50 protein-coding genes and 1 pseudogene (1 of these 51 running past the window's edge) are annotated in these 56,927 nt (G+C 70.6%); 25 read left to right on the top strand and 26 right to left on the bottom strand.

Translation table 11 applies throughout. From position 1 onward, the window contains the following. Positions 1 to 37: 37 nt before the first annotated feature. The 13 genes from HL658_RS09325 (at position 38) to HL658_RS09265 (ending at position 10,875) form a co-directional block, all read left to right on the top strand. Positions 38 to 1,918 (top strand): methanol/ethanol family PQQ-dependent dehydrogenase, encoded by a 1,881-nt coding sequence (locus tag HL658_RS09325; RefSeq protein WP_180281668.1) that lies wholly within the window; start codon positions 38 to 40, stop codon positions 1,916 to 1,918. 77 nt (positions 1,919 to 1,995) lie between these two features. Beyond that, a complete protein-coding gene (locus tag HL658_RS09320; RefSeq protein ID WP_180281667.1) occupies positions 1,996 to 2,595 on the top strand; it encodes a pentapeptide repeat-containing protein in 600 nt (199 codons plus the stop codon). Positions 2,596 to 2,746: 151 nt separating this feature from the next. Then, entirely contained in the window at positions 2,747 to 3,394 is a 648-nt protein-coding gene (locus tag HL658_RS09315) for a response regulator (protein ID WP_180281666.1), read from the top strand. Between the two features lie 171 nt (positions 3,395 to 3,565). Then, complete coding sequence (locus HL658_RS09310) at positions 3,566 to 4,117, top strand: rhodanese-like domain-containing protein (protein WP_180281665.1); 552 nt, start codon at positions 3,566 to 3,568, stop codon at positions 4,115 to 4,117. A 59-nt stretch (positions 4,118 to 4,176) separates the two neighbouring features. Further along, a complete protein-coding gene (gene pqqA, locus HL658_RS36995; protein ID WP_246337403.1) occupies positions 4,177 to 4,308 on the top strand; it encodes a pyrroloquinoline quinone precursor peptide PqqA in 132 nt (43 codons plus the stop codon). A 73-nt stretch (positions 4,309 to 4,381) separates the two neighbouring features. Further along, a complete protein-coding gene (gene pqqB, locus HL658_RS09300; RefSeq protein WP_180281664.1) occupies positions 4,382 to 5,311 on the top strand; it encodes a pyrroloquinoline quinone biosynthesis protein PqqB in 930 nt (309 codons plus the stop codon). Next, the gene (gene pqqC / locus HL658_RS09295; RefSeq protein WP_180281663.1) at positions 5,308 to 6,084 is read left to right on the top strand and encodes a pyrroloquinoline-quinone synthase PqqC; all 777 of its coding nucleotides are present in this window, start codon (positions 5,308 to 5,310) and stop codon (positions 6,082 to 6,084) included. Before pqqB ends, pqqC begins: the two co-directional genes overlap by 4 nt. Beyond that, on the top strand, positions 6,081 to 6,362 hold the full coding sequence (pqqD, locus tag HL658_RS09290; RefSeq protein WP_180281662.1) for a pyrroloquinoline quinone biosynthesis peptide chaperone PqqD: 282 nt from the start codon (positions 6,081 to 6,083) through the stop codon (positions 6,360 to 6,362). The genes pqqC and pqqD overlap by 4 nt, the downstream gene beginning before the upstream one ends. Then, entirely contained in the window at positions 6,359 to 7,456 is a 1,098-nt protein-coding gene (pqqE, locus tag HL658_RS09285) for a pyrroloquinoline quinone biosynthesis protein PqqE (RefSeq protein ID WP_180281661.1), read from the top strand. Before pqqD ends, pqqE begins: the two co-directional genes overlap by 4 nt. Positions 7,457 to 7,615: 159 nt before the next feature. After that, on the top strand, positions 7,616 to 7,837 hold the full coding sequence (locus HL658_RS09280; RefSeq protein WP_180281660.1) for a hypothetical protein: 222 nt from the start codon (positions 7,616 to 7,618) through the stop codon (positions 7,835 to 7,837). A 217-nt stretch (positions 7,838 to 8,054) separates the two neighbouring features. Continuing rightward, the gene (locus HL658_RS09275; RefSeq protein ID WP_180281659.1) at positions 8,055 to 10,049 is read left to right on the top strand and encodes a protoglobin domain-containing protein; all 1,995 of its coding nucleotides are present in this window, start codon (positions 8,055 to 8,057) and stop codon (positions 10,047 to 10,049) included. Positions 10,050 to 10,065: 16 nt separating this feature from the next. Then, the gene (locus HL658_RS09270; RefSeq protein WP_180281658.1) at positions 10,066 to 10,626 is read left to right on the top strand and encodes a GNAT family N-acetyltransferase; all 561 of its coding nucleotides are present in this window, start codon (positions 10,066 to 10,068) and stop codon (positions 10,624 to 10,626) included. Between the two features lie 42 nt (positions 10,627 to 10,668). Next, the gene (locus HL658_RS09265; protein WP_180281657.1) at positions 10,669 to 10,875 is read left to right on the top strand and encodes a DUF6494 family protein; all 207 of its coding nucleotides are present in this window, start codon (positions 10,669 to 10,671) and stop codon (positions 10,873 to 10,875) included. A 13-nt stretch (positions 10,876 to 10,888) separates the two neighbouring features. Here the strand turns inward: HL658_RS09265 and HL658_RS09260 are convergent, their stop codons facing one another. The 3 genes from HL658_RS09260 to HL658_RS09250 form a co-directional block, all read right to left on the bottom strand. Continuing rightward, entirely contained in the window at positions 10,889 to 12,445 is a 1,557-nt protein-coding gene (locus HL658_RS09260) for a gamma-glutamyltransferase family protein (RefSeq protein WP_180281656.1), read from the bottom strand. A gap of 11 nt (positions 12,446 to 12,456) precedes the next feature. Continuing rightward, entirely contained in the window at positions 12,457 to 13,656 is a 1,200-nt protein-coding gene (locus HL658_RS09255; protein ID WP_180281655.1) for a M24 family metallopeptidase, read from the bottom strand. Positions 13,657 to 13,771: 115 nt separating this feature from the next. Next, complete coding sequence (locus tag HL658_RS09250) at positions 13,772 to 14,398, bottom strand: TetR/AcrR family transcriptional regulator (RefSeq protein ID WP_180281654.1); 627 nt, start codon at positions 14,396 to 14,398, stop codon at positions 13,772 to 13,774. 182 nt (positions 14,399 to 14,580) lie between these two features. Here HL658_RS09250 and HL658_RS09245 point away from each other — a divergent pair, with 182 nt between their 5' ends. Together HL658_RS09245 and HL658_RS09240 are read left to right on the top strand one after the other, a co-directional pair. Then, positions 14,581 to 15,795, top strand: coding sequence for an HlyD family secretion protein (locus HL658_RS09245; protein WP_180281653.1), 1,215 nt, complete (start codon positions 14,581 to 14,583; stop codon positions 15,793 to 15,795). 11 nt (positions 15,796 to 15,806) lie between these two features. Further along, positions 15,807 to 17,387, top strand: coding sequence for a DHA2 family efflux MFS transporter permease subunit (locus tag HL658_RS09240; RefSeq protein WP_180281652.1), 1,581 nt, complete (start codon positions 15,807 to 15,809; stop codon positions 17,385 to 17,387). Positions 17,388 to 17,402: 15 nt separating this feature from the next. Here HL658_RS09240 and HL658_RS09235 read toward each other — a convergent pair whose 3' ends face one another. Together HL658_RS09235 and HL658_RS09230 are read right to left on the bottom strand one after the other, a co-directional pair. Continuing rightward, the gene (locus HL658_RS09235; RefSeq protein WP_180281651.1) at positions 17,403 to 18,488 is read right to left on the bottom strand and encodes an FHA domain-containing protein; all 1,086 of its coding nucleotides are present in this window, start codon (positions 18,486 to 18,488) and stop codon (positions 17,403 to 17,405) included. Between the two features lie 200 nt (positions 18,489 to 18,688). Further along, a complete protein-coding gene (locus HL658_RS09230) occupies positions 18,689 to 19,687 on the bottom strand; it encodes an aldo/keto reductase (RefSeq protein WP_180281650.1) in 999 nt (332 codons plus the stop codon). Between the two features lie 122 nt (positions 19,688 to 19,809). Between HL658_RS09230 and HL658_RS09225 the strand changes: the two genes are divergently transcribed. Beyond that, positions 19,810 to 20,715: a LysR family transcriptional regulator gene (locus HL658_RS09225; protein ID WP_180281649.1), complete on the top strand. Its 906-nt coding sequence runs from the start codon at positions 19,810 to 19,812 to the stop codon at positions 20,713 to 20,715. 4 nt (positions 20,716 to 20,719) lie between these two features. Here HL658_RS09225 and dgcN read toward each other — a convergent pair whose 3' ends face one another. Further along, complete coding sequence (gene dgcN / locus HL658_RS09220) at positions 20,720 to 21,733, bottom strand: N-acetyltransferase DgcN (RefSeq protein ID WP_180281648.1); 1,014 nt, start codon at positions 21,731 to 21,733, stop codon at positions 20,720 to 20,722. A gap of 104 nt (positions 21,734 to 21,837) precedes the next feature. On the opposite strand from dgcN, the gene HL658_RS09215 reads away from it, so the two are divergent. Continuing rightward, positions 21,838 to 22,728: a LysR family transcriptional regulator gene (locus HL658_RS09215; RefSeq protein WP_180281647.1), complete on the top strand. Its 891-nt coding sequence runs from the start codon at positions 21,838 to 21,840 to the stop codon at positions 22,726 to 22,728. Positions 22,729 to 22,821: 93 nt separating this feature from the next. Then, a pseudogene (locus tag HL658_RS09210) lies at positions 22,822 to 23,252 on the top strand (hypothetical protein); the annotation flags it as partial. 26 nt (positions 23,253 to 23,278) lie between these two features. Here the strand turns inward: HL658_RS09210 and HL658_RS09205 are convergent. The 5 genes from HL658_RS09205 to HL658_RS09185 form a co-directional block, all read right to left on the bottom strand. After that, positions 23,279 to 24,070, bottom strand: a complete 792-nt coding sequence (locus tag HL658_RS09205) for a class I SAM-dependent methyltransferase (protein ID WP_180281646.1) — start codon at positions 24,068 to 24,070, stop codon at positions 23,279 to 23,281. Positions 24,071 to 24,377: 307 nt separating this feature from the next. Then, positions 24,378 to 26,435, bottom strand: coding sequence for a TRAP transporter permease (locus HL658_RS09200; protein WP_180281645.1), 2,058 nt, complete (start codon positions 26,433 to 26,435; stop codon positions 24,378 to 24,380). Between the two features lie 84 nt (positions 26,436 to 26,519). Next, entirely contained in the window at positions 26,520 to 27,506 is a 987-nt protein-coding gene (locus HL658_RS09195; protein WP_180281644.1) for a TAXI family TRAP transporter solute-binding subunit, read from the bottom strand. Between the two features lie 171 nt (positions 27,507 to 27,677). Next, positions 27,678 to 29,480 (bottom strand): autotransporter domain-containing protein, encoded by a 1,803-nt coding sequence (locus HL658_RS09190; RefSeq protein WP_180281643.1) that lies wholly within the window; start codon positions 29,478 to 29,480, stop codon positions 27,678 to 27,680. 98 nt (positions 29,481 to 29,578) lie between these two features. Then, positions 29,579 to 30,145 carry a TetR/AcrR family transcriptional regulator gene (locus tag HL658_RS09185; protein WP_180281642.1) on the bottom strand — a complete coding sequence of 189 codons (567 nt, stop codon included), beginning with the start codon at positions 30,143 to 30,145 and terminating at the stop codon, positions 29,579 to 29,581. Between the two features lie 153 nt (positions 30,146 to 30,298). Between HL658_RS09185 and HL658_RS09180 the strand changes: the two genes are divergently transcribed. From HL658_RS09180 to HL658_RS09165, 4 genes are all read left to right on the top strand, one after another. After that, entirely contained in the window at positions 30,299 to 31,906 is a 1,608-nt protein-coding gene (locus HL658_RS09180) for a carboxyl transferase domain-containing protein (protein ID WP_180281641.1), read from the top strand. A gap of 8 nt (positions 31,907 to 31,914) precedes the next feature. Then, complete coding sequence (locus HL658_RS09175) at positions 31,915 to 33,915, top strand: acetyl-CoA carboxylase biotin carboxylase subunit (protein ID WP_180281640.1); 2,001 nt, start codon at positions 31,915 to 31,917, stop codon at positions 33,913 to 33,915. Between the two features lie 329 nt (positions 33,916 to 34,244). Beyond that, the gene (locus HL658_RS09170) at positions 34,245 to 35,210 is read left to right on the top strand and encodes an ATP-binding cassette domain-containing protein (RefSeq protein WP_211109689.1); all 966 of its coding nucleotides are present in this window, start codon (positions 34,245 to 34,247) and stop codon (positions 35,208 to 35,210) included. Beyond that, positions 35,207 to 36,019: an ABC transporter permease gene (locus tag HL658_RS09165; protein WP_180281639.1), complete on the top strand. Its 813-nt coding sequence runs from the start codon at positions 35,207 to 35,209 to the stop codon at positions 36,017 to 36,019. The genes HL658_RS09170 and HL658_RS09165 overlap by 4 nt, the downstream gene beginning before the upstream one ends. On the opposite strand, the gene HL658_RS09160 is transcribed toward HL658_RS09165, so the two are convergent. From HL658_RS09160 to HL658_RS09090, 15 genes are all read right to left on the bottom strand, one after another. Next, positions 35,991 to 36,593, bottom strand: a complete 603-nt coding sequence (locus HL658_RS09160; protein ID WP_180281638.1) for a DUF2087 domain-containing protein — start codon at positions 36,591 to 36,593, stop codon at positions 35,991 to 35,993. The two genes, HL658_RS09165 and HL658_RS09160, sit on opposite strands and share 29 nt — an antisense overlap. A gap of 198 nt (positions 36,594 to 36,791) precedes the next feature. Continuing rightward, entirely contained in the window at positions 36,792 to 37,955 is a 1,164-nt protein-coding gene (locus tag HL658_RS09155) for a cytochrome-c peroxidase (RefSeq protein WP_180281637.1), read from the bottom strand. A gap of 155 nt (positions 37,956 to 38,110) precedes the next feature. Then, positions 38,111 to 38,650, bottom strand: coding sequence for a hypothetical protein (locus tag HL658_RS09150; protein ID WP_180281636.1), 540 nt, complete (start codon positions 38,648 to 38,650; stop codon positions 38,111 to 38,113). Continuing rightward, positions 38,647 to 38,835: a hypothetical protein gene (locus tag HL658_RS09145; RefSeq protein ID WP_180281635.1), complete on the bottom strand. Its 189-nt coding sequence runs from the start codon at positions 38,833 to 38,835 to the stop codon at positions 38,647 to 38,649. The genes HL658_RS09150 and HL658_RS09145 overlap by 4 nt, the downstream gene beginning before the upstream one ends. A gap of 114 nt (positions 38,836 to 38,949) precedes the next feature. Beyond that, complete coding sequence (locus tag HL658_RS09140) at positions 38,950 to 40,143, bottom strand: amidohydrolase family protein (protein WP_180281634.1); 1,194 nt, start codon at positions 40,141 to 40,143, stop codon at positions 38,950 to 38,952. A 173-nt stretch (positions 40,144 to 40,316) separates the two neighbouring features. Beyond that, complete coding sequence (locus tag HL658_RS09135; RefSeq protein WP_180281633.1) at positions 40,317 to 41,030, bottom strand: ATP-binding cassette domain-containing protein; 714 nt, start codon at positions 41,028 to 41,030, stop codon at positions 40,317 to 40,319. Further along, positions 41,027 to 41,809, bottom strand: a complete 783-nt coding sequence (locus HL658_RS09130) for an ABC transporter ATP-binding protein (protein WP_180281632.1) — start codon at positions 41,807 to 41,809, stop codon at positions 41,027 to 41,029. Before HL658_RS09130 ends, HL658_RS09135 begins: the two co-directional genes overlap by 4 nt. Position 41,810: 1 nt before the next feature. Next, complete coding sequence (locus tag HL658_RS09125; protein ID WP_180281631.1) at positions 41,811 to 43,664, bottom strand: ABC transporter permease; 1,854 nt, start codon at positions 43,662 to 43,664, stop codon at positions 41,811 to 41,813. Between the two features lie 217 nt (positions 43,665 to 43,881). Then, complete coding sequence (locus HL658_RS09120) at positions 43,882 to 45,093, bottom strand: ABC transporter substrate-binding protein (RefSeq protein ID WP_180281630.1); 1,212 nt, start codon at positions 45,091 to 45,093, stop codon at positions 43,882 to 43,884. Positions 45,094 to 45,139: 46 nt separating this feature from the next. Then, positions 45,140 to 45,724 (bottom strand): amino acid synthesis family protein, encoded by a 585-nt coding sequence (locus HL658_RS09115; RefSeq protein WP_180281629.1) that lies wholly within the window; start codon positions 45,722 to 45,724, stop codon positions 45,140 to 45,142. Continuing rightward, on the bottom strand, positions 45,721 to 46,299 hold the full coding sequence (locus tag HL658_RS09110; protein ID WP_180281628.1) for an amino acid synthesis family protein: 579 nt from the start codon (positions 46,297 to 46,299) through the stop codon (positions 45,721 to 45,723). Before HL658_RS09110 ends, HL658_RS09115 begins: the two co-directional genes overlap by 4 nt. Continuing rightward, positions 46,296 to 47,273, bottom strand: a complete 978-nt coding sequence (locus HL658_RS09105) for a UPF0280 family protein (protein WP_180281627.1) — start codon at positions 47,271 to 47,273, stop codon at positions 46,296 to 46,298. The genes HL658_RS09110 and HL658_RS09105 overlap by 4 nt, the downstream gene beginning before the upstream one ends. Next, a complete protein-coding gene (locus HL658_RS09100) occupies positions 47,270 to 48,739 on the bottom strand; it encodes a 6-hydroxynicotinate reductase (RefSeq protein WP_180281626.1) in 1,470 nt (489 codons plus the stop codon). The genes HL658_RS09105 and HL658_RS09100 overlap by 4 nt, the downstream gene beginning before the upstream one ends. After that, positions 48,736 to 51,504: a molybdopterin-dependent oxidoreductase gene (locus tag HL658_RS09095; protein ID WP_180281625.1), complete on the bottom strand. Its 2,769-nt coding sequence runs from the start codon at positions 51,502 to 51,504 to the stop codon at positions 48,736 to 48,738. The genes HL658_RS09100 and HL658_RS09095 overlap by 4 nt, the downstream gene beginning before the upstream one ends. After that, positions 51,501 to 52,343, bottom strand: coding sequence for an FAD binding domain-containing protein (locus HL658_RS09090; protein WP_180281624.1), 843 nt, complete (start codon positions 52,341 to 52,343; stop codon positions 51,501 to 51,503). Before HL658_RS09090 ends, HL658_RS09095 begins: the two co-directional genes overlap by 4 nt. Before the next feature lie 102 nt (positions 52,344 to 52,445). Here HL658_RS09090 and HL658_RS09085 point away from each other — a divergent pair, with 102 nt between their 5' ends. The 3 genes from HL658_RS09085 to HL658_RS09075 form a co-directional block, all read left to right on the top strand. Further along, complete coding sequence (locus HL658_RS09085) at positions 52,446 to 55,952, top strand: FAD-dependent oxidoreductase (protein ID WP_180281623.1); 3,507 nt, start codon at positions 52,446 to 52,448, stop codon at positions 55,950 to 55,952. Between the two features lie 13 nt (positions 55,953 to 55,965). Beyond that, positions 55,966 to 56,442 (top strand): MarR family winged helix-turn-helix transcriptional regulator, encoded by a 477-nt coding sequence (locus HL658_RS09080; protein ID WP_180281622.1) that lies wholly within the window; start codon positions 55,966 to 55,968, stop codon positions 56,440 to 56,442. Positions 56,443 to 56,757: 315 nt separating this feature from the next. After that, on the top strand, positions 56,758 to 56,927 hold the 5' end (the start) of the coding sequence (locus HL658_RS09075) for a DUF2971 domain-containing protein (protein WP_180281621.1). 919 nt of this gene lie beyond the right edge of the window; 170 of the gene's 1,089 nt are visible here — the first part of the coding sequence; the start codon lies at positions 56,758 to 56,760; its stop codon lies beyond the right edge, outside the window.

Raw genomic sequence — 56,927 nt, 5'->3', positions numbered from 1 at the left:
AGACCTGCCGGGAACAACCATGGAAGGAAACACGCTCATGACGCTCAACCGGACAACCGCCGGATCGTCGCTGAAGAAGACCATCGCGTCGCTGGCCCTGGTCACCGCGGGCATGCTGGCCGCCCTGGCGCTGCCGGCCGCCGCCGACACGGTCTCGTGGGAGGCCATCGCCGACGACGCCGCGACCACCAAGGACGTCCTCATGTACGGCATGGGGCTGGAGGGCAAGCGCTTCAGCCCCCTGACCCAGATCACCACGGAGAATGTGGCCAAGCTGGTCCCCGCCTGGTCCTTCTCCTTCGGCGACGAGAAGCAGCGCGGGCAGGAGACGCAGGCGCTGGTGCATGAAGGCGTGATCTACATCACCGCCTCCTACTCCCGCATGTTCGCGCTGGACGCCAAGACCGGCCGCAAGCTGTGGTCCTACAGCGCCCGCCTGCCCGACGACATCCGCCCCTGCTGCGACGTGGTGAACCGGGGTGCCGCCATCTACGGCGACAAGGTGTTCTTCGGCACGCTCGACGCCTCCGTCGTGGCGCTCAACAAGGACACCGGCAAGGTCGTCTGGCGCAAGAAGTTCGGCAACCACAAGGCCGGCTACACGATGACCGGCGCGCCGACCATCATCAAGGACGGCAAGACCGGCCGCGTGATGCTGATCCACGGCTCCTCCGGCGATGAGTTCGGCGTGGTCGGGCAGCTCTACGCCCGCGATCCGGACACCGGCGACGAGATCTGGATGCGCCCGCTGGTCGAGGGCCACATGGGCCGCCTCAACGGCAAGGACAGCACCCCGACCGGCAACCCGCAGGCGCCGTCCTGGCCGCGCGACAAGGACGGCAAGCTGGTGGACGCCTGGAACCACGGCGGCGGCGCGCCGTGGCAGAGCGCCACCTTCGACACGGCGACCAACACAATCGTCATCGGCGCCGGCAATCCCGCGCCGTGGAACGGCTGGGCGCGCTCGCCGGGCGACAGCCTCTTCACCTCCGGCCAGGCCTATGTCGACCCGACCACCGGCGAGCTGAAGGGCTTCTACCAGCACACGCCCAACGACACCTGGGACTTCTCCGGCAACAACGAGATCGTGCTGTTCGACTACACCGACGCGTCGGGCAAGACGATCAAGGCATCGGCGCACGCCGACCGCAACGGCTTCTTCTTCGTCACCGACCGCAACAAGCTGGCGGCACCGGGCGGCGAGATCAACCGGCCGACCGCCCTGATCGCCGCCTATCCCTTCGTGGACGGCATCACCTGGGCCAAGGGCTTCGACACCAAGACCGGCCGGCCGATCGAGGTCGAGGGACAGCGCCCGCCCCTGCCGGCCGAGGGTGAGAGCAAAGGCAAGGTGGTCGAGGTCTCCCCGCCCTTCCTGGGTGGCAAGAACTGGAACCCGATGGCCTACAGCGAGGACACCAAGCTCTTCTACATCCCGGCCAACCATTGGAAGGAGAGCTACTGGACCGAGCATGTGACCTACAAGGAGGGGGCCGCCTATCTCGGCATGGGCTTCCGCATCCACAAGATGTTCAACGACCATGTCGGCATCCTGCGGGCCATGGACCCGCAGACCGGCAAGATCGTGTGGGAGCACAAGGAGGAGCTGCCGCTGTGGGCCGGCGTGGTCACCACCCGCGGCAACCTCGTCTTCACCGGCACCGGCGACGGCTACCTCAAGGCCTTCGACGCCAAGACGGGCAAGGAGCTGTGGAAGTTCCAGACCGGCTCCGGCATCGTCTCCTCCCCGGTCACCTGGGAGCAGGACGGCGTGCAGTACGTCGGCGTGGCCTCCGGCTACGGCGGGGCGGTGCCGCTGTGGGGCGGCGACATGGCCGACCTGACCACCCGCGTGTCGCAGGGCGGATCCTTCTGGGTGTTCAAGCTGTCCGACATCAAGGTCGCTGGCGCCAACTGACCGACCGGCGGCGCGGCCGGCGGCATCCCCGCCGGCCGCGCCCTCCACCGTCTGCCACACCGGAGGACACGATCGCCATGGTCTCGACCCTGCTGGACCGTCTTTTCATCCCGGCGGCGCTGGTTGTGCTGCTCGCCGTCACGCCCGCCACCGCCGAGGACATCGACGACGGGCCGGAGCCGCCGGCCGCCGGCGGCTGCGTTCTCGGGCCGCAGGCCTCCTGCCCCGGCGCCGACCTGCGCCACCGCGACCTGCATGATCTCGATCTCCGCGGCGCCGACCTGCGCGGTGCCGACCTGTCGCGCGCCGACCTGCGCCACGCCAACCTGACCGGGGCGAAGCTGGCCGGCGCCAACCTGACCGCCGCCGACCTGCGGCTCGCCTTCCTGCAGGGGGCGTCCTTCCGCGGTGCGCGGATGGTCGGCGCGAACCTGGAATTCGCCCGCGCCGCCAAGGCGGATTTCGAGGGGGCGGATCTCGAATCCGCCAATCTGGAGATGATCCGCGCCAACGGCATCCGCCTGGTCGGGGCCAACCTGACCAACAGCAATCTCCAGGAGGCCAAGCTCTACGACGCCAACATGATGAACGCCCATATGGAAGGGGCGAAGATCCGCTTCGCGATCTTCCAGAGCGCTTTCATGGAAGGGTGCAGCGGCTGCCCGTTCGACTGGTGAGCGGCGCTGCGACATCCCGCCGCAGCACACCGACGCGCGATGGAAGGACTTACCGTTGGCACACCCGGCATTTCCCTTGGCCGCGGATCGCCGGGTCTGTCATGATCATGTTCGAGGAAACGCTCTCCTGGAAAAGCGTGGACAACACGCCATGACCCGCATTCTGATCGCCGACGATCACCCGATGGTGCGCGACGCCCTGCGCAGCGCCGTGCTCTATTCCTGCCAGGCCACCGACGTGCTGGAGGCCGACGCGCTCGACGGCGTGGTCAGCACGCTGGAGGAGCGCGGCGACCTCGACCTCGTGCTGCTCGACCTCAACATGCCCGGCATGGACGGGCTGGCGGGGCTGCGCATGCTGCGCCGGCGCTTCCCCGCCACGCCCGTGGTGGTGGTCTCCGCCCACGACGAGCGGCGCTTGATGCGCGACGCGATCCAGTCCGGCGCCGCCGGCTTCATCCCCAAATCGACCCCGCGCGACGCCATCGCCGGGGCGCTGCGCCAGGTGCTGCTGGGCGACGTCTACCTCCCCCCGACGGCGGAAGAGGTGAGCGCCGAGGACGAGGCGGAGGAGCGGGAAACGGCGGAGATCGCGCGCCGCGTCGCCACCCTCACCGCGCAGCAGCAGCGCGTGCTGGAGCTGCTCGGCACCGGCAAGCTCAACAAGGAGATCGCCTTCGAGTTGAGCATCACCGAGACCACGGTGAAGGCCCACGTCTCCGCCATCCTGCAGAAGCTCAAGGTCTACAGCCGCACCCAGGCGGTGGTGATCGCCGGCCGCGCCGCCGTGCGGCGGTGATGTCGCAATCATACCCTCTCCCGCCTCCGGCGGGAGAGGGAGGGACCTGCGAAGCGAGAGGGTGAGGGCTGGATCATCCCGAGAAGCGAAGCCCACGCCCTTCCCACGCCGCGGGCGTGGGCCCCTTCCCTCTCCCGCCGGAGGCGGGCGAGGGAGCTGAAGGATCGTCCCATGCCCCGCCCCACCGCCGCGGCGCTGTGCGCCGCGCTGCTGCTGTTCACCCCGCCGGTCCTGGCCGGTGGCGTGCCGGAGCCGGAGGGCTACCGGCTGTCCGACTACCGCGCCCCGACCCCCGACGGGCTGGCCGGCGCCACCACGCTCGACACCGACGGCGTGCGCGCCCTGCTGGAGCGCGGCGACGCCATCCCCATCAACGTTCTGAAGCTGGAGCGCAGCACCCTGCCCGGCGCGCCCTGGCTGCTCCCGGCACCACGGCCCCAGATCCCCGGCAGCCTGTGGCTGCCCAACGTCGGCACCGGCGCGCCCGACGCGGGGACGGCCGCCTGGTTCGCGACCGTGCTGCATCGCATGACCGGCGGCAACGTCGGACGCGCGCTGCTGTTCTATTGTCTGGCCGACTGCTGGATGTCGTGGAACGCGGCCAAGCGCGCCCTCTCGCTCGGATACCGGAACGTTCACTGGTACCCGGCCGGGATGGACGGCTGGATCGAAGCCGGCCTTCCGACGGAGGAGGTACCTCCTTTGCTACCGGGGGTCCCCTGAACCGTTGGGGCATTGAACCATGGTATCATGGCGCGGCAGCGATCCCCACCGTTACGCTGATGTCCGGTCGGGAAACGGCCGCAACACGGAAGACGAAGGGAGCAACGATCATGAAGACCTGGCGCAAGCCCACCACCACCGAGATCGCCGTCGGCACCGAAATCAACGCCTACGCCTGCGCGGCGCTCTGATTCACTGGAACCTCGGTCGGGCGCCGCCACTTTACCCCCAGGGTGGCGGCGCCCGATTGCGCAAGGGCGCATCATGCACATTCTGGTTCTCGGCTCGGCCGCCGGCGGCGGCTTCCCGCAATGGAACTGCGCCTGCGACGGCTGCCGCCGCGCCCGCTCGGGCGATCCGGCGGCCCGCCCGCGCACCCAATCCTCCATCGCGGTCAGCGCCGACGGCAAGCGCTGGCTGCTGCTGAACGCCTCGCCCGATCTCGGCGCCCAGTTGCTGGCGCAGCCGCGGCTGCACCCCAAGGGGATGGTGCGCGGCAACCCGATCGCCGCGGCACTGCTGACCAACGCCGACATCGACCACGCCGCGGGCCTGCTGACCCTGCGGGAATCCCACCCCTTCGCCGTCTACGCCACGCCGCGGGTGCTGGGTGTGCTGGCCGCCAACAGCGTGTTCAACGTGCTGAACCCGGCGCTGGTCGAGCGCCGCCCGCTGACCCTCGGCGTTCCGTTCCGCCCCGCCGACGCCAACGGCAAGCCGCTGGGGCTGGAGGTCGAGGCCTTCGCGGTGCCGGGAAAGGTGGCGCTCTATCTGGAAGACGCCGGCGCCGGTCCCGGCTTCGGCTCCCAGCCCGAGGACACGGTGGCGCTCCATGTGACGCCGACCGACGGGGGCGAGGGCTTCTTCTATATCCCCGGCTGCGCCGCCCTGCCCGGCTGGCTGGCCGACCGCCTGCGCGGGGCGGCTCTGGTGCTGTTCGACGGCACCACCTGGACCGACGACGAGATGATCCGCACCGGCACCGGATCAAAGACCGCGGCCCGGATGGGCCACATGGCGATGTCGGGCCCGGCGGGCAGCATCGCCGCCTTCGACGGGCTGGGTGTCCGCCGCAAGGTCTTCATCCACATCAACAACACCAACCCCGTCCTGCTGGAGGACACGCCCGAGCGGCGCGCCGCGGAAGCGGCGGGGTGGTGCATCGCCCATGACGGGCTGGAGCTGACGCCATGAGCACGCTTCTGTCGCGCGAGGAGTTCACCGCCGCCCTCAACGCCATCGGCGAGCGGCAGTACCACGACCTGCACCCCTTCCACAAACTCCTGCACGGCGGCGAGCTGGGGAAGGGCCAGATCCAGGCTTGGGCGCTCAACCGCTTCTATTACCAGGTCTCGATCCCCCGCAAGGATCTGACCATCATGGCCCGCATGGACGACCCGGCGCTGCGCCGGGTGTGGATGCAGCGCGTGCTCGACCATGACGGGTTGCGGCAGGACGGCCAACCGGACGAGTCCAAGGTCGGCGGCATCGAGCGCTGGCTGCGGCTGACCGACGGGCTGGGCCTCGACCGCGACTATGTGCGCTCGCTGGAGGGCATCCTGCCCGCCACCCGCTACGCGGTGGACGCCTATGTCCATTTCGTGCGCGACCATTCGCTGCTGGAGGCCGTCGCCTCCTCCCTGACCGAGCTCTTCGCGCCGGCCATCCACCGCGAGCGCATCGCCGGGTTCGAGCGCTACTACGCCTTCGCCAACGACAGCACCCTCTCCTACTTCCGCAAGCGGCTGGACGAGGCGCCGCGCGACGTGGATTTCGGCCTGACATATGTCCTGGAGAACGCCCGCACGGGCGAGCAGCAGCAGGCCTGCATCCGCGCGCTGCGCTTCAAGACGGAGCTTCTGTGGGCGCAGCTCGACGCGCTGCACCACGCCTACGTCACCCCCGGCCTGATCCCGCCCGGCGCCTTCGTGCCCGACGACAGGACGCCCACCCGGTACAGCCGATGACGGTGGCCGAGGACAGCCGGGTGCGTCTGGCGCCCGGCGTCATGCTGCGCCACGACCGCAACCGCGGCGCCTGGATGCTGATGGCGCCCGAACGGGTGCTGACGCTGGACGACACCGCGCTGGCGGTGCTGCGCGCCTGCACCGGGCCCGACGCCCCCACCATCGGCGGCGCCATCGACGCTCTGGCCGCGGAGTACGACGCCCCGCGCGGCGAGATCGCCACCGACGTGCTGGAACTGCTGGCCGACCTGCGCCTCAAGGGATACCTCGCGCCATGAGCTGCACTGCCGCCGACGTCGACGCCCCCTACGCCGTGCTGGCGGAGCTGACGCACCGTTGCCCGCTCCGCTGCCCCTACTGCTCCAACCCGCTGGCGCTCGACCCGGCGAGCCGGGAGCTGGACACCGACGGCTGGAAGCGGGTGATCGACCAGGCGGCGGATGCCGGCGCGCTCCAGATCCATTTCTCCGGCGGGGAGCCCTGCGTGCGCCGCGACCTGGAGGCGCTGGTCGCCCACGCCACCGCGGTCGGGCTCTACAGCAACCTGATCACCTCGGCGGTGCTGCTGGACGCGGAGCGGCTGGCGCGGCTGAAGGCCGCCGGGCTCCAGCATGTGCAGATCAGCCTGCAGGATGTGGAGCCGGAGGGCGCCGATCGCATCGGCGGCTTCAAGGGCGGCCACGCCCGCAAGCTGGAGGTCGCGCGGGCGGTGGTTGAGGCGGGCCTCGCGCTCACCATCAACGCCGTCCTGCACCGCCACAACATCGAGCGGGTGGACGATTTCATCGACCTTGCGCTGGAGCTGGGTGCGGGGCGGATCGAGGTCGCCAACGTGCAGTATTACGGCTGGGGCCTCACCAACCGCGCCGCCCTGCTGCCCACCCGCGAACAGCTCATCGCCATGGACCACGCGGTTCGGGCGCGGCTGCCGTCGCTCGCGGGCCGCATCGTGGTGGATTACGTCGTGCCCGACTATTACGCCCGGCGGCCGAAGGCCTGCATGGGCGGCTGGGGCCGGCGCTTCATGAACGTCACCCCGTCCGGCCGCGTCCTGCCCTGCCACGCGGCGGAGACCATCCCCGGCCTGGAGTTCGAGACGGTGTTCGACCGGCCGCTCGCCGCCATCTGGCGGGACGGCGCTGCCTTCGCCCGCTACCGCGGCACCGCCTGGATGCCCGAACCCTGCCAAAGCTGCGACCGCAAGGAACAGGACTGGGGCGGCTGCCGGTGTCAGGCCCTGGCGCTGGCCGGTGACGCCGCCGCCACCGACCCAGTGTGCGAGCTGTCCGATGCCCATGGCACGGTTGCCGAACTGCGCGACCGCGACGCGGCGGCGGAGGTGCCGTGGCGCTACCGCGGGGCTGCCGGCTGACGCCGGATTGCTTCCTGAACTGACAATCGCCCCAACGGAAATTCAGCAACTCAACGTCGAGCAGTCATGCGTTTCTGCAACACGGCCTTGCAGACTCCGCGCGTGTGGCATTGGGTATACCAGATTACATTCTCCTCACCAGACAAGAGGAGACCGACGATGACCACCCTCACCGCCTCGCACATCGGACACGCCGCCGCCCCCTCCCGCCTGCTGGGCGCCGTCCGCGACTTCTTCACCGCCTGGGGCGAGGCCACCGCCGCCTACGCCGTGTACCAGGAGCTGTCGGCCATGAGCCGTACCGACCTCGCCGCCCGCGGCCTCAGCCGCCAGGACATCGGCCGCAGCGCGATGAACCTGCCGGAGCTGATGCGCGACTGATTGCCGCACGGCGACCAATGATCCGGGAAAAGGGGCCGCGACTTTCGCGGCCCTTTTCCGTTTCCGTACGGGTAATTTCCGTTCCACGCAAGTCAACGAAATTACTTAGCCGCCGTAATGGATGATCTCCGCCGGATCCGGCCGGCCGAAAGCCGAAATTGATTGTTAAGGCCCTCCATGTTACTTCGCGCCCGTTCATCACGGAGGTGTGACCGACATGGCCGCCCAGCTCACCGATTCCGACCGGCTACGTGCCTTCATGGGTATGGACACCAGCACCGCGGACACACTTCTTGCGGTCAAGCCGGTGATCATGGCGGCGCTGCCCGCGATCCTCGACCGCTTCTACGAGCGGGTGATGACGGAACCGGACGTTGCGGCCAAATTCACGGCACCCGACATGCTGCGCCGCGCCAAGGAGGCGCAGTCGCGGCACTGGGCGGTGCTGTTCGAAGGGCGGTTCGACGATGCGTTCCGCGAGTCCGCCCGGCGCATCGGCCAGACACATTTCAGGATCGGCCTCAGCCAGCATTGGTACGTGTCGGGTTACGCCTTCATCCTGGGCGAGCTGCTGGCCGTGCTGACGCAGCGGCGGACCGGTATCCTGAACACCGCGGGGAGCCGCCGTACCCTGGCCGAGGCGACCGCGGCGGTCAGCCGGGCGGTGCTGCTCGACCTGGAATACGCCCTGACGACCTACTGGGAGTCGACCACCGAGGCGCAGGAGCGGGAGATCAACAAGATGATCTCGCGCATCGACCATCAGGTGATCGACACCGTCGAAAGCGTCTCCAGCCTGACCACCGACCTGGTGAACAGCGCCGACACCATGGCGGGCGTCAACGCATCGGTCAGCCAGGACACCGACGCCGCCTCCGGCGCGGCCAACGAGGCGCTGACCTCGGCCCAGACCGTCGCCGCCGCGGCGGAGGAGCTGCACGCCTCCATCGCCGAAATCTCCGGCCAGGTGGGCCGGTCGGCCATGGCGGCGCGCGAGGCCGTCGGCCGCATGGACGAGACGCGCGCCGTCGTCGACCGCCTCGGCACCGCCGCCGAGGAGATCGGCCGGGTGGTCGAGATCATCGGCAGCATCGCCGCCCAGACCAACCTGCTGGCGCTCAACGCCACCATCGAAGCGGCGCGCGCCGGCGAGGCGGGCAAGGGCTTCGCCGTGGTGGCCGGCGAGGTGAAGAACCTCGCCAACCAGTCAGCCCGCTCGGCGGAGGACATCACCGCCCGCATCGGCACCATCCAGCAGGTGACCCGCGACACCGTCGGCATGATCGACGAGGTGTCGCGCGCGATCGGCTCCATGGAGGAGATCGCCGCCGGCATCTCCGCCGCGGTGGAGGAGCAGACCGCGGCCACCAGCGAGATCGCGCGGAACGTCGGCGTCACCGCCGGCCGGGCGGAGGATGTGAACCGCCTGATGGGGTCGGTGTCGGCCAGTGTCCGGCGCGCCGACACCGCCGCCCATGCGGTGGGCGAGAGCGCCATGCGGATGGACGAGTCGATGGCCAGCATGCGCAAGCTGCTGATCAAGGCCGTGCGCACCTCGTCGGAGATGGCCGACCGCCGGCAGGACCGCCGCCGCGCCGCCATGATCGACGCGGAAGTGCAGGCCGGCGGCCGGACCCGCAAGGTGGTCCTCTACGACCTGTCCGAGAAGGGCGCCATGGCCTTCTGCGAGGAGGACTGCACGGTCGGCACCCGCGTCGTGCTGGCCATCCCGGGGGAGGACATCCGCGTCGAGGCGGAGGTGGTCGCCTGCACCGGTGGTTTCCACCACCTGCATGTCGTCGGCGGAACCGTGCCCACGGCCAAGGTCGACCGGCTGTCGAAAGCGAGCATCGACCGGCTGATCGAGACCACCAAGAACGACCACCGCGCCTACGTCGCCCGCATCGCCGAGGCGGTCGCGGGACGGATCCGCCTGCTGCCCGCGGACCTCACCACGCATCACACCTGCCGCCTCGGCCGCTGGTACGACAACATCACCGACGAGGTGATGATGGAGCTGCCCGCCTTCCGCGGCCTGCTCGAACCGCACCGCCATGTGCACGGCAAGGGACGGGAGGTGGTGGAGGCCGTCTGCGACGGCCGGCCCGCCGACGCGCAGGCCCGCATGGTGGAGCTGGAGGAGCTGTCCCGGCGGGTGATCGCTCAGCTCGACCGGCTCGGCGTCGAGTTCACCCAGCGCGCCGCCGCCTGAACCGGACGACCCCGCGATGCCGGAGCCGCACCCCATCCTGGAAACCGAGCGACTGATCCTCCGCACCATCCGGCCGGAGGATTTCGAGGGATGGGCCGTCTTCATGGCCGATCCGGAGCAGGCCCGCTTCATCGGCGGCCCGCAGCCGCGCGCCGCCGCCTTCCGCGGCTTCCTGACCATGGCGGGCGCCTGGGCGATGCAGGGCTTCTCCATGTTCTCGGTGGTGGAGAAGGCGAGCGGCCGCTGGGTCGGCCGGCTCGGCCCCTGGCAGCCGGAGGGCTGGCCGGGCACCGAGGTCGGCTGGGGCATCCTGCGCGAGTTCGCGGGCCGCGGCTACGCCACCGAAGGGGCGACGGCGGCCATCGACTGGGCCTTCGAAACGCTCGGCTGGACCGAGGTGATCCACTGCATCGACCCGGAGAACGTGGCGTCCCAGGCTGTGGCCCGCCGCCTCGGCTCCCGCATCCTCCGCCGCACCAACCTGCCGCCGCCCTTCGAGGACGCGGTGGTCGATGTGTGGGGCCAGACGCGCGAGGAGTGGCGGGCCCGCCCGCGGCACCGGAACCCTCCGGCCTAGCCGCGGGTTGACTCCCCGGTTGCGCCAGCCGGGGAGAGCCGCATGAACGACGACACCTTGAACATGGATGTCCGCAAGTTCCTCAAGGCGGTCGGCGTCTCGTCGCAGCGCGAGATCGAGCGCTTCGTCGGGGAGGCGATGGCCGCCCGACGGCTGACCGGCACCGAGACGCTGCACGCCCGCGTTATCCTGTCAATCGACGGCAGCGACTTCACGCACGAGGTCGAGGGCGACATCCGGCTCGAATAGCGGCCGCAACGCCCTACCCCGCCGCCACCGCGTAGCCCGCCCGCCGCGGGTCGGCGCCACCCATCAGCAGCCCGTCGGGCTGGCGCCGGATCAGGTTCACCCCGCCCATCAGCCGCGACCAGGGGCCGACGCCGCGCGGCTCGAAGCCGGCGGCGCGGATGGCGTCCAGCCACGCCGAAGGCACGCGGTCCTCCACCATCACCTCCCGCCCGCCGTCGTGGCGGATGCGCGGCGCCTCCACCGCCGCCTGCACATGCGCCCCCTCGGCGAACAGGCGCAGCAGCACCTGGAAGACCGTCTGCGGCTGGCCATGATCGCCCGGCGTGGCGACGGCCACCTCGCAGCCGCCGGCACCCTCCACCAGCGCCGGGCACAGGGTGTGGAAGGGGCGGCGGCCCGGCCGCAGCGGCCAGGGATCGCCGGGGTTGAGGCCCTGGAGCCCCAGCCGGTTGTGCAGCACCAGCCCCGTCTCCGGCGAGACGACGCCGCTGCCGAAGCTCTCGAACAGGCTCTGCACCCAGCTCACCGCGTTGCCCCAACGGTCGATGACGACCAGGGTGGAGGTGTCGCCGGTCGGCCGGTGCGCCGGTGGGGCTTCGCCCTCCGCCGCCAGCCGGTCCAGCCCCTCCGCCGTCAGCCACCCGTCCGGCCGCTCCGCCAGCTCCGGGTCGTCCACAGCGCGGGCGCGCAGGCGGAAGGCGGCGGCCTTGTCGCGCAGATAGGCCGCGGGTTCCAGCGGCACCGGCCCCGCCGGGTTGGCGCGCTGGTGCAGCCCGGCCAGCACCGCCAGAACCAGCCCCTGCGAATTGGGCGGGGCGGCGCTGACCCGCCGGCCGGCGAAGCCGACCGTCAGCGGCTCGTCGAAGCGGGTGTCGTGGCGGGCGAAATCCTCCAACGTCAGCGGCGAGCCGGCGGCGGCGAGGTCCGCCGCCAGGGCGCGCGCGACCGGGCCGCGGTAGAAGGCGTCCGCCCCGCCGCGGATCACCGCCGCGATGGTCGCTGCCAGCGCCGGGTTGCGGAGGCGCTCGCCCAGCGGGCGCAGTCCCGGCGGCCCGTAAAGGGCGGCCAGCCCCGGATGCTCCACCGCGAGCTCCCGGTATTCCGCCCCGTCGAGGAAGGTCTGGAGCACGAGATCCACCGGCACGCCCGCGCGCGCCAGTTCCTCCGCCGGCTCCAGCAGCCCGGCCAGCGGCCGGGTGCCGAAGCGCGCCAGCGCCCGCTCCCACGCGTCCACCAGCCCGCAGACGGACACCGACAGCGGCCCGCGCAGCGGCATCGCCGCGTGCCCCGCCGCCCGCACCGCGTCGGCCGTCAGCGCCAGCGGCGCCCGGCCGCTGCCGTTGATGGCGGTGGTGCGGCGCGTGGCGGCTTCGTAATGCAGCGCGATCACGTCGCCGCCGAGACCATTCATGTGCGGGATGGCGACGCACAGCGCGGCCGACGCGGCGACCGCCGCGTCCATGGCGTTGCCGCCGGCCCGCAGCACGGCGGCCCCGGCCTCCGACGCCGCGTGGTGGCCGCTGACCACCATGCCGGCGTCACCCATGACGATCGGGCGATGGACGAACATGCCGCCGGCCCTCAGGCGTCGCGCGCGAACAGAACGCGCGGCACGCTGCCGAAGGGCTTGGCCCCGCCCTCGGTCACCACGAAGGACTCGCTGACCACCAACCCGTACTGGTCGAGCCACAGGGCGGGGATGCAGTGGAAGGTCATGCCCGGCTCCATCACCGTGCGGTCGCCCTTGCGGATGGAGCAGGTCAGCTCGCCCCAGGTCGGCGGGTAGCCGATGCCGACCGGGTAGCCGATGCGGCTGTCCTTCTCGATGCCGTGGCGGGCGATGACGCCGCGCCAGACCGCCTCCAGCTCCTCCAGCACGACGCCGGGCTTCACGGCGTCCAGCACCGCCTCCAGCCCCTCGACGATGACGGCCGTGGTGTCCAGCATGGCCTGCGTGGGCGTGCCGAGATAGACGCAGCGCGACAGCGGCGCGTGGTAGCGGTGCCGCACGCCGCCCTGCTCGATGTAGAACAGGTCGCCGGGCTGCAGGACCTCGTCGGTCCAGCTCAGGTGCGGGGCGGTGCACAGCTCCCCCACCATGGCGTTGGGCGGCTTGCAGGGGAAAGTGCCGCCGATCTCGGGCGTGCCGCCGATGGTGACGCGGTACAGCTCCGCCATCACGTCGCACTGGCGCACGCCGGTGCGGCACGCCTCCACCGCAGCCGTCATGGCCGCGGTGCCGATGGCCCCGGCCTCCATCAGATAGTGGATCTCCCGCTCCGACTTGGTCAGCCGGCACCAGTTCACAAGCAGGAAGGCGTCCACGAAGGTGGCGTCCGGCAGGTCGTGCGTCAGGATGTCGTGCCAGCGGGCGGTGTAGTAGTAATCATCCGTCTCCACCCCGATCCGCTTGGTCCCATGCCCCCGCTGCTTCAGCAGCATGGCGAGGTATTGCATGGGATGGCGCTCGCGCGAGGCGACATACTCGTCGGGGTAGGGGACGATGCGCTCCTCCCCCATGAAGACGGTGAAGCGGGCACCGACCGAATCCATCTTGCGCCCGAACCACAGCGGCTCCTCCTCGTCGAGCGCCACCACCACCATCTGCGGGGTGTAGAAGGACCAGCCGTCATAGCCGGTCAGCCAGAACTGGTTGGCCGGGCTGGCGACCAGCAGCAGGTCGATGCCCTGCTCCACCATCCGCGCCTTGGTGCGGGCCACGCGGTCCATGAACTCCGCACGCCCGAACAGCTCGATCTTCCTGGAAGGCCCCGTCCCCATCGCGCCCCTCGCGTCCCCTGCTTCGTTCCGGTACCGGCGGAAGGGTGACAGCGATGGGTGTTGGTGCGCAAACGGTTTGTTCCCCCCCCCCCCGCCGGTGGCGGGCGGGAAGAACTCAGCCCTTCACCCCATAGGCGGCGAAGAACACCCGCAGCGCCTCGTCCACCAGATAGGCGCGCTCCTCCTCCGTCGGCTCCGGCCCGGCGGCGAAGAGCAGGCGGCGCAGCGCGCCGGCCTGGCAGAGGTCGAGGAAGTGGCGGGCCGCCAGCGGCGTGTCCCGGATGTCCAGCCGGCCGGCGGCGACCTGGGCGTCCAGATAGGCGGCCAGCCGCGAACACCCGTGCGTCGGCCCGGCGTCGTAGAAAGCCTGGCCCAGTTCGGGAAACTTCTCGGCCACCCCGATCACCATGCGGACGGTGGACACATGCTCCGGCCGCACCATCAGCGCCAGGAAGGTCAGCCCCAGGCGGCGCATCACCGCCCACACGTCGGGGTCGGCGCTGTCGAGCCGGAACAGCGCCTCCGCCAACCCGCGCTTCTCCTCGATGGCGAGCGCGGTGAACAGCGCCTCCTTGCTCTGGAAATAGACGTAGAGCGTGCCCTTGGAGACGCCGGCCGCCCGTGCGATCTCCCCCATGCTGGCGCCGTCGAAGCCGGACGCGCGGAACACCCGGCGGGCCCCCTCCAGAATCTGGGAGCGCTTTCCGGGATCGCTCCCGTCGGCGGCGTTGGCGGCTGACATACCGGCGGTTGTTCCCTCCGCCTTCTGAAGCTCTGACATGCGCGGACCGTTGCTCGAAAGTGTTGACCGAACCGTTCGGTCAACATATATGGCGTGCTGCGTCCCGCGATGTCAACGATGCATCCCCGCCATTGACCGAACGGTTCGGTCATGCGGCCGGTGGACGCAGGGAAGACGGCTTCATGGCTCAGCTCAAGACGACGGAAACCCAGATCCGCCCGGTGCCGGCCGACGAACCGGCGGCACGTCAGGCAGCCCCCACCCAGCCCCCGCCCGCCGCCGAGCGCCCGGCCGCGCCGGAAAAGCGGCGGGCGCCGGTGAAGCGCGTGATCGTCGGCCTGGTCCTGCTTGTCGCCCTCGGCTTCGGCGGGCACGCCGGCTGGCACTGGTGGACGGTCGGGCGCTATCTGGTCTCCACCGACGACGCCTATGTCCAGGCGGAGATCACGGTGCTGGCCGCCAAGGTCTCCGGTTATCTGACCGAGGTGCGGGTGGACAACAACCAGCGGGTCAAGGCCGGCGACGTGATCGCCCGCATCGACGACGGCGATTACCGTCTGGCGCTGGAATCGGCCCGCGACAAGGTGGCGACCCAGCGCAGCACCGTCGCCCGCATCGGCCGGCAGGAGGAGGCGGCCAAGGCCGCGGTCGCCCAGGCCGAGGCGCAGATCGCATCGGCCCGCGCCGAGCAGGTCCGCACCGCCGCCGATTTCGAGCGCCAGCAGCGCCTCGCCCAGGCCGATTTCGCCAGCCGCGCCAAGTTCGACGAGGCGCGCGCCGGCCGCGACCAGTCGGCCGCCGCGGTCAAGAGCGCCGAGGCCGCCCTGCTCCAGGCCCAGGCCAACGTCGCGGTGACCGCCGCCCAGCGGGTCGAGGCCGAGCGTCTGGTGACCGAGCTGGAAACCCAGGTCCGCAAGGCCGAACGCGACATCGCCTTCACCGAGATCCACGCCCCCTTCGACGGGGTGATCGGCAACAAGGCGGTGGAGACGGGATCCTACGTCCAGACCGGCCAGCGGCTGGCGGCGCTGGTGCCGATGAGCAGCGTGCGCATCGACGCCAACTTCAAGGAAACCCAGCTCGCCCGCATGCGGCCGGGCCAGCCGGTGCATGTCAGCATCGACGCCTTCCCCGAGCACGATTTCACCGGCCGGGTGGTCAGCATGGCGCCGGCGTCGGGCTCCGTCTTCAGCCTGCTCCCGGCCGACAACGCCACCGGCAACTTCACCAAGATCGTGCAGCGCGTGCCGGTGCGTATCGAGATCCCGGCCGACGTCGCCGCCCGCGGCCTGCTGCGCCCCGGCCTGTCGGTGGAGGTCAGCGTCGACACCCGCGGCGAGCGCGACGCCGTCACCCACTCCACCGCCGCCGCCGAGCCCGCCGGCCCGGCCGGCTGAGGACCCCGCCGATGACCACCACGGCTCCCCCGGCGGCCCCCCCGGCCGCCGCACAGGGGTTCGACCGGCGAAAGCTGTTCGCCTTCCTGTGCATGGTGTTCGGGATGTTCATGGCGATCCTGGACATCCAGATCGTGTCGGCCTCGCTGGCCGACATCCAGGCCGGGCTGTCGGCGTCCGCCGACGAGATCCCGTGGGTGCAGACCAGCTACCTGATCGCGGAGGTCATCATGATCCCGCTGTCGGGCTTCCTGTCGCGTCTCTTGTCCACCCGCTGGCTGTTCAGCGTGTCGGCCGCCGGCTTCACGCTGATGAGCCTGATGTGCGCGACCGCCACCAACATCGAGCAGATGATCGTCTGGCGGGCGCTGCAGGGCTTCATCGGCGGCGGCATGATCCCCAGCGTCTTCGCCGCCGCCTTCACCATCTTCCCGCCCAGCAAGCGCGCCTTCGTGTCGCCGATGATCGGTCTGGTGGCGACGCTGGCGCCCACCATCGGGCCGACCGTGGGAGGCTACCTCACCGATCTCTTCTCCTGGCACTGGCTGTTCCTGATCAACATCGTGCCGGGCATCTTCGTGACCATCTCCACCTGGACGCTGGTCGATTTCGACGAGCCGAATTTCGCCCTGTTCGATCATTTCGACTGGCTGGGCCTCGCCTCCATGGCGGGTTTCCTCGGCTGCCTGGAGTATGTGCTGGAGGAGGGGCCGGCCAACGACTGGTTCCAGGACGAGGCGATCCTGATCGCCGCCGCCATCTGCGCCGTTTCGGCACTCGTCTTCTTCTGGCGGGCGTTGACGCGGCTGGAGCCGATCGTGGATCTGCGCGCCTTCACCGACCGCAACTTCGCGGTGGGGTCGCTGTGCAGCTTCGTGATGGGCATCGGCCTGTACGGGCTGACCTACCTCTACCCGGTGTATCTGGGCCGGGTGCGCGGCTATTCGGCCTTGCAGATCGGCGAGACGATGTTCGTCACCGGACTGTGCATGTTTCTCACCGCGCCCATCGCCGGGCGGCTGTCGCAGAAGCTGGACCCGCGGGTGATGATGGCGATGGGCTTCACCGGCTTCGCCGCCGGCACCTGGATCGTCTCCGGCATCACCCACGATTGGGATTTCTGGGAACTGCTGCTGCCGCAGATCCTGCGCGGCGTATCGCTGATGATGTGCATGGTGCCGATCAACAACATAGCGCTCGGCACCCTGCACCCCAGCCGCATGAAGAACGCGTCCGGCCTGTTCAACCTCACCCGCAACCTGGGTGGTGCCGTGGGTCTGGCGATCATCAACACCACCATGAACGACCGCTGGGACCTGCATCTGGAGCGGCTGCGCGAGGCCGTCACCTGGAGCAGCACGGCGGCGCTGGAACGGCTGGACGCGCTGACCCGCGGCTTCCAGGCGCCGGGGGTGGACGCCGCCACCATGGCGCTGAAGGCCGTCGCCCAGACCGTGCGGCGGGAGGCGCTGGTGATGGCCTTCGGCGACGTGTTCCTGCTGCTGACCTTCCTGTTCCTGGCCCTGGCGCTCGCCACCCCCTTCATCCGCAAGCCGGGACGGCCGGCGGGTGCGGGGGGCGGCGGGCACTGAGGCAGCGGCCGGAGATCAGTGCATCAGCACGGTCCGGTCCGGGTCGTGCCGCTCCAGTTCCCCGGCGGCCTCGGCGGCCAGGGCGAAGTCCGGCGCACGCTCCAGCATGCGACGGAACGCTGCGAGCGCGGCGGCCGGATCCGTCTCCCGCAGCTCGTGGCCCGCGCACGAGAATGTCAGGACGGTGGTTCCCACCTGGATGCGGTCGCCGAAGGCCAGCTCCCGCTCATCGGTCGCCGGCTGGCCGTTGACGGTGGTGCCGTTGCTGGATCCGGCGTCGCTGATGCGGAACGCGGTTCCGTCGTACCGGACCACCGCGTGCTTGCGGGACGCCTTCTGGTCCTCCACCGCCACCCCGCAGTCGGTGGAACGGCCGATGGTCGTCTCGGCATAGTCCAGCGGCACCCGGCGCGCGGGGCCGCCATCGGCCGGGACGACCGTCAGGAAGGGGCGGCCGCCGGCGTCATCGCCTGACCGCTCGGCACCCGGAACCACCGTGGCGGTGGCATCCACGTTACGTGCCGCCGGGGCCTTGGACGCCGGCTCGGGCGGTGCGGCGGGAGCGGCCGCCCTGGGCATCGCCGCCATGACCTGCCGGACGACGCCGCCCACCCGCTCGCCCACGCCGGACAGGTCGAGCCCGCCCGCATCCGACGCCGACGGCGCGGCGGAACCGCGCGCCAGCGCCACACCCAGAAGAATCGGGGCCGCAACCAGGAACGGCACGCCCAGCCCCGGGGAGAGGCGGAACATCGGCTGGGTGCCGCCGAAGACGGCGTTCACCTGGGCGACGTTGTCGACGTTGGACACGCCGAGCACCACCCACAGGACGAACAGGCCGAGCACCGCCATGTCAGCGTGGCGTTGATAGGGGTGCGCCGCGGCGAAGCGCGCGCCGGCGGTGCCGAGGAAGGCCAGAAGCACCAGCCAGTGGAAGCCGCCAACCAACGTGTTGGCCGTGATCCCGCCCGACTGCGTGACCCCGAGCAACGCCACCGAGATGGTCACCACCGGCAGGAAGCTGCCGACGAGGAAGCAGGCGGCCGCGGCAACGGACAGCACACGCGGATCCTTCCAGGCGATCGGTGGAGCGCTGGGCATGGTCGTGGATTCCTTCGTCGGATGGCGGAGCCGTCACCCCGTTTCCGGAGCGGGCGGACGCGGTGGGGGACGATACCGGTTGGACGAAAAGACGGGGAAGGATGACCCGACCGGACCACCCTCGACCCCGCCTCCAAGTCTTTACCCCCTTCCGGCCGATCCGGCTAGATGGCGCGCCGCCCGATGCCGGCCGCGCCTCCTCAGCGCCCTTTCTCGCTGTCCATGTGCACGAGCTGGGCGGCCGGGTAGCGGGCACCGGCCGCGGCGTCCCGTGGCACCGCCTCGGCCAGGGCGGCAAGGTCGGCATCCGACAGCGTCAGTTCCAGCGCGCCCAGCGCCTCCGTCAGCCGATCGCGGCGCCGCGCGCCGACCAGCGGCACGATGTCGTCCCCTTGCGCCGCCACCCAGGCGATGGCGACCTGCGCCACGCTGGCGCCCAGCCGCTCCGCCACCGCGCGCAGCCGTTCCACCAGCGCCAGGTTGCGGTCGAGGTTCTCGCCCTGGAAGCGCGGGCTGACGCTGCGGAAATCGCGGCCGGTGTCGCGGTCCTTCGTCCAGTGGCCGCTGATCAGGCCGCGCGACAGCACGCCGTAGGCGGTGACGCCGATGCCGAGCTCGCGGCAGGCCGGCAGGATGGCGTCCTCGATCCCGCGGGAGATCAGCGAGTATTCGATCTGGAGATCGGCGATCGGGTGCACGGCGGCGGCGCGGCGGATGGTGTCGGCCCCGACCTCCGACAGGCCGACGTACCGGAGGTAGCCCTCCTTGATCAGGTCGGCGATGGCGCCGACCGTGTCCTCGATCGGCACGGCGGGGTCCAGGCGCGCCGGGCGGTAGATGTCGATGTGATCGACGCCCAGCCGCTTCAGCGAGTAGGTGACGAAGTTCCGCACCGCGACGGGCCGCGCGTCGTACCCCGCCCAGCCGTTGGCCGGGTCGCGCAGCGCGCCGAACTTCACGCTGATCAGCGCCCGGTCGCGGTCGCGGCCCCGCAGCGCCTCCTGGATCAGCAACTCGTTGTGGCCCATGCCGTAGAAGTCGCCGGTGTCGAGCAGCGTGATGCCGGCGTCGAGTGCCGCGTGGATGGTGGCGATGCTCTCCGCCCGGTCGGCCGGGCCGTAGAAGTCGGACATGCCCATGCAGCCCAGTCCGATCACGGACACTTCGGGGCCAAGGGTGGCGAGCCTGCGCGTCTTCATGCCGAAGATCCTCTTTTGGATGCCGGGCGCCGTCGGGCGCCCCGGTTGCGGCAACCATAGCCCCGCCCCGTCCGTCGCGATAAGCTGGACAAACCCGCATGGACTGTCCGGCATGGCGAACAATGGACGATCTGGATCTGCGCGACCTCAGCGCCTTCGCGGCGGTGGCCCGGCACCGGAATTTCCGGCGGGCGGCGCTGGAGCAGCGCGTGTCGGTCTCCACCCTCAGCGAACGGGTGCGCGCGCTGGAGGAGCGGCTGGGCCTTCGCCTGCTCAACCGCACCACCCGCAGCGTGGCCCCGACCGAGGCCGGGCAGCGCCTGCTCGACCGGCTCGCCCCGGCCCTGCGCGAGGTGGTGGAGGCGGTGGCGCAGGTGCGGGGTGCCGCCGACGACCCGTCCGGGCGGCTGCGCATCAACGCCCCGCCGCCGGCCGCCCAACTCGTCCTGGCGCCACTGGTGGCCGGCTTCCTGGAGCGCTTCCCGCGGGTGACGCTGGAGGTGGTGACCGATTCCGCCCTGATCGACATCGTGGCCGAGGGCTTCGACGCCGGCGTCCGCTACGAGGAGCATCTGGCGCAGGACATGATCGCCGTGCCGCTTGGCCCGCCGGAACGCTATGTGATCGTGGCGTCCCCGGCGCTGCTGGCGGCGCACGGCGTGCCACGCACGCCGGAGGATCTGCGCGACCGCCCCTGCCTGACCACCCGCTTCCGCAGCGGGCGGCAACTGCCGTGGGAGTTCGAGAAGGACGGGCAGACGCTGCGCATCCAGCCGGAGGCGCGCCTGTCCTCCACGCTGACCGCCCTGCTGATCCAGGCCGCCATCGACGGCGCCGGCTTCTTTCTGGCCTTCGAGGGCCATGTTCGCGACGTGGTGGCCGACGGGCGGCTGGTCACCGTGCTCGACGACTGGTGCCCGCCCTTCCCCGGCCCCTTCCTCTACTACCCCAGCCGCCGCCAACCGCCCCCGGCGCTGGCCGCCTTCGTGGCGTACGTCGCGGAACGGCGGCGCTCGGCGGGGTGGTGAGGCGTCAGACCGCCGGGAACTCCGTCAACAGCCGATCCACAATGCCATCGACGCCGAAGCGCACGGGGTCGGTGGCCGGCAGGCCGTGTTCGGCCGATGCCGCCTCCAGGCAGGCGCGTGCCTCGTCCTCGCCATAGGCCTGGGTGTTGATGGCGATGCCGACGCAGCGGATGGCCGGGTTGGTCAGCCGGCCGCAGCGGATGGTCAGATCGATGACGTCGGCGATGGACGGCAGCGCGTGGGCCACGCCGCGCATGGTCTTGCGGGTCGGCTCGTGGCAAACCACGAAGGCGTCGGGCTGCGCGCCGTGCAGCAGCCCCAGCGACACCCCCGCGAAGGACGGGTGGAACAGCGAGCCCTGCCCCTCGATCAGGTCCCAATGGCCGGGCGCGGCGTCGGGCGCGATCCACTCCACGGCCCCGGAAATGAAGTCGGCCACCACCGCGTCGATGGCGACGCCGCGGCCGGAGATCAGCACGCCGGTCTGGCCCGTGGCGCGGAAATCAGCGTCCAGCCCGCGGGCGCGCATCCCCCGCTCCAACGACAGGGCGGTGTATTTCTTGCCGACCGAGCAGTCGGTGCCGACGGTCAGCAGCCGCAGCCCCGGCCGCTTGGTGCCCTTGCCGGTGGCGAAGGTCCGGTCGGAATGGCGGACGTTGTGCAGGGCCCGCCCGCCGCGCTCCGCCGCCTCGCGCACCGCGGGGAAGCTCTCCAGCCTTGTGTGCAGGCCGCTCGCCACGTCCAGCCCGGCCTCCAGAGCCTCCACGATCACGCTCGACCAGCGCTCCGGCAGCACGCCGCCGGCGTTGACCACGCCGATCACCAGCGTCTTGACCCCTTTCGCGGCGGCGTCCGCGATGGTCATCTCGGGCAGGCCCAGATCGACGGTGCAGCCGGGCAACCGGATCTGCCCGGCGCACCACTCCGGACGCCAGTCCAGCACGCCCTGGGCGGTCTTGGCCGACAGACGGTCCTGCACGTCGCCGAGGAAGAGGAGGTAGGGCTGCGGGATGGTCATGGCGCTGGTCCTTCGCGGGTGAAAAGCCTTGTCGGACGGGATGATGGGGCTTGCGCGCGAGGTTGGCCAATGCAAGTTTTGCATCGGATTTGCGGAGACCGCCTATGGACGTGCGCTGGCTTCAGGACTTCCTCGCCGTGGCCGAGACCGGCAACTTCACCCGCGCGGCGGAACGGCGGAACAGCTCCCAGGCGGCCTTCAGCCGGCGCATCCAGTCGCTGGAACAATGGCTGGGTGTGGCGCTGATCGACCGCAGCGTCTTTCCCACCCGCCTGACCGCGGAGGGGGAGCAGTTCCGCCAGCACGCCGGGGAGATCCTGCGCCAGCTCCTCGACGCGCGGATGGAGGTGGCGGGCAAGGCCGCCACGGGCCGGGAGCCGGTGCGCATCGGCCTGCCCTATGTTCTGGCCACGGCCGGGCTGCCGCGCTGGTGGACGGGCTGGGCGGAGGATCCGCGGCTCACCGGCTCCATCGTGCTGGGCAACATCCACGATCTCGTCACCGACCTGTCGGCCGGCAACCTGGACCTGCTGATCTGCTACCACAGCGACCAGCAGCCGATCCTGCCCGATCCCAAGCGGTTCGAGCGTACGGTGGTGGAGACGGATACGCTGCGCCCGTACGCGTCGCGTACGCTTGGGGCGTCGCTGCCCGGAACGGCGGGCAGGCCCCTGCCGCTGCTGATGTATTCGGCAGGGGTGTATTTCGCCCGGCTCGTCGACCTGATCCTCGACACGGCGGGGGAGCCGGTCGCCGGCACGCGGGTGCTGGAAAGCGACATGGCCGACGTGCTGCGCGACATGGCGCTGGCCGGCCACGGGCTGGCGTGGCTTCCCGACCGCACGGTGGCGGCGGGCGCCGACCCCGCCGGGCTGGTGCCGGCGGGCGGGGCGGCCTGGACCCTGCCGCTCACCGTGGTCGCCTTCCGCGACCGCACCAACCGGCGCCGCGCCGTGGCCCGCCTGTGGGCGCGGCTGGTGGCTCAGGGCGCCTGACAGAATGGTGATTTGGCTGTTGAGGGAGTATGGCAACTCCCCTTCCCCCCGACCGCCTGGGTCCCGCATCGCGCCCTTGCTCCCGCCTGAGAAGCCGGCTGGGAGTGTTGGCGCCGCCTGCGCGACTGGCGTTTGGCCGGAGTGCGGGGCAGGCTGCTGGAAGCGCTTCTCCATGAACTGGCCTGGGCCAGGCTGATCGATTCGAGCCGAGCTTCGCTGGACAGCACCAGCATCCCGGCAAAAAGGGGGCCGGGAGACCGGGCCCAACCCGACGGATCGCGGGCGGCCGGGCACCTAACGCCATCTCAATCACCGATCGCAACGTCATTCCCCGCATCGCCCGCCGAGGTATCGAGGACAGCAACCGCCTCGGACGCCACCGCCGGGTGGTGGAGCGCACCCTCGCCTGGATCAGCCGCTTTCGACACCTTTCCGTCCGCTACGAGCGACGCGCCGACATCCAACAAGCCTTCTCAACCCTGGCCTGTGCGATCATCGCTTTCGGGCGCGCCGACCGGTTCTGTTAGGCGCTCTACGTGCGGACAGTGCTTTATGCAGCAGACCGGACCGCCCATGCAGCGCTTGGGAATTTGCGCGGTCCGTCGCCACTTCCCGCGCAATAGGACGCTTTAACCGCCTCGCGCAGTCGATCGCGCCTCTTCCGGGGCAAAGCGTCAAAGAAAGCGCCGAAGCGTCCTTGTCCGTAAGCCGTTGGATACCAGAAGTCGTCGAAGTCGGCGTATTCCATCAAGATGGTGAGCCTTGTCTCCGCGACATCTGTGAATCCGGCGCGTTCGAACGCGGCGCGCAACTCACCTTGCCCGGTCATCGGCCGCCGCACGGGCGCGATGCCTTTCGCGGCCTCCGGCTCCCCTTCGAGGACCGCGTCCCAAAACAGCCGCCAACTAGGCATGCCGCCCCACGCCCAGACCGCCGCTGCGGCCAAGGCGCCGGGCTGCAGAACACGCCGCATTTCGCCGATCGCGCGCTCTGCGTCCGACACGAAGTGAAGCACGAGAAGCGAATAGACGGCCTGGAAGGACGAGGCCTCATAAGGTAGGGCGCAGACGTCGCCTTGACGCACCGTAACTCTCGGATCGGTCGTCCGGCCAAGCAGCGCGGTAATGAAGTCCTCCGCGAAGTCCAAGGCCTGGATCTCATCGAGACCCGGACGGGTCGCAAGAGCGAGGGTGAGGCTGCCGGTCCCACATCCCGCGTCCAGGACGCGGCCCCGCGCGGGAACGCCGGCGAACGCGAGAAACGATTCGGCGAGCCGCTGGCTCCAGCGGCCCATGCTGGCCTCATAGTTGTCCGCTCCCTTCGCGACGAAGTTCGATGGCATCTTCCGCCTCGGGGGCCGCTGAGATTGACATCTGGCACGATGCTCCGCCAAGCGGCCTCAGTCAAAGATTTAGGAGCGTCTAACAGAATGGTGTTTTGGCTGTTGACGGAGTATGGCAGTTCCTCTTTTCCGCGACAGTCTGTGGTCCCGCCCCGCGCCATTGCTCCCGCCTGAGAAGCCAGCCGGGAGTAATGGCAGTCGCCTGGGTGGCAACTGTGAAGCTCTGACCGACATCCACCAAGCCTTCTCAACCTTGGCCTGTGCGATCATCGCTTTCAGGCGCGTCGGACGATTCTGCTAGGTGCTCTCAGGCCGGAACCGGTGCCGCGCGATAGACGGACCACTGCCGCATCAGCACCGGCACGATCAGCGCCAGCCCGAGCAGCGACGAGTAGAGCTCCGGCGCCACCAGCAGCACCGCGGCGATCAGCAGCAGCGCCCGTTCCCACACCGCGGTGCGCGCCAGCATCCAGCCCGACAGCGCCGCCCCCAGGCAGGTGATGCCGATGACGCAGCCGAGGAAGGCGACGATGAAATCCGGCCAATTGAAGCCCTTGGCCACCAGCAGCAGCGACGGCGAGAAGACGAAGACGAAGGGCACGAGCGCCTTGCCCAGCCCCAGCCGGAAGGCGGTGTTGCCCGTCTTGAACGGGTCCGCCCCGGCCATGCCGGCCGCCGCGTAGGCCGCCAGCGCCACCGGTGGCGTGATGTCCGCCAGCACCCCGTAATAGAACACAAAGAAGTGCGCCACGATCGGCTCGACCCCCAATATGCCGAGCGCCGGGGCGGCGATGGTCGCCATGATGATGTAGTTGGCGGTCGTCGGGATGCCGCAGCCCATCAGGATGCAGACGATGCCGGTCATGACCAGCGTGAACAGCAACGTCAGTGTCTTCGGCCCGAACCAGTCGGCCGGCACGACGGTGCCGATCCAGCCCGCCATGTCGGCGGCGGTCGAGGTCACGATGAAGGACAGCTTGAAACCGACGCCGGTCAGCGTCACCACGCCGACGATGATGCCCACCGTGGCCGCCGCCGCACCCACCGCCAGCGCGTATTTGGCGCCGTCGCGCAGGCCCACCAGCACCTCGCCGACGCTCATCCGCTTGCGCGGGTTCAACAGCCCGACGGCAACGCACAGCGTGATGCCCCAGAAGGCCGCCAGATACGGCGTGTAGCCCGCCATCAGGATGGCGATCAGCGCGATCAGCGGAATGACCGTGGGCCAGTCGCGGCGGAAAGCCGCCTTCAGGTCCGGCATCTCGTCGGGGCGCAGGCCGCGCAGCCCGCCGCGCTTGGCCTCGAAATGCACCTGCACCAGCACCCCGAAGAAATGCATGAAGGCCGGCACGATGGCCGCCAGGATGATGGTGGTGTAGGGCAGCCCCAGGAACTCGATCATCAGGAAGGCCGCGGCCCCCATGATCGGCGGCGTGATCTGCCCGCCGGTGGAAGCGGTCGACTCGACCGCCGCCGCGAAATGCCGCTTGTAGCCCAGCCGGATCATCGCCGGGATGGTCAGCGAGCCCACCGTGACCGTGTTGGCGACCGAGGAGCCGGAGATCATGCCGAACAGCGCCGAGCCGAAGATCGACACCTTCGCCGGCCCGCCGGCGTAGCGCCCGGCCACCCAGGCCGCGCAATCCAGGAAGAGCTGGCCCAGCCCGATGCGCGTGGCGAACACACCGAACAGCACGAAATGGAAGACGTAGGTGGCGACCACGCCGAGCGCGATGCCGTAGATGCCCTGCGTCGTCAGGTAGAGATGATCCACGAGCTGCGGCACGCTGGCGCCGGGATGCACCAGGATGCCCGGCATCGACGGCCCCCACAGGGCGTAGCCCATGAAGATCAGCGCGATGATCGGCAGCGGCCAGCCGACCGACCGCCGCGTCGCCTCCAGCAGAACGACGATCAGCACCAGCCCCAGGATCACGTCCCAGCGGTTGGGGTTGCCGACGCGGAAGGCCAGATCGTCCAGCGGGATCAGCGGCACATGCGCCACCGCCACCACGGCGCCGATGGCGAGCGCCCAGTCCACCAGCCCGATGCCCAACGGGCGCAGCAGCGTGCTTTGCGTGGGCTGGTCATAGCCCTTGCGGGTGAATGGGAAGACCAGGAACACCAGCCCCAGCACGAAAGACAGGTGGATGCCGCGATGCTCCATCTCCGGCAGCAGACCGAAGCCGGCGGTGTAGTAGTGGAAGACCGACAGCACGATCAGCAACCCGCCCACCAGCGTGCCGGCCAGGGGCGCCAGCGGCCGGAAGCGGATCTCGGAATCGAACTTCTCTTCCAGCTCCCGCGCCTTCTCCTCGTCCAGCTCCATGGGGGAGGTCGGCCGGTCGCCCGTCGCTCCGGTCATTGCGGCTCCATCGAAACAGGTGTTCTCATTCCCGTCATGCGCAACGAAGCGGGGCGGCCCCCTGCGGGACCGCCCCGGCGGGCCTTACTTCAGCAGGCCCTTCTCCTTGTAGAACTTCTCCGCTCCCGGGTGCAGCGGCACGCCCAGACCGTTGGTCGCCGTTTCCAGACGGATCAGCTTGCCCTTGGCGTGGCCCGAATCGAGCGCGGCGCGGCTCTGCTCGCTCCACAGCGCCTTGACGATGTTGTAGACGAGATCGTCCGGCTGCTTGGCGCTGGTCAGCCACTGGGCGTTGACGGAGATGGTCTGCGTCTCCGCCACGTCCTTGTAGGTGCCGGCCGGGACCGTGTCCTTGGAGAAGAACTGGTAGTCCTTCAGCAGCTTGTCGGCTTCCGGCCCGGTGATCGGCACCAGCGTGATGCCGCTGGAGGTCGCCAGCTCGGAGATGGCGCCGGTCGGGTAGCCGCCGACGAAGAAGTAGGCGTCGAGCGCGCCGTCCCGCAGACGGTCGCCGGCCGGGCCGGGCTTCAGGTACTCCGCCTTCACGTCCTTCTCGGTCAGGCCGAAGGCGCCCAGCACGATCCGCGCATCGACCAGCGTGCCGGAGCCCGGCTCGTCCATCGACACCCGCTTGCCCTTCAGGTCCTTCACCGAGGCGATCCCGCTGTCCTTGCGGGCGACGATGTGGATCGTCTCCGGGTACAGCGTGGCGATGGTGCGGAGCTGCTCGATCTTGCCCTTGCCCTCGAACAGGCCGGTGCCGGTGTAGGCCCAGTAGGCCACGTCCGACTGCGAGAAGCCCGACTCCGACGAGCCGCCGCTGATGGCGTTGATGTTGGCGACCGACCCGTTGGAGGCGACCGCCGTCGCCACCAGACCCTGCACGCCGCCGCCGGTGCCGGAGATGGCGTTGGCGATCAGCCCGCCCACCGGATAATAGGTGCCGGCCGTGCCGCCGGTGCCGATGCGGAAGAAGGCCGGGGTCTGTGCAACGGCCAGGGTCGTCCCGATGGCGACCGCCCCGAGCACCGCCCCGAACGCCAGCCGCCGCGTCTTGCTGATGAAACTCACCGCACCCCCCTTAATTTTCGTGACACATTCGATAGGACCTGGACCCGATCATGCCGCCGCTTGGTCCGAAAGTCGAATGGTAAGACCGGATGGACATCCTCGCCCGCCTCCGGCGGGACCTCATGCATACCCTCTCCCTCCGGAGGCGGGCGAGGGAGCTTCAGCCCCCCGTCAGAACCCGATCCGCACCCGCGCCGACAGGGCGTGCTCGTGCCCGTCCGCCCCCTGGAACTCGCCCTCGTACGCCACGGTGGCGGTGACGGCCGACGCCAGCGTCGCGGAAAGACCCGCGCCCATCACCAGCGCGTTGCGGTTGCCGTATTCCGGCCGGGCGGTGTTGGCCCGCCCGCCGGGCAGGCGCACGGTGACGGTGCGGTCGTCGTCGGCGAACTCGTGCTCCCACGCCACGCTCACGGAGGGCTCGACCGCCCAGCCGGCGAGCGCCAGACGGCCGGACGCCTCCAGCCCGACGCTGCCGACGGTGGAGCGGAGCGTCTGCGTCTCGGTGGTCAGCGACAGAGGCCCGGCGCCCGTCTCCGTGTAGCCCTCGGCGCGCGCGCGGACATGGCGCAGCCCGAGCCGGGGGCCGAGCGACAGCGGCCCGAGCGTCGCCGTGTAGCCGCCCTCCATCGACATGGCGACCGTACGCCCGTCCGTGTCCGCCGACGCGTACGGGAAGGGGGAGAAGCCGGTGCGGCGGTCGATGTCGTCGTAGCGGTCGATGGACACGCTGCCGGCCGCCGCCACATGGAAACCCAGTGACAAAGCCACCGCGTGCGCGCCGACGATGACGCTGCGCAGATCCACCGAACCCGCGTCGCCGTCGAGCTCCGCATGGCCGCGGGCGTAGCCCAGCGACAGGCCGGCGCGGGCGATGTCGCTGACCGCCAGCTCCACGCCCACCCCGGCCACCTGCGTGTTGCTGCGGAAACCCGCCTGCCCGTCGTCGGCGCTGTCGCGCGCCCAGGACGCGTCGCCGATCAGGAAGACGCCCAGGCCTCCCTCCCCCGCCTCGCCCCCGGCGTTGGCGAGCACCGAGCGATGCCAGCTCTCCGCCGCCCGGACGGCAAGGTGCGGCTGCACCGCCACCTCCTCCGCCGCGTCGTTGAGCACCAGCAGCGAGCCGGCCGCGAACTGCGCCAGCAGCGCGTGCGCCGCCGCGGTCGGGTGCTGCTCGTCCCAGAACAGGCTGGCGTTGGTGGCCTCCGCCGTCGGGCAGGCGCCGGTCGGGGCGTTGTTCAGGATGCAGGGGGTGGCGGTGTTGGTGAAGCCGTAGGCCGCCGGGTTGGCCGCCACCGCGCGGTAGAAGCCGTTGACGTCCACCACCACGATCTGCACGCCCAGCCGCTGTTCAAGCTCCGCCATGGCCGCGGCGAGCCGGGCGTTGTGCGCGTCGGTCGCCGCGGTCAGGGTCGAGGCGCGCGGCGAGCCGGCGGCCTCCGGGATGGTGCCGAGGTCGGGCAGGTTGGGAACCAGGAAGTTGCGCCCGCCCAACGCCGCCAGCGACTCCACCGACCGCGTCAGGTTGGACACGGTGCTGGCGACCAGCGGAGTCGGGTCGGCGCCCGCCGCCACCCCGTTGCGGTAGTCGTTGCCGCCGCCCCACACGGTGTAGAGCGCCGAGGAGCGTCCGGACGGCGTGGTGACCGCGAACTCCGTCACCTGCCCCAGCACCCCCGGCACGCCGATGCGCGAGACCAGCCCCGTCTCCGCCCCGCCGAAGGCGTAGTTCATGCCGGCCCCCGCGTCGGTGCCGACCAGCCCCGGCAGGCTCTCCGCCCACACCGGCCCGTTGGAGAAGCGCCCGGCGTAATAGGGCGGGCTCTGCGGCAACAGGCCGAGCGTCAGCGCGTACACCCGCCCGGTGTCCGACAGGCTGTCGCCGAAATTGAAGATGCGGTCGTACTCGGTCGCGGCGGCCGGCACCGCCCCCAGCAGCAGCGCCACCGCCGCCGCACCCCTCAGCCCCCGCATGGTGTCCCCCGCGTGCATATCCCTTGTGCGGAAGGTGCCGGTGCGCCGCGGGCCGCGATAGTCCCCGAAAGGTCAACCCCTCGTCATAGCGTGCCCGGTCATGGCCGGGACGGCGCGGCGAGCCCCTTCAGCACCATGTCCGTGTAGATCCGGATCACCGCGTCGGCGTCCAGCCGCCCGCGCGGGTCGAACCAGGTGCACACGCCGGTCAGCATGGCGAGGATGCCATAGGCGGCGACGCGGGAGTCGGCCACCGCGAACAGGCCGCCGCGGACACCGTCCTCGATCACCGCCGTCACCCGGTCCTCATAGAGCCGGCGCTTCGCCAGGATCACGTCGCGATTCTCCGGCGTCAGGCTGCGCAGCTCGGAATGGCCGATGAAGACCTCCAGCCGGTGGTCGATGTGGTAGAGCAGGTGGAAGCGTACGAAGTCCGCCATCCGGCCGCGCGGGTCGGCGTCGACGGCAAGCGCCTCCTCGAGATGGGCCAGCACCTGATCCATATGCTCGTCGATCAGGTCGAACAGCAGCGTCTGCTTGTTGTCGATGTGGTTGTACAGCGCGCCGGCGGTCAGCCCGACCTCCCGCGCCAGCTCGCGCAGGCTCATCGCCTCGTAGCCATGGGCGTGGATCAGCGCCAGCCCCGCCTCCCGGATGGCGGCCATCGTGCTCGGCCCATGCGACCCGACCTTCCGCACCCCGCGCGTCCCCTGTGCTGCATCCCGTCTGCCGATCCTACAACAATTCCCCCCCTTGCGTCCCGACCGAAATAAACGTATGTTCATTTTTATCGGAATGTCCAGGGGAGGACACGCGCGATGACGGTGTGGAAGAGTGCGCTCAGCCCGCGCTCGGCGGAGTTCCAACAGAACGCGGAGGCGATGGCGGGTCTGGTCGCCGACCTGCGCGCCAAGGTGTCCGCGGTGAAGCAGGGCGGCGGGGCGAAGGCGCGGGACAAGCACCTCGGCCGCGGCAAGCTGCTGCCGCGCGAACGGGTGCGCCAGTTGCTCGATGTGGGCTCGCCCTTTCTGGAGCTGTCGCAGCTCGCCGCGCACGGCGTCTATGGGGAGGACATCCCGGCGGCCGGCATCATCACCGGCATCGGCAGCATCGCCGGCCAGGAATGCATGGTCGTCGCCAACGACGCCACGGTGAAGGGCGGCACCTACTTCCCCCTGACCGTCAAGAAGCACCTGCGCGCGCAGGAGATCGCCCAACAGAACAACCTGCCCTGCGTCTATCTTGTGGATTCGGGCGGCGCCAACCTGCCCAACCAGGACGAGGTCTTTCCCGACCGCGACCATTTCGGCCGCATCTTCTTCAACCAGGCCAACATGTCGGCGGCCAACATCCCGCAGATCGCGGTGGTGATGGGAAGCTGCACCGCCGGCGGCGCCTACGTCCCCGCCATGTCGGACGAGGCGATCATCGTGCGCAACCAGGGCACCATCTTCCTGGGCGGCCCGCCTCTGGTGAAGGCGGCCACGGGCGAGGTGGTGTCGGCCGAGGATCTGGGCGGGGCGGACGTGCATTCCCGCACCTCGGGCGTGACCGACCACTACGCGCTGAACGACGCGCACGCGCTGGCCATGGCGCGCCGGGTGGTGTCGAACCTCAACCGTTCCAAGCGCGTCGGGCTCGACCTGCGCGAGCCGCAGGAGCCGCTGTACGACGCCAAGGAACTCTACGGCGTCATCCCCGACGACCCGCGCCGCCCCTTCGACGTGCGCGAGGTGATCGCGCGGGTGGTCGACGGCTCCGTGCTCGACGAGTTCAAGCCGCTCTACGGCACCACGCTGATCTGCGGCTTCGCCCACATCTTCGGCTATCCGGTGGGCATCATCGCCAACAACGGCATCCTGTTCAGTGAATCCGCGCTCAAGGGCGCGCATTTCATCGAACTGTGCTGCCAGCGCGGCATCCCGCTGGTGTTCCTGCAGAACATCACCGGCTTCATGGTCGGCCGCAAATACGAGGCGGGCGGCATCGCCAAGGACGGGGCGAAGCTGGTGACCGCCGTCGCCTGCGCCCGCGTGCCGAAATTCACCGTGATCATCGGCGGCAGCTACGGGGCCGGCAATTACGGCATGTGCGGGCGCGCCTACAGCCCGCGCTTCCTGTGGATGTGGCCGAACGCCCGCATCTCCGTCATGGGCGGGGAGCAGGCGGCGAACGTGCTGGGGCAGGTGCGCCGCGACGCGCTGGAGGGACAGGGGAAGAGCTGGCCGGCCGAGGAGGAGGAGGCGTTCAAGGCCCCCATCCGCCGCCAGTACGAGGAGCAGGGGCACCCCTATTACGCCTCCGCCCGGCTGTGGGACGATGGCATCATCGACCCGGCCGACACCCGCATGGCGCTGGGGCTCGGCCTCTCCGCCTCGCTGAACGCCCCCATCGAACCGACGCCCTTCGGCGTCTTCCGGATGTGAGGACGGCCATGTTCGACAAGATCCTCATCGCCAACCGCGGCGAAATCTCCTGCCGCGTCATCAAGACCGCCCGCCGCCTCGGCATCCGCACGGTGGCCGTCCATTCCGAGGCCGACGCCCGGGCCCGCCATGTGGAGATGGCGGACGAGGCGGTGTGCATCGGCCCCGCGCCGGTCGGCGACAGCTACCTGCGCGGCGACGTGATCCTGGAGGCCGCCCGCCGCACGGGTGCTGAGGCCATCCACCCCGGATACGGCTTCCTGTCCGAGAATGCCGGCTTCGCCTCGGCCTGCGCCGCGGCCGGCGTGGTCTTCATCGGCCCGCCCATCGAGGCGATCCGCGTCATGGGCTCCAAGGCCGAGTCCAAGCGGCTGATGGCCGGGGCCGACGTGCCGCTGGTTCCCGGCTACCATGGGGCCGCCCAGGACATGGACGTGCTCACCGCGGAGGCCGAACGCATCGGCTGGCCCGTGCTGGTCAAGGCGTCGGCCGGCGGCGGCGGCAAGGGCATGCGCGTCGTGCGCGCGGCGGGCGAGTTCGCCGACGCCGTGGCCGGCGCCAAGCGCGAGGCCAAGGCTGCCTTCGGCGACGACAGCGTGCTGCTGGAGAAGTATCTGGGCCGCCCACGCCATGTAGAGATCCAAGTCTTCTGCGACACCCACGGCAACGGCGTGTACCTGTTCGAGCGCGACTGCTCCGTCCAGCGCCGCCACCAGAAGGTGATCGAGGAGGCGCCCGCCCCCGCCCTGCCCGACGAGCTGCGCAAGCGGATGGGCGAGGCGGCCGTGGCGGCGGCCAAGGCGGTGAACTATGTCGGCGCCGGCACCGTGGAGTTCCTCTACGAGGACGGCGGCTTCTACTTCATCGAGATGAACACCCGGTTGCAGGTCGAGCACCCCGTGACCGAAATGATCACCGGGCTGGACCTCGTGGAGTGGCAGATCCGGGTGGCCGCCGGCGCACCCCTGCCGCTGCGCCAGGAGCAGGTGACCCGCCGCGGCCACGCCTTCGAGGCGCGGCTCTACGCGGAGGATCCGCAGCGCGACTTCCTGCCCGCCATCGGCCGGCTGCTCCGCCTGCGCCCGCCGGCCGAGAGCGCCCATGTCCGCGTCGACACCGGCGTGCGCGAGGGCGACGAGGTCACCATGTTCTACGACCCCATGATCGCCAAGCTGATCGTGTGGGACGAGGACCGCGACGCCGCACTCCGCCGCCTGCGGGTGGCGCTCGGGCAGTACGAGGTGGTGGGCGTCACCACCAACGTCGGCTTCCTCGGCGCCATCGCCGGGCATCCCGCCTTCAAGGCGGTGGAGATCGACACCGGCTTCATCGAGCGCCACCGCGCCGAACTGCTGCCGCCGCCCGCCCCGGTGCCCGACCGCGGCCTCGCCCTGGCCGCCATGGCCGTGCTGCTGCGCCGGGACGCGGAGACGCGGAAGGCGCGGCGCGCCGCGTCCGACCCCCACTCGCCCTGGATGACCGCCAACGGCTGGCGCCTCAACGACGACAACCACCACGACCTGCGCTTCCAGGACGGAGAGACGGCGCGTCCCGTCACGCTCCACTTCCGCCCCGACGGCTACGAGGTGGAGGTGGAGGGCCGGGCCGCCATCCGCGCCACCGGTGTCGCCTTCGACGGCGAAAGCCTGACAGCATCCATCGACGGGCTGCGCACGCGGGCCGCCGTGGTCTTCCAGGGCCTCGACCTCACCATCCTCGGCGACGGCGCCGTCTGGCGCCTGCGCCTGGACGACCCGACCGCGCGCGCCGCCGAGCAGGACGGTGGCGGCGGCCGCCTGACCGCCCCCATGCCGGGCACCGTGGTGCGCGTGCTGGTCGAGGCGGGCCAGACGGTGGAGGCCGGCACGCCGCTGATGCTGCTGGAGGCCATGAAGATGGAGCACGTCATCAAGGCCCCCTCCGCCGGCACCGTCACCACCCTGCACTTCGCCGCCGGCGACCAGGTGTCGGAGGGAGCGGAGCTGCTGGTGATCGAGGGGGAGGGGTAGCGGGGCCGGGCGGTTCGGCCGGTCCTTGAACTCGGCCGGAGACATGGTAATGTGAGGGGCAGGGGGTGACGCGCTCTGTCCGATCCCTGGCGGTGGAGCCGGTTTCCCGGCCCCACCTGTTGGTCCTACCGATCCTGATTCTTGTCGTTGAAGCCGGCTGCAACCTCGATCTTCAACGTGAACCAGAAGCGGCGGAGCCACGTCAGGATGTTTTTCAAGCGCGTCACTCCCTTTCCTGTCGTTCAGGGCACTGCCCGTCCGACGCGAAAAAGAATGGGCGAATTCCCTTCGCCGATCAACGGGATGGCGGCGCGGGTTCGCTTGTTCGGATGATGGTTGATCAACAGTCGTCGCATGCCGTGGTGGCCCGCGGTCTCGTCAAGCGATTCGGCGGGGTGGCGGCGGTCGATGGGATCGACCTCGACGTTCCGAGTGGCATGATCTTCGCGATCCTGGGGCCGAACGGCGCCGGGAAGACGACGCTTATGCGCATGCTGGCGACGCTGACCGCGCCGGACGGGGGCACCGCCACCGTCATGGGGCACGACCTCGTGGCGGCGCCGCGGGATGTGCGCGGCGCCATCTCCATGACCGGGCAGTTCGCCTCGCTGGACGAGGATCTGACGGGGCGCGAGAACCTGATCCTGCTGGCCCGCCTGTGGGGTTTCCGCGGGCGGGCGGCGAAGGCGCGCGCGGACGAGCTGCTGGCGGATTTCGACCTCGCCGACGCCGCGACCCGGCAGGTGAAGTCCTATTCCGGCGGCATGCGGCGGCGGCTGGACATCGCCGCCTCGCTGGTCGTCACCCCCGGCCTGCTGTTCCTGGACGAGCCGACCACCGGCCTCGATCCCAAGGCGCGCCAGGGCGTGTGGCGCATGATCCGCGATCTGGCCGGCTCCGGCGTCACGGTGCTGCTGACCACCCAGTATCTGGAGGAGGCCGACCAGCTCGCCGACCGCATCGCGGTCATCGACCACGGCCGCAAGATCGCGGAGGGCACCAGCCGCGAGCTGAAGGCCGCCACCGGCAGCGGCTACCTGCACGTCACCCCCGCCGATCCCTCCCGGCTGGACGAGGCCGCGCGCATCCTGGAGGTGCTGCTGGGTCACCCCTGCCAGCGCAGCCCGGAGGGGGCGACCCTCTCCGTCGTCGCCGGGGACGCGGCGCAGGCGAACGGGGCGGTCGCGGCGCTGATCGCCGCCGGCATCGAGCCGGCCGACTTCTCCATGGGCAGCCCCAGCCTGGACGAGGTGTTCTTCGCGCTCACCGGCGGCACCGGAACCGACACGCCATGACCAGCAGCACGCCCCCTTTCCGCCCGGCCTTCCGCAACGTGCAGCGCCCGCCGGCCCCGTCCGCGCTGTCGAACGCGCTCGTCTTCGGCTGGCGGGCGGTGCTGAAGTTCCGCCATGTGCCGGAGCAGCTGTTCGATCTGGTGATGACGCCGATCATGTTCACGCTGCTGTTCACCTTCGTGTTCGGCGGCGCGCTGGCGGGATCGCCGGCCGACTATCTCCAGTTCTTCCTCCCCGGCATCCTGGTGCAGACGGTGTGCTTCAACGCCGTCTATTCCGGCATGGGTCTGTGCACCGACCTCGGCCAGGGGCTGTTCGACCGCTTCCGGTCGCTGCCCATCTGGTCGCTGGCGCCCTTCGCCGGGCTGATGGTGGGCGACGTGCTGCGCCACGTGATCGCCGGCGGGATCATCCTCGCCGTGGGCCTGATCCTCGGCTACCGGCCGGAAGCGGGGATCCCCGGCGTCGTCGGCGCCTTCCTGATGCTGATCGCCATCGGCTTCGGCATGGGCTGGATCTTCATCGTGCTGGGGCTGATCATCCGCACGCCGACCACGGTGATGACGGCAGGCTTCACCGTCCTGTTCCCGCTGGTCTTCGCCTCCAACATCATGGTGGAGCCCGCCACCATGCCGGACTGGCTGCGCAGCATCGTCGCCGTCAACCCGGTGTCGCTGATCACCACGGCGGTGCGCGGGCTGATGAGCGGACAGGCCGCGGCGGGCGACGTGGCCCTGGCCCTCGTCGCCCCCTTGGCTCTGACGCTCGCCCTGGCCCCCGTCACCCTGTGGCTGTACCGGCGGCGCTGACCGACGTCGTCGGCCGGTTGCCGATGTGGCGGTTGCCGAGATGGCGGATCAGCGCCAGCACCTCGGCCGGCGGCCTCTGCTCCACCCGGCGGTACTCGCGCCCGTCCGTCGTGCGCTTCACCATGCCGAGGTCGCACATCCAGCGACGCAGCAGCGCGTAGTCACCGAACAGGTGACCGGCGGTCAGGTGGCGGTTGATGCCCGGCTCGTCCATCACCGTGCCGCCCGGCAGCCGTGCCCACAACACCCACAGGCAGGCCTGCTGGTGGCTGGCCTTGGACGGCCAGCGCAGCAGCCGGCCGGCAGGGTCGAAATAGCGGGTCAGCCGGCGGACCTTGACGAAATCCACCGGCTCCTCCGGAGCCGTCGGCTCGGCCGGGGCGTCCAGCGCACCCTGGGCCACCGCCTGCGCCCGGAAATGCTGGAAATTGCGGTAGCCGGCGGACCGTGCCAGCATGTTCAGCAATTCGACATGGCCCGGCGGCGTGTGGCCGCCCTGGGCGATCTGGTCCTTCAGGGACCGGGCGACCGCGGAGATATCGCCCGCGGCGAACGGAAAGGCTGGTCTCGACATGCTCATCCCCAGGAAAGTGCCGATCCGCGAGGGGATTGTCGGTGGTCGCCACTTCCGACCCGGCACGGGACAAGGTGTCGGTACGGGAACGATGCTGCGGCAGGTTTAGCTTCCCTCACGGGATGGCGACGCCTCGGTGAACTGCCGACCGGGGCAGAGGCTACACCGCGACCGCGGCCCGGCGCAAGCATCGTCGCGTCACTTGCGGTCCAGCAGGTGTTCGTAGCGCGCGTCGGTGAGGGTCTTCAGGAAGGCGACCAGGGCCTTGATGCGACGGGTGTCGAGCGCCGGGCCGAACTCCAGCTCCGTCAGCGACAGGGTCTTGGCGATTTCCGGCTGGCCCCAGGGCTTGCCGGTCTCCGGGTTGATCCGGGACGCGTCGCTGCGGCTGTTGTACGTGTTGTAGAAGCGGATGACCGTCTCCAGGTCCTTGAAGACGCCGTTGTGCATGTATGGCCCCGTCACCGCGACGTTGCGCAGGGTCGGCGTCTTGAACTTGCCGTCCTCGGTCGCCGCCTTGACCGCCGGGTTCTCCAGCAGGCCGCGGTCGATGTGCCGCCTGCCCTTGCCGTTGATGGCCCGCAGCTCCGTGTTGGCCGGCACGCCGATGTTGTGGAACTCGTAATTGGTGAAGGTCTCGTCCGCCGCCCCCGGCATCTTGCGGAGCTGGTGGCACTGGTTGCAGTTGGTGAACTGGGTGGAGAAGAACAGCGTCTGGCCCAGCTCCTCCTCCGGCGTCATCCGGTATTCGCCACGCAGCGCCCGGTCGTATTTGGAATCGAAGGGGGCGAACAGGCCGGTGCTCTCGAACCGCGCGATGGCGTCGGCCATGGCGTCGTAGGCGCGCTCCGTGTCGTCCAGCGTGCCGGCTCCATAGAGCGCGTCGAACGCCCGGACATAGGCCGGATTCTCCCGCAGCCGCTCCCGCACCGCGGCCTTGGAGGGCATCGCCATCTCCCCCGGATTGAGCGGCGGGCCGCCGGCCTGCTCCTTCAGCGTCGCCGCGCGGCCGTCGTGGAACTGCCCGCCCACCGCCTTGCCGTCCTTGCCCAGCGCGAAGGGCGGGCTGAAGCGGGCATAGGCGGCGGTCGGCGCGTTGCGGTCGCCCAGCGACCGCCCGTCGTCCCCCAGCGACGCCGCCCCGCCACCCGGCCCCTGGCGCGGGTCGGCGAAGCCGAAATCCGGGTTGTGGCAGGTCGCGCAGGACTGCGTGCGGTTGGCCGACAGGTTGCTGTCGAAATACAGCGCCTCGCCCAGCTTTTCCGGGCTCGACAGCTCCGCGGCGGACACCGGGACGGCAAGGACGAGGCACAGCAGGGCCGCCGCGGGCGCAGGCGGCCGGCGCAGGATGGACGCGCGCATGGGGATCGGGTCTCCCTCGGCGCCGCGCACCGGAGTGGATGCGGCGCGGCGACGGGAGGGATTCGTATCGCACCGGCATGCGACTCGACAATGACAATGGTTCGCATCGGCGTGGGGCAAATCGTCCCAGCCAGGGGCTTCCGGCGCTTCATGGTTCAGCGTTGCGGCGTCCCTGCCGGACTTCCTGCGGTCGGAACCTGGGCCTCCCTTACGGCCTCCACGATCCTGTCCTGCCAATTCGGCAAAGCAAAATTATAGAGAACGGCCGCGGTGATGATGATCGTGATCAGCCACGCGATCACGCCGGTGATGATCGCGTGGCGGTATCGCGTCTGATTGGTGACGTGGTTGGTGATGTTCGCCTGGACTGTCTGAAGATTGTCCCTTAACGCGGTGATCGCATTGGCAATGGAGGATCGCTGGAGATCGGGCTTTGCCGCCGTGATCGCACGGGTCGCCACCTCTGCCAGCATCTGTTCGGCAGCATCCCTGAACACTTTCACCGTCGTGACCGACGGGTTCCGTGGATTGGCGACACTGCCCGTGCCATTCATCGCGTCTTCACGGACGGCCTGCTTGAAGAGTGCATAGGCCAGAAGCCCGGCGGTATCGTCCGGTCCCTGCACCATGTTCTCGAAGGCCCTGCTGTACGAACCGGGCCGCGCGGCGGCCCGTGTGTCATCATCCGTCGTCATGCGGCGCGATCGGTCTTCGGACGGATCGCCTTCTGGAAGACGTCGTCCCGCATGACACGCACCTTCTTGCCGTTCGGCATGACGACGGTGCGTACGGCTGGCAGCGTGGCTTCGGCCGGCATCTTCAAGGGTATGGTCGGCAGGGGCTCCGCCACCCCGAACAGCCGCTTCATGAGATTGCCCATCCGACCCTCCGCCGGTCAGTGGCGGGACATCGAAACCCACCAGCCGATTGTTGATATCGCCATCACCGGCGGAAGGTCAAGACGCCCATGGACAGTGTCTGCCGGGGATGCCCCCTACCCCACCAGCTCCGGCACCCGTTCCGCCGGGGGGGTGTTGCGGCTGCGGCCGGCGCGGACGATGCCGTCGATGACCACCATGCCGACGCCGGGGATGTCGCCCAGCTCCAGCGCCTCCAGCACGGTCTTGCCGGCGCCGTGCTGCGGACGGTCGAGGAAGACGAAGTCGGCGCTGCGGCCGGGCTCGATCAGGCCACCGGGCAGGTTGCGCAGGCGCGCGGTGTTGCCGGTGGCGCAGCAGACCGCCAGCTCCGCCGGCAACCCGCCCAGCCCCGACAGCAGCGCCAGCATGCGCAGGATGCCCAGCGGCTGCACGCCCGATCCCGCGGGGCTGTCGGTGCCGAGGATCACGCGGTGGAGCTGCTTCAGGTCGCGCGCCGCCTTGACGCAGGCGATGGCCGTCCGCTCGTTGCCGTTGTGCACGATCTCCAGCGCGCGGGACGACCGCTCGCACAGCTCGCAGACATGCGCCTCCGGCAGGGAGGTGTGGCCGCCGTTGACGTGGCCGATGATGTCGGCGTCGGCCTCCAGCACCACGTCCTTGTCGATCAGGCCGGAGCCGGGGATGGACGGGCCGCCGGTGTGGATGGTGCTCTGGATGCCGTGCTTGCGCGCCCAGGCCACCATGGTCCGCGCCTCGTCGCCGGCCTTGACGCTGCCCAGGCCCACCTCGCCCAGCAGCCGGACGCCGGCGGCGGCCAGTTCGGCGAAGTCGTGCTCCTCCATGCCCTTCTCGATGACCGGGGCGCCGGCCAGCACCTTGACCCCGCCCGGCCGAAAGGCGTCGAAGCTGCGCTGCGCGGTGATGGCGAGCGCCTTCAGCCCGACGATGTCCTTGGGCCGGCCGGGCAGATGCACCTCCCCCGCCGAGACCATGGTGGTGACGCCGCCATGCAGGAAGCTGTCGATCCAGCCGAGCTGGCTCTGCCGCGGCGTCCAGTCGCCGAACACCGGGTGCACGTGGCTGTCGATCAGGCCGGGGGCCAGGGCCGTTCCCTTGGCGTCGATGACGGTGGTGGCGTGGTCGGTGTCCAGCTCGTTCAGCCGGCCGACGGCGGTGATCTTCCCATCGATGGCGACCAGCGCGTCGGCGTCGAGCAGCGGGCGGTCCAGATCGCCCGACAGCATCATGCCGATGTTGCGGATCACCAGCTTGCCCTTCGCCGGGCCGGCGGAAGCCTCTACGGCCATGGTGTGGTCCCTCCTCGTTGTTCAAACCCTCGCCCGCCTCCGGCGGGAGAGGGAGGGACCCGCGCAGCGGGAGGGTGAGGGCTGGGTCTGCCCGAGAATCCTACCCTCACCCTTCCCACGCTGCGCGCGGGCCCCTTCCCTCTCCCGCCGGTGGCGGGAGAGGGAAGCATCCGTCACATCGTCAGATACGCCCGCCGCACCTCGTCGTCGGCCTGCAACGCCGCCATGGTGCCCTGGTAACGGATGCGGCCCTTTTCGATGACGTAGGCGCGGTCGGAGACGAGTGCGGCGAAATGCAGGTTCTGCTCGCACAGCATCACCGTCAGCCCCTGCGACTTCAGGGCGACGATGGCGTTCGCCATCATCTCCACGATGCGCGGGGCCAGACCCTCGGACGGCTCGTCCAGCAGGATCATGCGCGGGTTGCCCATCAGCGTGCGGGCGATGGTCAGCATCTGCTGCTCGCCGCCGCTCATCCGCCCGCCGGGGCGGTCACGCATCTCGGCCAGATTGGGGAACAGGTCGAACAGCCGCTCGGGAGTCCAGGTGGGGCTTCCCGCACGGGCCGGCTGGCGGCCGACCTCCAGATTCTCCATCACCGTCAGCTCGGTGAAGATGCGCCGGTCCTCCGGCACATAGCCGAGGCCGAGGCGGGCGATTTCGAAGGGCTCGGCGGTGGAGATGTCGGCGCCGCCGAAGGACAGGGCGCCGCGCCTCTGCTCCACCAGCCCCATGATGGAGCGGAAGGTGGTGGATTTGCCCGCCCCGTTGCGGCCCATCAGCGCCACCACCTCGCCGGCGCCGACCTGGAGATCGACGTCGGCCAGGATGTGCGCGCGGCCGTAGAAGCTGTTCAGACCGTTCACGGTCAGGAGCGGGGACGTCACGACACCACCGCCTTTCCCTGCGGCTCGCCGTGGAACATGGCGCCGCTGCCCAGATAGACCTCCTGCACGTGGGGGTCGTTGCGCACGGCGTCGGGGGTGCCGTCGGCGATGATCTCGCCGCGGTTCATCACCACGATGCGATGGGCGTGGGCGAACACCACGTCCATGTCGTGCTCGGTGAACAGCACGGCGATGCCGCGCTCGCGCACCAGATCGGCGGTCAGGGCCATCAGCTCCACCCGTTCGCGCGGGGCCATGCCGGCCGTGGGTTCGTCCATCAGCAGCAGCCGCGGCTCGTTGGCGAGCGCCATCGCCAGCTCCAGCCGCTTGAGGTCGCCGTAGGCGAGCACGCTGGACGGCCGGTCGGCCTGCACCGCCATGCCGACACGCGCCAGCAGCTCCAGCGCCTCGGCGCGGAACTGGCGGGCGGCGGGCGTCCACCAGCCGAGCAGCCGTTTGTGGTGCGACAGCAGCACCATCTGCACATTCTCCGCCACCGTCATCGACGGGTAGGTGGCGGTGATCTGGAAGGTGCGCCCCACCCCCATGCGCCAGATGGCGCGTGGGGTGAGGCCCACCAGCTCGCGCCCCTCCAGCTTGACCGAGCCGCTGTCGGGGTGGAGCTGGCCGCCCACCATGTTGAAGGTGGTGGTCTTGCCCGCACCGTTCGGACCGATCAGGGCCAGCAGCTCGCCCCGGTCCACCGTGAAGCTGGTGCCCTTCACCGCGCGCACGCCGCCGAAGGATTTGACCAGCGATTCGACCACGAGAGCCGCCATCTCAGGCCCTCCCCTCGGCGCTGCGGCCGGAACCGAACCACGCGTCCGCCGCCCCCGCGATCCCCTTGGGGAAGGCCAGCACCAGAAGGATGATGATGCCGCCCAGGATCAGGCGCCAGAAATCGGTGTAGCGCACCACCTCCGTCTCCAGACCGTGGAACACGGCGGCCCCCACCAGCGGCCCGGCGATGGTCTGCACGCCGCCCATCAGCACCATGACCAGGGCATCGACCGACGCCGGCACCGACAGGAAGGTCGGGAAAACGCTGCCCTTGGCGTAGGCGTAGAGCCCGCCGGCCAGCCCGGCCATCGCCCCCGCCGCCGTGAAGGCCAGCCATTGCAGGCGCCGCACGTCCATCCCGATGGCCTCCGACCGCAGCGGGCTGTCGCGCCCCGCCCGCATGGCGTAGCCGAAGGGCGCGAAAATGGCGCGGCGCAGCATCAGCACGGCCCCCGTCACCACCGCCAGCGTCAGGTAGTAGTAGACCCACTTGGCGGAAGCCCAGGGCGCCGGCCAGACGCCGAGGATGCCGTTGTCGCCGCCGGTCACCGCCGTCCACTGGAAGGCGACGGACCAGACGATCTGCGCGAAGGCCAGAGTCAGCATGGCAAGGTAGACGCCCGACAGCCGCACGCAGAACCAGCCGAACAGCAGCGCGCCCAGACCGCCCAGGACCGGCGCCGTCACCAGCCCGGCCAGCATGCCGCCGTCCATGTGCTTGGTCAGCAGACCGGCGGCGTAGGCGCCCAGCCCGAAATAGGCGGCGTGCCCGAAGGACACCATGCCGCCCGGCCCCATCATGAAATGCAGGCTGGCCGCGAACAGCACCAGCACCAGCGTCTCCGTCAACACCACCAGCGCATACTGTCCGGCGACGACGGGAAGCAGCAGCAGCACGGCCAGCACCGCGACGCCGAACAGCTTGGCCGGCAGACCGGCCGGGCGCAGCGGCGCCTCCGGCGCGTGCGCCGCACCGCGCGCGGCGGCTGGTGGCTTGCCGAGCAGGCCGTAGGGCCGCACGACCAGCACCACCGCCATGACCAGGAACACCAGCACCAGCGTGATCTGCGGGAAGATCAGGATGCCGAAGGCCTGGAGCTGGCCGATGAGGAGGGCGGCGAGGAAGGCGCCCATCAGGCTACCCATGCCGCCAACCACGACGACGACGAACGCCTCGACCACCATGGACACGTCCATCTGCAGGTTGACCGCCTCGCGCGGGACCTGAAGCGCACCACCCAGTCCGGCCAGCGCGCAGCCGACGAAGAGCACCGAGGTGAACAGGCGCCGCTCGTTGACGCCGAGCGCGCCGGTCATCTCGCGATCCTGGGTGGCGGCGCGCACCAGCGTACCCCAGCGCGTCCATTTGAACAGCAGCAGCAGCAGCGCCAGCACCACCGGCCCCAGAACGATCAGGAAGACGTCGTATTGCGGGAAGGCCTGGCCCAGGATGCGCACGCGACCCTCCAGCCCCGGCGCCCGCGGCCCCAGCAGATCCTCCGGCCCCCAGATGGTGAGCGCCAGATCCTGGATCACCAGCACCACCCCGAAGGTGGCGAGGAGCTGGAACAGCTCCGGCGAGCGGTAGAGGCGGCGCAGCAGCACCATCTCCATCACCACGCCGATCACGCCGGCGGCCAGCGCCGCCGCCACGATCCCGCCCCAGAAGCCGGCGAAGCCGCCGACGACATCGGACACCGTGTACGCCATGTAGGCGCCCAGCATGTAGAAGGAGCCGTGCGCGAAGTTCACGATCCGGGTGACGCCGAAGATGATCGACAGCCCCGACGCGACCAGGAACAACGTCGCGGCCTGCGCCAGACCGCTCATGAACTGCGTGACGTAGAAACCCAAGACGTGGACTCCTGGCGGCCTACTGGGAAAGTCATGCACAGCGCCCCCACCCAACCCTCCCCCACTTCGCTCTCGGCGAAGCGGAGCTTCGCCTGACGCCGCCAGCGCAAGCTGCGCTTGCGCGAGAGGCGGGGGAGGGCTTCGACACTCCCTCCCCCGTCGAAGATGGGGGAGGGTCGGGGGGGGCCGGGAGCCGGCGCTTCCGTCCGGACCGCCGTCACTCCTTCGGACGGCGCTTCGCGACCTCGTCGTCCGCCGGCAGGTACTTGGCGCCGTCGGCGTAGCGCCAATCGACCATCACGCCCTTGCCGCCCTTCAGCGCGACCTTGCCGACATAGGCGCCCATGGTCGCCTGATGGTCGATGGCGCGGAAGGTCACCGGGCCCAGCGGGCTGGTGATGTTCAGGCCCTTCATGGCGTCCACCAGCTTCTCGGTGTCGGTGGATCCCGCCTTCTCGATGGCGGCGGCGAGCGCCTGGAAGGTCGAGTAGCCAACGATCGAGCCGAGGCGCGGGTAATCGTTGAAGCGCTTCATGTAGGCGTCGCGGAACGCCTTGTGCTCGGGGGTGTCGACCTGCTCCTGCGGGTAGCCGGTGACGATCCAGCCCTCCGGCGCCTCGCCCTTCAGCGGGTCGAGGTATTCCGGCTCGCCGGTCAGCAGGCTGACGACGGCGCGGTTGTCGAACAGGCCGCGGGTGGTGCCCTCGCGCACGAACTTCGACAGGTCGGGGCCGAAGGTGACGTTGAAGATGGCGTCGGGGTTGGCGGCGTTCAGCGCCTGCACGGTGGAGCCGGCGTCGATCTTGCCCTGCGCCGGCCACTGCTCCGACACGAACTCCACGTCCGGCCGCTTGGCCTTCAGCAGCGCCTTGAAGGAGGCGACGGCCGACTGGCCGTATTCGTAGTTGGGGGCAACGGTGACCCAGCGCTTGGCGGGCAGCTTGGCCGCCTCCTCCACCAGCATCGCCGCCTGCATGTAGGTGCTGGGGCGCAGGCGGAAGGTGTAGCGGTTGCCCTTCTCCCAGGTGACGGCGTCGGTCAGCGGCTCGGCGGCGATGAACAGCGTCTTGTTGCGCGCCGCGAAGTCCGACACGGCAAGCCCGATGTGCGAGAAGAAGGTGCCGGCCAGCGCCACGACCTTCTCGGAGTTCACCAGCTCGCTGGCGATGCGGACGGCGTCCTCCGGCTTGCCGCTGTCGTCGCGGGAGACGACCTCGAGCTTGCGGCCGCCGAGCAGCCCGCCCTTGGCGTTGACCTCCTCCACCGCCAGCTCCCAACCATTGCGGTAGGGGATGGTGAAGGCGGGAAGGCCGGTGTAGCTGTTGATCTCGCCGATGCGGATCGGGTCGGCCGCCCATGCGGTCGTCGCCGTCGCGGCCAGCACCGCCCCCAGAACGGCGCTTTTCGCCGTGCGCGCAAACCGGTTCATCGCGTCTCTCCTGTCGTCGTCAACCCGAATGGTGGGCGCAAACGGTTCAGCGCAACCCGTCCTCGCCCTTGACCTGATCCTTGGTCAGGCCGCCCACGCGGGGCAAGGGCCGACCGCTGTCGGTGACCGCCACCGCCAGCAGGATCTCGTTCGCCCGTGGCGCATCGGGCACGCGCACCTCGATGGCGTCGAAATGGCTGCGCACATAGGCGGCATCCTTGTGCCCCAGCGGCACGTCGATGGCCGTGCCGAGGCCCCCCATCTTCTTCGCCGAGGGGATGAGGGCCGCCCCCTTGCCCAGCGTGGACCGAATCGGGGTGCCCAATTTGGGGTGCAGCATGGCGGCGGCGTGCTCCAGCTCACCGGCCTCGCCGACGATGGCGGCCTTGCCGTAGCTCTCCGCCCGCGACCCGTCGATGCCCAGCGCCTCCAGGCAGCGGCCGGTCAGCATGCCGCCCAGATCCTCGCTCAGCGCCACCAGCGGCGACAAGTCCTCCGCGTAGCGGCCGGCGAAGGGGTTCTCGACCACGGCGATGGCGACGGCCCGGCGGGAGGGGGGATCCACGTCCCGTCCCATCTCGCGCCGCACCTCGTCGACGATGGTCACCAGCTTGCGTATCGCGCCCGTCATCGCAGCCCGTCCTCCCCCTTGATCTCGTGCGCCTGGAGCCCGCCGATGCGCGCGTGCACGCGCCCGCCGCGGGTCATCACCAGCGCATACACCAGCTCGTCCGCGGCAGGCGCCCCGGGCACCCCGACCTCCATCGCGTCGTAATGCGTGCGCACGTAGGACGCGTTCACGTGGGTGATCGGCACGTCCAGCCGGCAGCCGGGGCCGCCCACCTTCTTGGTCGAGGGCACGATGGCCTTGGCCCCGCCCAGCACCTCGCGCATCGCGTAGCCGCCGGGGACGTGCCAGAGGGCCCCATGCTCGATCTCGCCGGCCGAGCCCACGATGGCACCCTTGCCGTAGCCCTCGATCGTCGCCGGATCGCCGCCCATGGCGGTCAGCAGGCGCTGCGCCATCTCCACCCCGACCGGGTTCAGCGCCTCCATCATCGGCAGGATGTCGGCCACGTAGCGGCCGGCGTAGGGGTTGCGCAGCACGGCGCAGATCGCCCCCCGGCGCGGCGGCACCGCGGCCGGCGGGCCGCCCTCGTGAAAGATGTCCTCCACCGTCAGGTGGATACGCCGCACCTCGATCATGCCGCCTCCCGGTTCTTATCCGTCATCAGGCCGGGCAGCGGCCCGACCACCCGCACAGCGCCGGCCAGCACCAGCACCGCGCCCCAGATCAATCCTTCGGTGCGCAGACGTTCGGCCACACGGACGCCATTGTCCAGCGCCGCGCGCACGGCCGCATCCGGAAGCGCCCCGACCGCGACCGTCACCAGCCGCTCGCCCAGGTCGCTGTCGTCCTTCACCGCGCGTGCCGGCAGCCGCATCACCGCCGGGTGCGCCACATCGATCGCGTTCGCCACCATGGTGGCCGCCGCGTCGGCCTCGGCCGCCGACCGCGCCAGCACGGTGGCCGCGTCGGCAATGCCAAGGCTCTGGCTGCGCCCGCGCCAGCCGGAGGTGGCGACCCCGCGCACCGGCAGGGCGGCGGTGAGGGGGAAGGTACCGTCCATCCAGACAGCCCTCTCCCCCCCGGGGAGAGGGTTGGGTGAGGGGGAAAGGCCCCTCATGCCGCCACGCGCGGGGAACAGTGGCGTTTCCCCCTCACCCCGACCCTCTCCCCGGGGGGGGGAGGGGGTGGCAACCCCCACCGTCAGCGTCTCCCCGTCAGTCAGATGCAGGGCGATGTCGCCGCCGTTGTTGACCGAGGCGCGGCGCACGCGCGGCGCGGCGGCCAGGATCGCCGCCAGGATCTCGTCGGCGACCGCCCCGGCGACAGCGGCCATCGGCGTGATGAAGACCTCGCGGTGCGGCCAGCAGGCGGCCAGCATGCGCCGCGCCACCGGCCCGGCCAGCGGCGGCGGCTCCGCGCCCAGCGGCGCGCGCAGCAAGGCCAGCTCCCCGCACAGGGTCGGCAGGATGTCGGCGAAGCGCGCCACCGCCGCCGCGTAGGCGGCGCGCACCTCCCACACCCCGCCGTCCACGGCGACGATCAGGTCGATCGGCCCGTGCTGGAGGTGCAGCCGCCCGTCGGGCAGCGTTGCGGCGAGGGGGCCGCTCATCGCCCCGGCTCCTGCAATGGCCATGGATTGGCGGCGTGCCAGCCGGCCAGCCGCATGCGGTCGGCGGACGCCACGTCCCCGATGGAGCGCACGCGGTCCATGTGGCCGCCGAGTGCGGCGTAATCGTCCAGCCGCAGCGTGAACTCGATGGGCGCCACGATGGCCGGGGTCGGGACATGGCCGAAGGAGTTGGCGGGCATGCGCAGCACGTCCACCATCACCGTGATGCCGCCGCCCGGCCACACATACACCGGCGCCCCGCCGCAGGTGACGCGGGTCAGCGTGTCGCGCACGGAGCGGGTGAGGCGTACGGGATTGCTGGTCACCCCCGCCCGCAGGCTGCCGCCGGCCCCGCCCATGAACAGGACGGTCGATAGCGCCGGCTCGCAATTCTCGCCGATGCGCTCCACCACGTCGCGCACGGGGGCCGGCATCTCCGTCGGCACCGGGCGGAGCTGGTTGTCCAGCACCGCCCACAGCGAATCCTCGCCGGTGGTGGACACCATCAGCAGCCGCATGCCGGGCCGCGCGAGCTTGGGGTCGATGCTGTCGATGATGGTCAGCGGGTCGGTCACGTCGGTGCCGCCCCAGCCGGAGCCCGGCTCGGCCACCTGGAAATAGCGGCCGGGGGTGGAGCGCCGCCCGCGCACGCGGATGCCGGCCGGGGCCATGCCCAGGAACTTGCCGGCCTGATGCTCGGTCAGCACGCCGGTGATGTGGTCGTCCACCACGATCACCTCGTCGACATGGCCGTGCCACTGCTGGGCGAACATGCCGATGGTGGCGCTGCCGCAGCCGACCCGCATGCGGTGCTCCAGCTTCCCGTCGATCACCGGCGGCTGGCCGGCCTGCACGGTCAGGCTGGCGCCGCCATCGACGGTCAGCTCCACCGCCCCGCCGTTGCACAGCGCCAGCAGCGTGTCGCAGGCGACCACGCCCTCCTTCTTGCTGCCGCCGGTCAGGTGGCGCACACCGCCCAGCGCCAGCATCTGCGAGCCGTACTCGGCGGTGGTGACATGGCCGACCTGCTCGCCCTTGCAGCGCACGGCGGCCTGCTCGGGGCCGACGAAACGGTCGGTGTCGATCTTCACCTTGACGCCGCAATAGCTGAAGATCCCCTCCGTCACCACGGTGACGAGATCCACCCCGTCGACATTGGACGACACGATGAAGGGCGCCGGCTTGTAGTCGGGGTAGGTGGTCCCCGCCCCGACGCCGGTGACGAACAGCGAGCCGCTGTCGATGGGGTTGCCGGTCCATTCCTTGGCCAGGAATGGCACCATGGCGCCGTTCTGGTCGATGGTCCGGCTTGCCAGCACCACCGGGTCGATGCGGGTGAGCTGCCCGCCCTCGTTGGCGTAGCGGTCGCAGGCCCCGGTCTTGCCCGGCCGGATGCGGCAGAGCACCGGGCAGGCGTCGCAGGTGACGATATCAGTCGCGGCGGTTTCGGTAAGCGTGGTCGTCATGGGCGGACACCTGCGGCTTTCAACGCGGCGCGCACGCGGTCGGGCGTCGCCGGCACGCGGGTGATGCGCACGCCGGTGGCGTGGTGGATGGCGTTCAGGATGGCGGGGGCGGTGGGGATCAGCGCCGGCTCGCCGATGCCCTTGGCCCCGTACGGGCCCAGCGGCTCGCGGTCCTCGATGAGGATGCAGTGGATGTCCGGCACGTCGCCCACGGTGGGGATCAGGTAGTCGTGCAGGTTCTCCGTCCGCCCCGGCACATACTCCTCCATCAGGGCGAGGCCGAGGCCCTGGGCGACGCCGCCCTGGATCTGCCCCTCCACCTGCAACGGGTTCACCGCGCGCCCGACATCGTGGGCGGCGACGATGCGCAGCACCCGCACGGTGCCGAGCTCAACATCCACCTCCACCTCCGCCATCTGGGCCGCGAAGCCGTAGGTGGCGTAGGGGATGCCCTGCCCGTCCGCGTCCAGCGGGCTGGTCGGCGGGTCGAACTGACCGCGGCCGGTCAGCACGTCGCCGTTGGCGTCGCGCTCCAGCTCGGTCAGGCGCAGGCTGCGTTCCCCGGCGGCGTCGCGCACGGTGACCCGCCCGTCGCCGAAGCCCAGCACCGCGTCCGGCCCGGCGTTCAGCCGGCGCAAAAGCTGCCCGCGCAGATCCAGCCCGGCCAGCTCCGCCGCCTTGCCCGACACGAAGGTCTGGCGCGACGCCGAGGTCTTGCCGGCGTCCTCGCACAGATCGGTGCAGCCCATCAGCACGTCGATGCCATCAATCGGCACGCCCAGCGCGTCGGCGACGATCTGCGCCATGATGGTGTTGGAGCCTTGGCCGATATCGACCGCGCCGTTGTAGAGCGTCACCCGCCCGTCCGGCTTCAGCCCGATCCGCATGGCGGACGGGTTGGACAGCGAGGTGTTGCCGATCCCGTACCACATGCAGGCGATGCCCACGCCGCGGCGGGTGACGCCGCCATCGGCGTTGGCCGCCACCGCCGCGGCTCGCGCCTCCGCCCAGGGGCCGCGCAGCGCGTCCAGGCAGGCGGCGAGCCCGCAGCTCGCTTCCAGCCGCTGCCCGGTCGCGGTCGGCTGGCCGGGGCGGATGGCGTTGATGTGGCGGAATTCCAGCGCATCCATGCCGAGCGTCGCGGCCAGCTCGTCCATCAACGCCTCGCCGGCGATGGACGCCTGCGGCACGCCGAAGCCGCGGAAGGCGCCGGCCGGCGGGTCGTTGGTCAGCAAAGCCCGGCTCAAGGCCCGCACGCCGCCGGTGACGTGGTAGGGACCGGTCGCGTGCACCGGCACCCGGTTCGCCACCGTCGGCCCCCAGGACGCGTAGGCCCCGGTGTTGAAATCCCCGGCGAAATCATAACCGGTCAGCCGGCCGTCGGCGTCCGCCGACGCCTTGGCGGTGATGCGGGCGGGGTGGCGCTTGGTGGTGGACGCCATGGATTCGGGTCGCGTGTAGACGCAGCGCACCGGCCGCCCGAGCCGCCAGGCCGCCAGCGCGATCAAGGGCTGCACCGACAGGTCCAGCTTGCCGCCGAAGCCGCCGCCGACCGCGGTCGGCACGATGCGCACGGCGTCCAGCGGCAGGCCGAGCACGGCGGCCACATCCTCCCGGTCCATGCCGGGGCTCTGGGTGCAGGCCACCACCTCGATGCGGTCGCCGACGCGCTGCGCGTAACCGGCCTCCGGCTCGATGTAGGCGTGCTCGACGAAGCTGGTCTCCACCGCAATGGACGCGGTGGCCGCGGCGCCGGCGAAGGCGGCCTCCACGTCGCCGCGCACCACCCGGCCGCGCACCAGCAGATTGTCGGGCTTCTCCGCATGCACCGCCGCACCGGTGCCAGCCTGGGCCGCGGTGAAGGTGACGGGCTCCAGCGCCTCCCACAGGATGGGCAGCACGTCGTCGGTCAGCGCCTCGATGGTGGCACGGTCGCCGACCAGCGCCAGCACCGCCTCGCCGCGGTAGCGCGCTTCCCCCTCGGCCAGCACCGGCTGGTCCTTGATGTGGGGCATGACGCCGTAGCGGTTGAAGGGCACGTCGGCCGCCGTCAGCACGGCGGCCAGCCCCGGCCACGCCGCGCGCAGCGCCGTCAGATCGCCGATGGTGAAGCGCGCCCGCGCGTACGGGGAGCGTACGGCGCGCAGCCACAGCGCGTCGGCCGGGGCCACGTCGTCGCCGTAGCGCTCGCGCCCCGTCAGCTTGGCCAGACCGTCCGTCTTGGCGATGGCCGCCCCCACCGCCGCACCCGCGCGCGGCACCACGGCGTCGAGCACCGGGTCCGCGGCGCGCAGCACCGCGTCCACGATCTTGCGGTAGCCGGTACAGCGGCAGAGCACGCCCCCCAGCGCGTCCTCGACCTCCCGACGGTCGGGCCGCGCGGTGCGCTCCAGCAGCGCCGTGGCCGCCATCAGCATGCCGGGGGTGCACACCCCGCACTGCGCCGCCCCGGCGTGGTGGAAGGCGCGCTGGAGCCGGCGCGTGGCGTCCGCCTCCTCCAGCCCCTCCACCGTGCGCACGCGCCGCCCCGCCACCTGGGCGGCGGGGACGAGGCAGGCGCACACCGGCTCGTCGTCCAGCAGCACCGTGCAGGCGCCGCAGTCGCCGGCGTTGCAGCCGACCTTGGTGCCGGTCAGGCCGAGATCGCCGCGCAGCACGTCCGACAGCCGCCGGCCGGGCGGCACGGCGACGCTCTGCGGCCGGCCGTTCAGGGTGAAGGCGATGTCGGTCGTGTCGTCGGCCGGGATGGCGAAACGGGTGGTCATGGCCCCTCCACGAGCTGGGCGATGGCGCGGCGGACGAGGGTGAGGGCGGCGTCGCGGCGGTAGTCGGCGGACGCGCGCACGTCGTCGATGGGTGTCAGGGCCGACAGGTGGTCGGGGCGCACGCGGTCGGCCAGCCCGCGGCTGACCGGCACGCCGACCAGCTCCGTCTCCAGCGCCGTCAGTCGCAACGGCACGGCGCTGCACGCGCCGACCGCCACCCGCAGCCGTCCGACCGTGCCGTCCGCCGCCGGCTCCAGCACCGCCGCCACCATGGCGATGGAGATGACGAGGTAGGCGCGCGCTCCCAGCTTCAGGAACACCGAGCGGGCGCCCGGCGCACAGTCCGGTACGAACAGGCCGGTCACCATCTCGTCCGGCCGGCGCACCGTGCGGCGGTTGCCGGTGACGAAATCGCCAACCGGCACCCGGCGCCCCCCCTCGGCCGAGGCCAGCTCGACCACCGCGTCGAGCGCCAGCAGGTTGGGCGTGCCGTCGGCGGCGGGCGATGCGTTGCACAGGTTCCCAGCCAGCGTGCCGGTGTTCTGGATCTGGATGCCGCCCACCCGACGGGCCGCGTCCTTGTAGCCGTCGAACCAGGGGGGAAGGTCGGCGCGCACGAGGTCGGTCCAGGTGGCGAGCGCCCCCAGCCGGTGGCCGCCGTCCTCCGCCGAAATCCGCCGCAGCTCACGCAGAGCGCTGACGTCCAGCACATCCTCGGTCAGCGGCCGGCCGATGCGGGCCGGGTACACGTCCGTACCCCCTGCGACAACCAGCAGCGGTGACGCCGCCAGCAGGTTGAGCGCAGCATCCACCTTCTCGGGCCTGTGGAACCGTCCCATGCCTCTCCCGCCCGGCCGTTGCGCGGCCATTGTGTGTGTACATATACGATCCGCCGTGATATGCATGGTTGTCAAGCGGATTTCGCATAGCGGAGTGTGCCCATGACCACCACCGCGCTGGCGCTTGGTTTTGGCCTGACGTTTCGTGATCTCTACGGGCGGGAGGGGCTGGCGGCCGTCGATGCCGCCTTCCTCGACCGGCTGCGCTCCACCGATGCGGCGCTTGCCGATGCGCTGATCGCGGCGCGCTCCGCCCCCGACTCGCTCGACGCCAAGGCGGAGAGCGCGCTGCTGCTGGACCTCGCCCGCCCGCTGGAGGATTTCCTGGGTGAGCTGTTCGGCATCGGTGACGCCCTGACGGGCCTGCGCGACCGCCACCACGCGCTGGCCGCCCTCTACAGGGTCAAGCGCCTGTTCGTGCAGCGCCGCGCCGCCAAGGCGGTGAAGCCGGACGCCGCCGCCGGCCTGGACGGCGCCGCCCTGGCCGCGGCGCTGGAGGGCTGGACCGGCGCCCCGCTGGACGAGCTGTCCTTCGCCCACGCGGCCGAAGGCTGGATGGCGGACGAGGCCGCGAACGCCGAGCGGCTCGACACCGCCGCCCGCTACGCCGCCTGGGCCTTGTACGCGCCGGACGGCTGGGCGAAGCACGGCGACGGGCTGCTCTTCCAGATCCCCCACAAGACCGACCCGGAGCATCTCGTCGAACTGGTGACGGAGGAGCGGCACGGCGCACCGACCTTCCGCTGCGCCGACGGGCACCGGCGCAACCGCGAGGGCTTCGGCCTCACCGACGCTGGCACCGACCTCGCCGGCGCGCTGGATGAGGCGAACTACTGCATCTGGTGCCACAACCAGGGCAAGGACAGCTGCTCCAAGGGTCTGCCCGACCGTAAGGCCGGCGGCTTCGCCCGCAGCCCCTTCGGCGTGCCGCTCGCCGGCTGCCCGCTGGAGGAGCGCATCTCCGAGATGCACAGCCTGAAGGCCGAGGGCGTGCCGGTCGGCGCGCTGGCGGTGGCGGTCGTCGCCAACCCGATGATCGCCGGCACCGGCCACCGCATCTGCAACGACTGCATGAAGGCCTGCATCTACCAGAAGCAGGAACCGGTCGACATCCCGCAGGCGGAGACGCGCACGCTGAAGGACGTGCTGGAGCTGCCCTGGGGCTTCGAGATCTACAGCCTGCTCACCCGCTGGAACCCGCTGGACCTCCGCCGCCCGCTGCCGCGCCCGGACAGCGGGCGCAAGGTCCTGGTGGTGGGGCTCGGCCCCGCCGGTTTCACGCTGGCGCACCATCTGATGAACGACGGGCACAGCGTCGTCGGCATCGACGGGCTGAAGATCGAGCCGCTGCCCGCCGACCTGTCCGGCGTACGGCCCGACGGCACCCGCGTGCCCTTCCGCCCCGTCCGCGACGTGGCCGAGCTGTACGAGCATCTGGGCGAGCGCACCATGGCCGGTTTCGGCGGGGTGGCCGAGTACGGCATCACCGTGCGCTGGAACAAGAATTTCCTGAAACTGATCCGGCTGCTGCTGGAACGCCGGGCGGCGATGACCATGGTCGGCGGCGTGCGCTTCGGCGGCACGCTCTCCATCGACGACGCCTTCGCCATGGGCTTCGACCATGTTGCGCTCTGCATGGGGGCCGGGCGGCCGACCGTGGTGCCGATGGCGAACGGGCTGGCGCGCGGGGTGCGGCAGGCGTCGGACTTCCTGATGGCGCTGCAACTGACCGGTGCCGCCAAGCCCGACAGCCTGGCGAACCTCCAGGTGCGCTTGCCGGTGGTGGTCATCGGCGGCGGCCTGACCGCCATCGACACCGCCACCGAGGCGCTGGCCTACTACCCGGTGCAGGTGGGCAAGTTCCTCGACCGCTTCGAGACGCTGTGCGACGCCATGGGGGAGGCCGCCGTGCGCGCCGGCTGGACGCCGGAGGAGACGGAGACGGCGGAGGAGTTCCTGGCCCACGCCCGCGCCATCCGGCGGGAGCGGGTGCAGGCGATGGCGGAGGGTCGGCCGGCCGACATCGGCGCACTGCTGGCCGGCTGGGGCGGGTCCACCGTCGCCTACCGCCGCCGACTGATCGACAGCCCGTCCTACACCCTGAACCACGAGGAGGTGGCGCACGGGCTGGCCGAGGGCATCCGCTTCCTGGAATGCGTCACCCCGCGCGGGGTGGAGATCGACGCCGCCGGCCACGCGATGGCCATCCACCTCGTGCACAACCCCGCCGGCCCCGACGGGGTGGTGGCCCCGGCCGGCATCGGCGTCACCCTGCCCGCCCGCACGATCCTGGTCGCCGCCGGCACCCAGCCCAACACGGTGCTGGCGCGGGAGGAGCCGGGCTGGGTCAAGCTCGACGGCCGCTGTTTCCAGGCGGTGGACGCCGACGGCAACCCGGTCACCCCGGAGAAATCCGCCAAGCCGGCAGTGCCGCAGGTGCTGATGACGCGCACGCCGGACGGCCGCTTCGTCAGTTTCTTCGGCGACCTGCACCCCTCCTTCGCCGGCAACGTGGTGAAGGCGATGGGCGGGGCCAAGCAGGGCTATCCCACCGTCACCCGCGTGATGGGCACGGTGGAGCCGACCGCCGTCACCGCCGCCGACCTCGCCGCGCGGATCAACGAGGAGCTGCGCCCGGTGGTGCACCGGGTGGAGCGGCTGACCCCCACCATCGTGGAGGTGGTGGTGAAGGCCCCCGCCGCCGCCCGCCGATTCGAGCCGGGCCAGTTCTACCGTTTGCAGAATTTCGAGACGTTGGCCCCGAAGGCGCTCGGCACGACGCTCGCCATGGAGGGGCTGGCGCTGACCGGCGCCTGGGTGGACAAGGAGGCCGGGCTGCTGTCGATGATCGTGCTGGAGATGGGCGGCTCCTCCAGCCTGTGCGCGCATCTCAAGCCCGGCGAGCCGGTGGTCGTCATGGGGCCGACGGGTGCCCCCACCGAGGTCCCGGCGGGGGAGACGCTGATGCTGGTCGGCGGCGGGCTCGGCAACGCCGTGCTCTTCTCCATCGGGCAGGCGGCCCGCGCCAAGGGCTGCCGCGTCGTCTACTTCGCCGGCTACAAGGCTTTGGCCGACCGCTACAAGGTCGAGCAGATCGAGGCCGCCGCCGACCGCGTGGTGTGGGCCTGCGACGAGGCGCCGGGCTTCGCCCCCTCCCGCCCCGGCGACGCCACCTTCACCGGCAACATCGTGGAGGCCATCCGCGCCTACGCCGCGGGCGAGCTGGGGCCGGTGGACATCCCGCTGTCGGAGGTGGACCGCATCGTCGCCATCGGCTCCGACCGGATGATGGCCGCGGTGGGGCGTGCCCGCCACGGCGTGCTGAAGCCCTTCCTCAAGCCCGGCCACGCCGCCATCGGCTCCATCAACAGCCCTATGCAGTGCATGATGAAGGAGGTCTGCGCCCAGTGCCTGCAACGGCACCTGGACCCGGCGACGGGGAAGGAAAGCATCGTCTTCTCCTGCTTCAACCAGGACCAGGAGCTGGACCGCGTCGATTTCGACAATCTGAATCAACGCTTGAAGCAGAACGCGGTGCAAGAGAAGCTGACCGTCCGCTGGATCCGCCACTGCCTCGCGGCAACGGCCCCGGCGGACACGACGCACTGACGGGATGCCGCCGATGCCGGACGCCGACCGCCTACCCGTACCCGACGACCCGTCCAGGGCCGAGCGCCCGGGCATCGACGGTTACGTGCTGGAGGACCAGATCGGCCACGTCATGCGCCGCGCCTTCCAGCGCCACGCCGCCATCTTCGCCGAGGGCATCGAACCATCCGGCCTGACGCCCATGCAGTTCGCGGTGATGGTCAAGCTCTACGAGCTGGGGCCGCAGTCGCAGAACCATGTCGGCCGTCTGTCCGCCATGGACGCCGCCACCATGATGGGCGTCATCCGCCGCCTTCTCGAACGCGGCTGGGTCGCCCGCACCCCCGACCCCGCCCACGCGCGGCGCCTGCTGCTGACCCTGACCGAGGACGGCGAGGCCGTCATCGCCAAGGCCCTGACCGCCGCCCGCCGCATCACCGCCGAGACGCTGGCCCCGCTGAGCGAGGAGGAGCGGGGGGTGCTGCTGGGGTTGTTGAAGCGGCTGACGTGAGAGCTATTGTCCGGATTCCCTCAGAGGCGGCTTGACAACCATCAACGTGTGCTTCCGTATCCCTGAGACCACCTCTGCGAAGAATGCGGAGAGCCATTTTCCTCAAGAGCTTATCGCTTGGCTTGGTTCCCCTGTCCGGCCAGGGACGGCGAAAAGTGTCTGCGAACGAGCTTTCTTAACTTGGGCTGCAAGGCGCGCTATGGGCAACCAAAAGGGAATGGTACGGCCCTTCTACAAATGATCTGGACTGCACCTTGATCGGGTACATCGTCGTTGGCCCGGCGGTCGGGATCTGTTACAATTTGGGTAAGTTCAATGGCGGCTCTGATGCACTTACGCGGTAAACCATACAATAAGGGCTTGGGAATGGTGTACGTTCCATACCAACCGACAGGTGGGCCGCTGCACGAGAGGTTTCCAGAGCTACACCATTACACCAATTGGAGTGGTCTTTCAGGAATATGGAATAGTCAAACTATTTGGGC

It is taken from the genome of Azospirillum oleiclasticum, assembly GCF_013423485.1.
GTDB lineage: Bacteria > Pseudomonadota > Alphaproteobacteria > Azospirillales > Azospirillaceae > Azospirillum > Azospirillum oleiclasticum.
The sequence above is the reverse complement of the archived record's forward strand: the minus strand, read 5'-3'. Positions and strand labels throughout refer to the sequence as shown.

Bases quoted from the DNA above. Each gene is read 5' to 3' on its own strand.
- HL658_RS09325 (WP_180281668.1), top strand. From the start codon at position 38: ATGACGCTCAACCGGACAACCGCCGGATCGTCGCTGAAGAAGACCATC.
- HL658_RS09320 (WP_180281667.1), top strand. From the start codon at position 1,996: ATGGTCTCGACCCTGCTGGACCGTCTTTTCATCCCGGCGGCGCTGGTT.
- HL658_RS09315 (WP_180281666.1), top strand. From the start codon at position 2,747: ATGACCCGCATTCTGATCGCCGACGATCACCCGATGGTGCGCGACGCC.
- HL658_RS09310 (WP_180281665.1), top strand. From the start codon at position 3,566: ATGCCCCGCCCCACCGCCGCGGCGCTGTGCGCCGCGCTGCTGCTGTTC.
- pqqA (WP_246337403.1), top strand. From the start codon at position 4,177: ATGTCCGGTCGGGAAACGGCCGCAACACGGAAGACGAAGGGAGCAACG.
- pqqB (WP_180281664.1), top strand. From the start codon at position 4,382: ATGCACATTCTGGTTCTCGGCTCGGCCGCCGGCGGCGGCTTCCCGCAA.
- pqqC (WP_180281663.1), top strand. From the start codon at position 5,308: ATGAGCACGCTTCTGTCGCGCGAGGAGTTCACCGCCGCCCTCAACGCC.
- pqqD (WP_180281662.1), top strand. From the start codon at position 6,081: ATGACGGTGGCCGAGGACAGCCGGGTGCGTCTGGCGCCCGGCGTCATG.
- pqqE (WP_180281661.1), top strand. From the start codon at position 6,359: ATGAGCTGCACTGCCGCCGACGTCGACGCCCCCTACGCCGTGCTGGCG.
- HL658_RS09280 (WP_180281660.1), top strand. From the start codon at position 7,616: ATGACCACCCTCACCGCCTCGCACATCGGACACGCCGCCGCCCCCTCC.
- HL658_RS09275 (WP_180281659.1), top strand. From the start codon at position 8,055: ATGGCCGCCCAGCTCACCGATTCCGACCGGCTACGTGCCTTCATGGGT.
- HL658_RS09270 (WP_180281658.1), top strand. From the start codon at position 10,066: ATGCCGGAGCCGCACCCCATCCTGGAAACCGAGCGACTGATCCTCCGC.
- HL658_RS09265 (WP_180281657.1), top strand. From the start codon at position 10,669: ATGAACGACGACACCTTGAACATGGATGTCCGCAAGTTCCTCAAGGCG.
- HL658_RS09260 (WP_180281656.1), bottom strand. From the start codon at position 12,445: ATGTTCGTCCATCGCCCGATCGTCATGGGTGACGCCGGCATGGTGGTC.
- HL658_RS09255 (WP_180281655.1), bottom strand. From the start codon at position 13,656: ATGGGGACGGGGCCTTCCAGGAAGATCGAGCTGTTCGGGCGTGCGGAG.
- HL658_RS09250 (WP_180281654.1), bottom strand. From the start codon at position 14,398: ATGTCAGCCGCCAACGCCGCCGACGGGAGCGATCCCGGAAAGCGCTCC.
- HL658_RS09245 (WP_180281653.1), top strand. From the start codon at position 14,581: ATGGCTCAGCTCAAGACGACGGAAACCCAGATCCGCCCGGTGCCGGCC.
- HL658_RS09240 (WP_180281652.1), top strand. From the start codon at position 15,807: ATGACCACCACGGCTCCCCCGGCGGCCCCCCCGGCCGCCGCACAGGGG.
- HL658_RS09235 (WP_180281651.1), bottom strand. From the start codon at position 18,488: ATGCCCAGCGCTCCACCGATCGCCTGGAAGGATCCGCGTGTGCTGTCC.
- HL658_RS09230 (WP_180281650.1), bottom strand. From the start codon at position 19,687: ATGAAGACGCGCAGGCTCGCCACCCTTGGCCCCGAAGTGTCCGTGATC.
- HL658_RS09225 (WP_180281649.1), top strand. From the start codon at position 19,810: ATGGACGATCTGGATCTGCGCGACCTCAGCGCCTTCGCGGCGGTGGCC.
- dgcN (WP_180281648.1), bottom strand. From the start codon at position 21,733: ATGACCATCCCGCAGCCCTACCTCCTCTTCCTCGGCGACGTGCAGGAC.
- HL658_RS09215 (WP_180281647.1), top strand. From the start codon at position 21,838: ATGGACGTGCGCTGGCTTCAGGACTTCCTCGCCGTGGCCGAGACCGGC.
- HL658_RS09205 (WP_180281646.1), bottom strand. From the start codon at position 24,070: ATGCCATCGAACTTCGTCGCGAAGGGAGCGGACAACTATGAGGCCAGC.
- HL658_RS09200 (WP_180281645.1), bottom strand. From the start codon at position 26,435: ATGACCGGAGCGACGGGCGACCGGCCGACCTCCCCCATGGAGCTGGAC.
- HL658_RS09190 (WP_180281643.1), bottom strand. From the start codon at position 29,480: ATGCGGGGGCTGAGGGGTGCGGCGGCGGTGGCGCTGCTGCTGGGGGCG.
- HL658_RS09185 (WP_180281642.1), bottom strand. From the start codon at position 30,145: ATGGCCGCCATCCGGGAGGCGGGGCTGGCGCTGATCCACGCCCATGGC.
- HL658_RS09180 (WP_180281641.1), top strand. From the start codon at position 30,299: ATGACGGTGTGGAAGAGTGCGCTCAGCCCGCGCTCGGCGGAGTTCCAA.
- HL658_RS09175 (WP_180281640.1), top strand. From the start codon at position 31,915: ATGTTCGACAAGATCCTCATCGCCAACCGCGGCGAAATCTCCTGCCGC.
- HL658_RS09170 (WP_211109689.1), top strand. From the start codon at position 34,245: ATGATGGTTGATCAACAGTCGTCGCATGCCGTGGTGGCCCGCGGTCTC.
- HL658_RS09165 (WP_180281639.1), top strand. From the start codon at position 35,207: ATGACCAGCAGCACGCCCCCTTTCCGCCCGGCCTTCCGCAACGTGCAG.
- HL658_RS09160 (WP_180281638.1), bottom strand. From the start codon at position 36,593: ATGTCGAGACCAGCCTTTCCGTTCGCCGCGGGCGATATCTCCGCGGTC.
- HL658_RS09155 (WP_180281637.1), bottom strand. From the start codon at position 37,955: ATGCGCGCGTCCATCCTGCGCCGGCCGCCTGCGCCCGCGGCGGCCCTG.
- HL658_RS09150 (WP_180281636.1), bottom strand. From the start codon at position 38,650: ATGACGACGGATGATGACACACGGGCCGCCGCGCGGCCCGGTTCGTAC.
- HL658_RS09145 (WP_180281635.1), bottom strand. From the start codon at position 38,835: ATGGGCAATCTCATGAAGCGGCTGTTCGGGGTGGCGGAGCCCCTGCCG.
- HL658_RS09140 (WP_180281634.1), bottom strand. From the start codon at position 40,143: ATGGCCGTAGAGGCTTCCGCCGGCCCGGCGAAGGGCAAGCTGGTGATC.
- HL658_RS09130 (WP_180281632.1), bottom strand. From the start codon at position 41,809: ATGGCGGCTCTCGTGGTCGAATCGCTGGTCAAATCCTTCGGCGGCGTG.
- HL658_RS09120 (WP_180281630.1), bottom strand. From the start codon at position 45,093: ATGAACCGGTTTGCGCGCACGGCGAAAAGCGCCGTTCTGGGGGCGGTG.
- HL658_RS09115 (WP_180281629.1), bottom strand. From the start codon at position 45,724: ATGACGGGCGCGATACGCAAGCTGGTGACCATCGTCGACGAGGTGCGG.
- HL658_RS09110 (WP_180281628.1), bottom strand. From the start codon at position 46,299: ATGATCGAGGTGCGGCGTATCCACCTGACGGTGGAGGACATCTTTCAC.
- HL658_RS09105 (WP_180281627.1), bottom strand. From the start codon at position 47,273: ATGAGCGGCCCCCTCGCCGCAACGCTGCCCGACGGGCGGCTGCACCTC.
- HL658_RS09100 (WP_180281626.1), bottom strand. From the start codon at position 48,739: ATGACGACCACGCTTACCGAAACCGCCGCGACTGATATCGTCACCTGC.
- HL658_RS09095 (WP_180281625.1), bottom strand. From the start codon at position 51,504: ATGACCACCCGTTTCGCCATCCCGGCCGACGACACGACCGACATCGCC.
- HL658_RS09090 (WP_180281624.1), bottom strand. From the start codon at position 52,343: ATGGGACGGTTCCACAGGCCCGAGAAGGTGGATGCTGCGCTCAACCTG.
- HL658_RS09085 (WP_180281623.1), top strand. From the start codon at position 52,446: ATGACCACCACCGCGCTGGCGCTTGGTTTTGGCCTGACGTTTCGTGAT.
- HL658_RS09080 (WP_180281622.1), top strand. From the start codon at position 55,966: ATGCCGGACGCCGACCGCCTACCCGTACCCGACGACCCGTCCAGGGCC.